Source organism: Pseudomonas sp. F007 (assembly GCF_057814275.1).
The window spans coordinates 1-56702 of record NZ_JBVATA010000014.1 but is presented as its reverse complement, the minus strand read 5'-3'; the positions used below and the strand labels follow the sequence as shown (position 1 = coordinate 56702).

The 56702-nt window shown below is 61.3% G+C and carries 48 protein-coding genes and 1 pseudogene (1 of these 49 running past the window's edge); 28 read left to right on the top strand and 21 right to left on the bottom strand.

Features of this window, described 5'->3' with window-relative positions; translation table 11 throughout:
• On the bottom strand, positions 1 to 80 hold the 5' portion of the coding sequence (locus tag ACZYR5_RS28735) for a hypothetical protein (protein ID WP_489092701.1). Its footprint begins 115 nt before the window's first position; 80 of the gene's 195 nt are visible here — the first part of the coding sequence; the start codon lies at positions 78 to 80; its stop codon lies off the left edge, out of view.
• A 658-nt stretch (positions 81 to 738) separates the two neighbouring features.
• The gene (locus tag ACZYR5_RS28730) at positions 739 to 1221 is read right to left on the bottom strand and encodes an Lrp/AsnC family transcriptional regulator (protein ID WP_489092702.1); all 483 of its coding nucleotides are present in this window, start codon (positions 1219 to 1221) and stop codon (positions 739 to 741) included.
• A 135-nt stretch (positions 1222 to 1356) separates the two neighbouring features.
• Between ACZYR5_RS28730 and ACZYR5_RS28725 the strand changes: the two genes are divergently transcribed.
• Positions 1357 to 1986: a LysE family translocator gene (locus tag ACZYR5_RS28725; protein WP_489092703.1), complete on the top strand. Its 630-nt coding sequence runs from the start codon at positions 1357 to 1359 to the stop codon at positions 1984 to 1986.
• 8 nt (positions 1987 to 1994) lie between these two features.
• Here the strand turns inward: ACZYR5_RS28725 and ACZYR5_RS28720 are convergent, their stop codons facing one another.
• Entirely contained in the window at positions 1995 to 2912 is a 918-nt protein-coding gene (locus ACZYR5_RS28720) for a LysR family transcriptional regulator (RefSeq protein ID WP_489092704.1), read from the bottom strand.
• 126 nt (positions 2913 to 3038) lie between these two features.
• Between ACZYR5_RS28720 and ACZYR5_RS28715 the strand changes: the two genes are divergently transcribed.
• The 9 genes from ACZYR5_RS28715 (at position 3039) to ACZYR5_RS28675 (ending at position 11160) form a co-directional block, all read left to right on the top strand.
• Positions 3039 to 3797: a 5-oxoprolinase subunit PxpA gene (locus tag ACZYR5_RS28715; protein WP_489092705.1), complete on the top strand. Its 759-nt coding sequence runs from the start codon at positions 3039 to 3041 to the stop codon at positions 3795 to 3797.
• Positions 3798 to 3890: 93 nt separating this feature from the next.
• Positions 3891 to 4136, top strand: coding sequence for an acetyl-CoA carboxylase (locus ACZYR5_RS28710; RefSeq protein WP_315291599.1), 246 nt, complete (start codon positions 3891 to 3893; stop codon positions 4134 to 4136).
• A gap of 10 nt (positions 4137 to 4146) precedes the next feature.
• A complete protein-coding gene (locus tag ACZYR5_RS28705; RefSeq protein ID WP_489092706.1) occupies positions 4147 to 5520 on the top strand; it encodes an acetyl-CoA carboxylase biotin carboxylase subunit in 1374 nt (457 codons plus the stop codon).
• Positions 5517 to 6389: a 5-oxoprolinase subunit B family protein gene (locus ACZYR5_RS28700; RefSeq protein WP_489092707.1), complete on the top strand. Its 873-nt coding sequence runs from the start codon at positions 5517 to 5519 to the stop codon at positions 6387 to 6389. Before ACZYR5_RS28705 ends, ACZYR5_RS28700 begins: the two co-directional genes overlap by 4 nt.
• A complete protein-coding gene (locus tag ACZYR5_RS28695) occupies positions 6386 to 7360 on the top strand; it encodes a 5-oxoprolinase subunit C family protein (protein ID WP_489092708.1) in 975 nt (324 codons plus the stop codon). The genes ACZYR5_RS28700 and ACZYR5_RS28695 overlap by 4 nt, the downstream gene beginning before the upstream one ends.
• A gap of 110 nt (positions 7361 to 7470) precedes the next feature.
• Positions 7471 to 8793, top strand: coding sequence for a purine-cytosine permease family protein (locus ACZYR5_RS28690; protein WP_489092709.1), 1323 nt, complete (start codon positions 7471 to 7473; stop codon positions 8791 to 8793).
• Positions 8794 to 8998: 205 nt separating this feature from the next.
• Positions 8999 to 9760 (top strand): SDR family NAD(P)-dependent oxidoreductase, encoded by a 762-nt coding sequence (locus ACZYR5_RS28685; protein ID WP_489092710.1) that lies wholly within the window; start codon positions 8999 to 9001, stop codon positions 9758 to 9760.
• Between the two features lie 206 nt (positions 9761 to 9966).
• Positions 9967 to 10362 carry a GFA family protein gene (locus ACZYR5_RS28680; RefSeq protein ID WP_489092711.1) on the top strand — a complete coding sequence of 132 codons (396 nt, stop codon included), beginning with the start codon at positions 9967 to 9969 and terminating at the stop codon, positions 10360 to 10362.
• Positions 10363 to 10695: 333 nt separating this feature from the next.
• Positions 10696 to 11160 carry an Imm30 family immunity protein gene (locus ACZYR5_RS28675; protein WP_489092712.1) on the top strand — a complete coding sequence of 155 codons (465 nt, stop codon included), beginning with the start codon at positions 10696 to 10698 and terminating at the stop codon, positions 11158 to 11160.
• 270 nt (positions 11161 to 11430) lie between these two features.
• Here ACZYR5_RS28675 and ACZYR5_RS28670 read toward each other — a convergent pair whose 3' ends face one another.
• Complete coding sequence (locus ACZYR5_RS28670) at positions 11431 to 13152, bottom strand: amidohydrolase (RefSeq protein ID WP_489092747.1); 1722 nt, start codon at positions 13150 to 13152, stop codon at positions 11431 to 11433.
• Positions 13153 to 13367: 215 nt separating this feature from the next.
• On the opposite strand from ACZYR5_RS28670, the gene ACZYR5_RS28665 reads away from it, so the two are divergent.
• The 3 genes from ACZYR5_RS28665 to ACZYR5_RS28655 all read left to right on the top strand — a co-directional run bounded on the left by ACZYR5_RS28665 (position 13368) and on the right by ACZYR5_RS28655 (position 16920).
• Positions 13368 to 14297 carry a LysR family transcriptional regulator gene (locus ACZYR5_RS28665; protein ID WP_489092713.1) on the top strand — a complete coding sequence of 310 codons (930 nt, stop codon included), beginning with the start codon at positions 13368 to 13370 and terminating at the stop codon, positions 14295 to 14297.
• 165 nt (positions 14298 to 14462) lie between these two features.
• Positions 14463 to 15533, top strand: a complete 1071-nt coding sequence (locus tag ACZYR5_RS28660) for a C45 family autoproteolytic acyltransferase/hydrolase (protein ID WP_489092714.1) — start codon at positions 14463 to 14465, stop codon at positions 15531 to 15533.
• Positions 15534 to 15585: 52 nt separating this feature from the next.
• Positions 15586 to 16920 carry an MFS transporter gene (locus tag ACZYR5_RS28655; protein WP_489092715.1) on the top strand — a complete coding sequence of 445 codons (1335 nt, stop codon included), beginning with the start codon at positions 15586 to 15588 and terminating at the stop codon, positions 16918 to 16920.
• 104 nt (positions 16921 to 17024) lie between these two features.
• Here ACZYR5_RS28655 and ACZYR5_RS28650 read toward each other — a convergent pair.
• The 3 genes and pseudogenes from ACZYR5_RS28650 to ACZYR5_RS28640 all read right to left on the bottom strand — a co-directional run.
• Positions 17025 to 17261: pseudogene (locus ACZYR5_RS28650) on the bottom strand (transposase); the annotation flags it as partial.
• Positions 17262 to 17270: 9 nt separating this feature from the next.
• Positions 17271 to 18167 carry an EamA family transporter gene (locus tag ACZYR5_RS28645; protein ID WP_489092716.1) on the bottom strand — a complete coding sequence of 299 codons (897 nt, stop codon included), beginning with the start codon at positions 18165 to 18167 and terminating at the stop codon, positions 17271 to 17273.
• A complete protein-coding gene (locus tag ACZYR5_RS28640; RefSeq protein ID WP_489092717.1) occupies positions 18164 to 19447 on the bottom strand; it encodes an MFS transporter in 1284 nt (427 codons plus the stop codon). The genes ACZYR5_RS28645 and ACZYR5_RS28640 overlap by 4 nt, the downstream gene beginning before the upstream one ends.
• Positions 19448 to 19584: 137 nt before the next feature.
• Here ACZYR5_RS28640 and ACZYR5_RS28635 point away from each other — a divergent pair, with 137 nt between their 5' ends.
• A complete protein-coding gene (locus ACZYR5_RS28635; protein WP_489092718.1) occupies positions 19585 to 20043 on the top strand; it encodes a winged helix-turn-helix transcriptional regulator in 459 nt (152 codons plus the stop codon).
• 52 nt (positions 20044 to 20095) lie between these two features.
• On the opposite strand, the gene ACZYR5_RS28630 is transcribed toward ACZYR5_RS28635, so the two are convergent.
• From ACZYR5_RS28630 to ACZYR5_RS28620, 3 genes are all read right to left on the bottom strand, one after another.
• On the bottom strand, positions 20096 to 20710 hold the full coding sequence (locus ACZYR5_RS28630; protein WP_489092719.1) for a LysE family translocator: 615 nt from the start codon (positions 20708 to 20710) through the stop codon (positions 20096 to 20098).
• A 151-nt stretch (positions 20711 to 20861) separates the two neighbouring features.
• Positions 20862 to 22175 carry an NAD(P)/FAD-dependent oxidoreductase gene (locus tag ACZYR5_RS28625; RefSeq protein WP_489092720.1) on the bottom strand — a complete coding sequence of 438 codons (1314 nt, stop codon included), beginning with the start codon at positions 22173 to 22175 and terminating at the stop codon, positions 20862 to 20864.
• A gap of 545 nt (positions 22176 to 22720) precedes the next feature.
• Positions 22721 to 23233 (bottom strand): hypothetical protein, encoded by a 513-nt coding sequence (locus ACZYR5_RS28620; RefSeq protein WP_489092721.1) that lies wholly within the window; start codon positions 23231 to 23233, stop codon positions 22721 to 22723.
• 550 nt (positions 23234 to 23783) lie between these two features.
• Between ACZYR5_RS28620 and ACZYR5_RS28615 the strand changes: the two genes are divergently transcribed.
• Together ACZYR5_RS28615 and ACZYR5_RS28610 are read left to right on the top strand one after the other, a co-directional pair.
• A complete protein-coding gene (locus ACZYR5_RS28615) occupies positions 23784 to 24188 on the top strand; it encodes a YMGG-like glycine zipper-containing protein (RefSeq protein ID WP_489092748.1) in 405 nt (134 codons plus the stop codon).
• Between the two features lie 265 nt (positions 24189 to 24453).
• Entirely contained in the window at positions 24454 to 24990 is a 537-nt protein-coding gene (locus ACZYR5_RS28610; protein WP_489092722.1) for a dihydrofolate reductase family protein, read from the top strand.
• Between the two features lie 23 nt (positions 24991 to 25013).
• Here the strand turns inward: ACZYR5_RS28610 and ACZYR5_RS28605 are convergent, their stop codons facing one another.
• Complete coding sequence (locus tag ACZYR5_RS28605; RefSeq protein ID WP_489092723.1) at positions 25014 to 26237, bottom strand: FAD-dependent oxidoreductase; 1224 nt, start codon at positions 26235 to 26237, stop codon at positions 25014 to 25016.
• Between the two features lie 180 nt (positions 26238 to 26417).
• Complete coding sequence (locus ACZYR5_RS28600) at positions 26418 to 26840, bottom strand: NUDIX hydrolase (protein WP_489092724.1); 423 nt, start codon at positions 26838 to 26840, stop codon at positions 26418 to 26420.
• 133 nt (positions 26841 to 26973) lie between these two features.
• Between ACZYR5_RS28600 and ACZYR5_RS28595 the strand changes: the two genes are divergently transcribed.
• The 3 genes from ACZYR5_RS28595 to ACZYR5_RS28585 all read left to right on the top strand — a co-directional run bounded on the left by ACZYR5_RS28595 (position 26974) and on the right by ACZYR5_RS28585 (position 31020).
• Positions 26974 to 27495 carry a sigma-70 family RNA polymerase sigma factor gene (locus ACZYR5_RS28595; protein ID WP_489092725.1) on the top strand — a complete coding sequence of 174 codons (522 nt, stop codon included), beginning with the start codon at positions 26974 to 26976 and terminating at the stop codon, positions 27493 to 27495.
• On the top strand, positions 27492 to 28457 hold the full coding sequence (locus ACZYR5_RS28590; protein ID WP_489092726.1) for a FecR domain-containing protein: 966 nt from the start codon (positions 27492 to 27494) through the stop codon (positions 28455 to 28457). Before ACZYR5_RS28595 ends, ACZYR5_RS28590 begins: the two co-directional genes overlap by 4 nt.
• A gap of 94 nt (positions 28458 to 28551) precedes the next feature.
• Positions 28552 to 31020 carry a TonB-dependent siderophore receptor gene (locus tag ACZYR5_RS28585; RefSeq protein ID WP_489092727.1) on the top strand — a complete coding sequence of 823 codons (2469 nt, stop codon included), beginning with the start codon at positions 28552 to 28554 and terminating at the stop codon, positions 31018 to 31020.
• A gap of 640 nt (positions 31021 to 31660) precedes the next feature.
• Here ACZYR5_RS28585 and ACZYR5_RS28580 read toward each other — a convergent pair.
• The 6 genes from ACZYR5_RS28580 to ACZYR5_RS28555 all read right to left on the bottom strand — a co-directional run bounded on the left by ACZYR5_RS28580 (position 31661) and on the right by ACZYR5_RS28555 (position 38437).
• On the bottom strand, positions 31661 to 32761 hold the full coding sequence (locus ACZYR5_RS28580) for a sigma-54 interaction domain-containing protein (protein WP_489092728.1): 1101 nt from the start codon (positions 32759 to 32761) through the stop codon (positions 31661 to 31663).
• Positions 32762 to 32770: 9 nt separating this feature from the next.
• Positions 32771 to 33958, bottom strand: a complete 1188-nt coding sequence (locus ACZYR5_RS28575) for an acyl-CoA dehydrogenase family protein (RefSeq protein ID WP_489092729.1) — start codon at positions 33956 to 33958, stop codon at positions 32771 to 32773.
• Between the two features lie 17 nt (positions 33959 to 33975).
• Positions 33976 to 34539, bottom strand: a complete 564-nt coding sequence (msuE, locus tag ACZYR5_RS28570) for an FMN reductase (protein WP_489092730.1) — start codon at positions 34537 to 34539, stop codon at positions 33976 to 33978.
• 323 nt (positions 34540 to 34862) lie between these two features.
• A complete protein-coding gene (locus ACZYR5_RS28565) occupies positions 34863 to 35087 on the bottom strand; it encodes a hypothetical protein (RefSeq protein ID WP_489092731.1) in 225 nt (74 codons plus the stop codon).
• Positions 35088 to 35423: 336 nt separating this feature from the next.
• Positions 35424 to 37208, bottom strand: coding sequence for an IlvD/Edd family dehydratase (locus ACZYR5_RS28560; RefSeq protein ID WP_489092732.1), 1785 nt, complete (start codon positions 37206 to 37208; stop codon positions 35424 to 35426).
• Between the two features lie 47 nt (positions 37209 to 37255).
• Positions 37256 to 38437, bottom strand: coding sequence for a fumarylacetoacetate hydrolase family protein (locus ACZYR5_RS28555; RefSeq protein ID WP_489092733.1), 1182 nt, complete (start codon positions 38435 to 38437; stop codon positions 37256 to 37258).
• 113 nt (positions 38438 to 38550) lie between these two features.
• Between ACZYR5_RS28555 and ACZYR5_RS28550 the strand changes: the two genes are divergently transcribed.
• The 5 genes from ACZYR5_RS28550 to ACZYR5_RS28530 all read left to right on the top strand — a co-directional run bounded on the left by ACZYR5_RS28550 (position 38551) and on the right by ACZYR5_RS28530 (position 44454).
• Entirely contained in the window at positions 38551 to 39546 is a 996-nt protein-coding gene (locus ACZYR5_RS28550) for a LysR family transcriptional regulator (protein WP_489092734.1), read from the top strand.
• Between the two features lie 247 nt (positions 39547 to 39793).
• On the top strand, positions 39794 to 41374 hold the full coding sequence (locus tag ACZYR5_RS28545; protein ID WP_489092735.1) for an aldehyde dehydrogenase (NADP(+)): 1581 nt from the start codon (positions 39794 to 39796) through the stop codon (positions 41372 to 41374).
• A gap of 94 nt (positions 41375 to 41468) precedes the next feature.
• Complete coding sequence (locus tag ACZYR5_RS28540) at positions 41469 to 42839, top strand: MFS transporter (RefSeq protein ID WP_489092736.1); 1371 nt, start codon at positions 41469 to 41471, stop codon at positions 42837 to 42839.
• On the top strand, positions 42836 to 43576 hold the full coding sequence (locus ACZYR5_RS28535; RefSeq protein WP_489092737.1) for an SDR family oxidoreductase: 741 nt from the start codon (positions 42836 to 42838) through the stop codon (positions 43574 to 43576). The genes ACZYR5_RS28540 and ACZYR5_RS28535 overlap by 4 nt, the downstream gene beginning before the upstream one ends.
• A 29-nt stretch (positions 43577 to 43605) precedes the next feature.
• Complete coding sequence (locus ACZYR5_RS28530; protein WP_489092738.1) at positions 43606 to 44454, top strand: ureidoglycolate lyase; 849 nt, start codon at positions 43606 to 43608, stop codon at positions 44452 to 44454.
• Positions 44455 to 44753: 299 nt separating this feature from the next.
• On the opposite strand, the gene ACZYR5_RS28525 is transcribed toward ACZYR5_RS28530, so the two are convergent.
• On the bottom strand, positions 44754 to 46904 hold the full coding sequence (locus ACZYR5_RS28525) for a TonB-dependent siderophore receptor (RefSeq protein ID WP_489092739.1): 2151 nt from the start codon (positions 46902 to 46904) through the stop codon (positions 44754 to 44756).
• A 1421-nt stretch (positions 46905 to 48325) separates the two neighbouring features.
• On the opposite strand from ACZYR5_RS28525, the gene ACZYR5_RS28520 reads away from it, so the two are divergent.
• Entirely contained in the window at positions 48326 to 48826 is a 501-nt protein-coding gene (locus ACZYR5_RS28520; RefSeq protein WP_489092740.1) for a hypothetical protein, read from the top strand.
• Between the two features lie 26 nt (positions 48827 to 48852).
• On the opposite strand, the gene ACZYR5_RS28515 is transcribed toward ACZYR5_RS28520, so the two are convergent.
• Complete coding sequence (locus tag ACZYR5_RS28515; RefSeq protein WP_489092741.1) at positions 48853 to 49500, bottom strand: helix-turn-helix domain-containing protein; 648 nt, start codon at positions 49498 to 49500, stop codon at positions 48853 to 48855.
• Between the two features lie 777 nt (positions 49501 to 50277).
• Between ACZYR5_RS28515 and nirB the strand changes: the two genes are divergently transcribed.
• Positions 50278 to 52839 carry a nitrite reductase large subunit NirB gene (gene nirB / locus ACZYR5_RS28510; RefSeq protein ID WP_489092742.1) on the top strand — a complete coding sequence of 854 codons (2562 nt, stop codon included), beginning with the start codon at positions 50278 to 50280 and terminating at the stop codon, positions 52837 to 52839.
• Entirely contained in the window at positions 52839 to 53231 is a 393-nt protein-coding gene (nirD, locus tag ACZYR5_RS28505) for a nitrite reductase small subunit NirD (protein ID WP_489092743.1), read from the top strand. The genes nirB and nirD overlap by 1 nt, the downstream gene beginning before the upstream one ends.
• 193 nt (positions 53232 to 53424) lie before the next feature.
• Here the strand turns inward: nirD and ACZYR5_RS28500 are convergent, their stop codons facing one another.
• Positions 53425 to 54771: an OprD family porin gene (locus ACZYR5_RS28500; protein WP_489092744.1), complete on the bottom strand. Its 1347-nt coding sequence runs from the start codon at positions 54769 to 54771 to the stop codon at positions 53425 to 53427.
• Between the two features lie 164 nt (positions 54772 to 54935).
• Here ACZYR5_RS28500 and ACZYR5_RS28495 point away from each other — a divergent pair, with 164 nt between their 5' ends.
• Positions 54936 to 56099 carry an acetyltransferase domain-containing protein gene (locus ACZYR5_RS28495; protein ID WP_489092745.1) on the top strand — a complete coding sequence of 388 codons (1164 nt, stop codon included), beginning with the start codon at positions 54936 to 54938 and terminating at the stop codon, positions 56097 to 56099.
• Positions 56100 to 56702 lie beyond the last annotated feature (603 nt).

The window sequence follows — 56702 nt, the reverse complement described above, 5'->3', positions numbered from 1 at the left end:
GGGCCGTGGCAGGACGATCCGCCCAGGCAGATGGCGACGGCCAGTAAAGCGAGCGGACTCAGATACGCGTACTTGAGCATGGGAATCTCCCGACCTTGGTGCTGGCAGTTCTTGGTGAATCGCGATGTTCGCACTGTAAGCCTAGGTGGTTGCGTTGGTTTATCTATCCGCGTCGATGCGCGGTAGTCGGCACATCCAGCATCGTGCTGACTGAGACACTGCTATCGCCAGCAGGCGGGCTCCTACAGGTTGTGTGTCCGATCACAAGGTTTGCATTCAACACAAAACCCTGTGGGAGCTAGCCTGCTAGCGATGGGGTCGGCACATTCAACATCTGCAGTGCCTGATACTCCGCCATCGCTGGCAAGCCAGCTCCCACAGGAATCGGGGGCGGTCACTGAATCCGGATGTTCCCGAAAAACTATAGGCGCAGCGCGGGCGGCGCTCCGCTGCTCGCGATGGCGGCGTGTCAGGCGATACACATGCCGAATGTACGGGCCCCATCCCGAGCAGGCTCGGTCCCACAGGGGATTTGCGCTGGATACATAATCTGCGTCCGCCAGCAATCCAAACTGTGGGAGCGAGCTTGCTCGCGAAGGCGGCGTGTCAGGCGATGCACATGCCGGATGTACCGGCCTCTTCCCGAGCAGGCTCGGTCCCACAGGGGGCGACGGTGGCTGCAGGACTTGTATACAACCGCTATCCAAGCCCCCATGGACAGAGCACCCACGCCACCACTCAATCCGGTAAATGACCCAGTGGCAACGGGCTCTGGGCCTTGACCGTCTGTATGGCGAAGTTGCTCCGGATATCACTCACCCCAGGCAACTTGAGCAAGGTCCCCGTGAGAAAACGCTCATAGCCGCGCAGATCAGGCACCACCACATGCAGCAAAAAGTCCGACTCGCCTGATACCAGAAAGGCCGAGATGACTTCCGGTAGCGCCGACACCGCCTCGCGGAAACGCTCGGCCTCTGTTTCGTGATGACGCTCGACCTTGATGCCGACGAATACCGTCAACCCAAGCCCGACCTCATCAGGATCGAGGCTGGCCCGATACCCCCTGATCACTCCGGCCTCTTCCAACTGACGCACCCGGCGCAGACAGGGTGAAGCGGACAGCCCGATTTCGTCCGCCAACTGCACATTGGTCAAACGGCCGTCGCGCTGCAGCGCGGCCAGAATACGGCGGTCAAAGGCGTCGAGTTTTGTTTTTGGCATGATCAAGCTGCTCGCTGGCAAATATTGGCAGGATATACCAAATTAAGTCTTTTCTGGGGTCGAATCAGCAGCCACCTGCCCTCGGTTTCAGGCTTAGACTTTTGTTCGCCACTCACCCCTATGGAGTACCGAACAATGGAAAACCCAGGCTTGTATTTGCTGGCGCTGGCGATGATTTACCTGCTGCCAGGCCCCGACATGATTCTGCTCCTGCAAACCGGCGCCTCACAGGGGCGGGCGGCCGCATTGGCAACGGCCCTGGGGCTGGCCATCGCCCGCAGCTGTCATGTGGCGCTGGCCGCGATGGGCCTGGCGACCTTGTTCAAAGTGGCGCCCTGGACCTTCGATGTGGTGCGTATCGCAGGGGCCGGCTATTTGTTGTGGATGGGCCTGCAGTTGTTCAAGAACAACACGTTCGTCCTGGCAGCGGACGGTGCCCAGACCCGGCACAAAGCGCCCTGGAAATCGGCGATTCAACGGGGCATGTTGACCAACCTGCTCAACCCCAAGGCGTTGCTGTTCTGCTCGGTGCTTCTGCCGCAGTTCATCACCCCTGACGCCGCGCCAGTGATGACCCAGTTTGTGCTGCTGGGCGTGATATTGGTGGCCGTCGGGTTGGTGTTCGACAGCAGTTACGCGCTGGCGGGAACCTGGGTCGGCCGCTGGGTGCAGCGCAATCCTACGGCGCAGCGGGTGCAGCAGTGGTTGTTTGGTGGGTTGTTGATCGGGTTTGCGCTGCGGCTGGCGTTCATGCAGCAGGCGTGAAGGGGGGTTCAGCGTCGCGCAGACAGCTGTTGCGGCGCCAGAAATGCATCGTGGAAATAATTACGGAACGCCTGCATCGCCGGGCTGAATTCGCGCTCGCGATGCCACGCCAATCCGACACTCATCGGTGTCACCTTGTCGGTGACGGTCAGGGTTTCGATGCGTTTTCCTTCCAGTGACCACGGGCGGTGCACCAGGTCCGAGAGGATTGCCACGCCGCTGCCATTGGCAACCATACTGCGCACCGCTTCAACGGAACTGGTCCGCACCCGCACGTTTGGCTGTTGCTCCGCATGCTCCCAGTAACGCATCGCGCTTTGTTCGGCTTCGTCGACGGTCAGGAGGATGAAGGGTTCCTTGGCGACGTCGGCGAGGCTGACCGCCGAGCGTTCGCACAGCGGATGGTGGCTGGGCAGCCACAACCGGCGCTCGGAGTTGAACAGGGTTTCGGAGACGATGTCCGGGTGCGTGAGGTTCGAGGTCAGCACCACCGCCATGTCGAACTGGCCGTCCAGCAAGCCTTGTTCGATGGCTTGCCGCTCTTGTTCGTGCACTTCGATGGCCACGTCCGGATGCCAGTGTTCGAGCCGTTGCAGGTGGTGCGGCAGGAAGTAACCGATCACCGTGTAGCTCGCCGCCAAGCGTAATACGCCACTGGCGCGGATGTCCGGCAAGGGGCTGTTCAACGCGTCATCGACGCTGCGCAAAATCACGTAGGCCCGATTCAAAAAGTGCCGCCCGGCGTCGGTCAGGCTCATGCCTTGGGCCGAGCGCTGGAACAACAGCGTGCCGAGGATGGCTTCCAGTTCCTTGATCGCCGTGGTCACCGCCGACTGGGAAATATTCAAATGAATCGCGGCTTGAGAGATTTGCCCGATCTCCGCCGTGGCGACGAAATAACGGACTTGGCGCAGGGTCAGGGACATGGGCACTCCGGGGTGATGGGGTATCTATTTTTCAGAAGATACTCCATCTGATAATAGATCTTCCCAAGGGGTCAGCGGGAATCTAACGTGGCCTGCATGAAGTCACAAGCGTCAGGAGCACGTGTCATGCAGGCAGTAGATTTCAATTCGGACATGGGCGAAGGTTTCGGCCCATGGACCATCGGTGACGGCGTCGACACCGAGCTGATGGGCTTCATCAGCTCCGCCAACATCGCCACCGGTTTCCATGCCGGTGACCCCGGCACCATGCGTCGCACGGTCGAGCAGGCCAAGCGCCTGGGCGTGGCCATCGGCGCGCATCCGGGCTTCCGCGACCTGGTCGGGTTCGGCCGCCGGCACATCAATGCACCGGCCCAGGAACTGGTGGACGACATGCTTTATCAACTGGGCGCCCTGCGCGAACTCGCCAAGGTTCAAGGCGTGGCCCTGCAACACATCAAACCCCACGGTGCGCTCTATATGCACCTGGCCCGGGACGAAGAAGCGGCGCGCTTGCTGGTGGAAAACCTGCAGCGCCTGGAGCCTGAGCTGCTGCTGTATTGCATGCCCGGCTCGGTGATCTGGCGGATCGCCACGGAACTCGGCCAACCGGTGATCCGCGAGTTCTACGCCGACCGTGAATACGACCTCAGCGGCTCTATCGTCTTTACCCGCAACGTGCGTGCCTACGATCCAGCTCAGGTCGCGGCGCGGGTCCTGCGTGCCTGTCAGGAAGGCGTGGTGCGCACCGTCGAGGGCGAAGACCTGGCGATCGCATTCGATTCCATCTGCCTGCACAGCGACACACCCGGTGCGCTGGCCCTGGTCGAAGCCACTCGCAGCGCCCTGGATGGCGCGGGGATCAAGGTCCGTTCGCCACGCTGAATCAGCCACAGACACCAGGCACACAGACGCCTGGGTTTGCTTATCAGAAGAATTTTTGCCTGCCTTTCTACAACTATTCCAAGAGGAACAGACATGGCGCAGCACTCAGTCATCACCCCGTTGCCAGGGACCTTCTACCGCAAAGCCACCCCGGACTCGCCGAACTACGTCGAGGCGGGCGCCGAGGTCAGCGCCGACACGGTCATCGGCCTGATCGAAGTCATGAAGCAGTTTTCCGAACTGACCGCCGGCACGGCGGGGCGCCTGGGCGCGTTTCTGGTTGAAGACGGTGACCCGGTGGAGCCTGGTCAGGTCATCGCCACACTCGACGAAGCGTGAGGGCGCGATCATGACTCAACACATTCGTAAACTGCTGATCGCCAACCGCGGCGAAATTGCCGTGCGGATCATCCGTGCCGCCAAGGCGCTGGGGATTCCCACCGTGGCGGCCTGCAGTGAGGCAGACGTCGATTCCCTGGCCGCGCGCATGGCCGACGAGGTGCACGTTCTCGGCCCGGCCCGCGCCGACAAGAGTTACCTCAATGTCGAAGCCTTGCTCGGTGCCCTGAAAGCCACCGGCGCCAACGCGGTTCACCCGGGCTACGGGTTTCTCTCGGAGAACGCCGAGTTCGCCGAAGCGGTACTCGCCGCCGGGGCGATTTTCGTCGGCCCAAGCCCGGAAACCATCCGGCGCATGGGCGACAAGGCCGAAGCCCGGCGTACCGCGCAGGCGGCCGGCGTGCCGGTAGTGCCCGGTTCCCCCGGCGAGCTGTTTGACCTCGAGTCGGCACTCAAGGCCGCCGAATCCGTCGGTTTCCCGCTGCTGATCAAGGCCTCGGCCGGCGGTGGCGGACGCGGTATTCGCCTGGCGGAAAACCCGCAACAGCTGAGCGAAGAGTTCCCCCGTTCCCAGCGCGAAGCCCAGGCTGCCTTCGGCAATGGCGCGGTGTATCTGGAGCGCTTCATCGGCAAGGCTCGGCACATCGAAGTGCAGGTACTGGGCGATGGCAAGCATGCGGTGCATCTGTTCGAACGCGAGTGTTCGCTGCAGCGCCGCCGGCAAAAGATCTTCGAAGAAGCGCCATCGCCCGTACTCGACGCGCAACAGCGCGAGACCCTTTGCGCAAGCGCCGTACGCCTGACCAAAGCACTGGGTTACCAGGGGGCCGGCACCCTGGAGTATCTGTACGACGATGCCACAGGCGAGTTTTTCTTCATCGAGATGAACACGCGGATTCAGGTGGAACATCCGGTCAGCGAGCTGATCACCGGCATCGATCTGGTCCAGGCCATGCTGCGCATCGCCGGTGGCGAGCCGCTGGGTTTGCAGCAAAGCGATATCCGACTCAACGGCGCTGCCCTGCAGATGCGCTTGAATGCCGAAGACCCGGCGCGGGATTTCTTCCCCAGCCCGGGCCTGGTGCAAGCGCTGAATTGGCCAGAGGGAGAGGGCGTGCGCGTCGACAGCCATCTGTATGAAGGCTACCGAGTGCCGCCATACTACGACTCGCTGCTGGCCAAGCTGATTGTCCACGGCAGTGATCGCGCCGAAGCCCTGGCTCGTGCGCGGCTGGCCGTGGAACAGACCACGCTGACCGGCATGGCCAGCACCTTGTCGCTGCACGGCGAGTTGCTGGAACAACCCTGGCTGCACACCGCCGACTTCCACACCGGCACTTTGGAAACCTGGCTGGCCGCGCGCCGCAGCGGAGGTGAAGCATGAGCAGTCCGATTCGCTACAGCTTTGGCGCCGACGAACATCTGTTTGCCGAAGTCAGCGACAGCATGTCCCTTGAAGCCTTCTTCAAGGGCATGGCGGTCACCCGTGCGGTGGAGCGATTGGCCCTCGATGGCGTGCTCGATGTGTGCCTGGCCAATGCGTCGTTCCAGATCCGCTTCGACCCGGACCGGATCGCTCCGGCCGACTTGCTGGAAGCGGTGAAAGGCGCCGAGGCTGAGGCCGTGGCCGAGCGCACCCTGCACACGCGGATCATCGAGATCCCGGTGCTTTATAACGATCCCTGGACCCACGAAACCCTGATGCGTTTTCGCGATCGCCATCAGGACCCGAGCGCCACGGACCTGGAATACGCCGCGCGCATTAACGGCCTGGCCGACGTCGAAGCATTCATCGCCGCCCACAGTGGTGCGCCGTGGTTTGTCTCGATGGTGGGCTTCGTCGCCGGCCTTCCGTTCATGTTCCAGATGGTCGAGCGCGAGCGCCAGTTGCAGGTGCCCAAATACCTGCGTCCGCGCACGGACACGCCAAAACTGACCCTCGGCCATGGCGGCTGCTTCGGTTGCATCTACTCGGTGCGTGGCGCCGGTGGCTACCAGATGTTCGGCGTCACCCCGGCACCGATCTACGATCCGCAGCAGAACCTGGCGTACCTCAAGGAACACATGGTGTTCTTCCGTCCCGGCGACATCGTGCAGTTCAAGCCGATGGACCGCGAGGCTTATGACCAGGCCGTTGCCGAGGTCGAAGCCGGGCGCTTCGATCTGCGCATCCGTGCGGTGGAGTTCTCGCTGGATGCGTTCCTCGCCGACCCGATCGGCTATCCCAAGTCGCTGCAGGAGGTGCTGGCATGATCAAGGTACTCAAACCCGGTCTGGCCACCTCGGTGCAGGACCTTGGCCGCGAAGGCTACTACCACTTGGGCATCCCGCCGTCCGGAGCGCTGGATCAATACGCCCTGAGCGCGGCTAACCAGTTGGTGGGCAACCCGGCCAATTCGGCGGCGCTGGAATGCACGTTGCTGGGACCGGAGCTGGAGTTTCAGCAGGACGCGCTGGTGGCAGTCTGCGGTGCACACATGACGCCGAAGGTCGATGGCGTGGACATGCATCTCGACACAGCCTTCGAAGTAAAGGCCGGACAGGTGCTGCGTTTTGATTTCCCCAAGGCCGGCGCGCGGACTTATCTGGCGGTGGCCGGCGGCATCGATGTGCCGCTGGTGCTCGGCAGTCGCTCCACCTATGCGCTGGGGGCGCTGGGCGGATTCAACGGACGCCGGTTGGCGGCCGGTGATGAACTGCCGGTGGGCGTTGCCAGCGGCAAGGGCCGTGCCGGGGCCAGTCTGCCCATGGCGCTGCGTCAGTCGTTGGGCGGGGAGATCAGCCTGCGGGTGGTGCCGGGGCTGTACTACGACCGTTTGACCCCAGCGGCGGCGGACAGCTTTTTCGCCGAAGCCTGGACGGTGGGCTCGGAAGCGGATCGCATCGGCTATCGCTTCAAGGGCGGCAGCCCGCTGAGCTTTCAGCCGCGCGAGCAACCGTTCGGTGCCGGTTCCGATCCGTCGAACATTGTCGACAGCTGCTACCCGATTGGCTCGATCCAGGTGCCCGCCGGCCTCGAGCCCATCGTGTTGCACCGTGATGCGGTGTCCGGCGGCGGCTATGCGATGATCGGCACGGTGATCAGCGCTGACCTCGACCTGATCGGTCAGATGCAACCCAACCAGAAGGCCCGTTTCGTCGCTGTGACCCTGGAAGAAGCGCTGCAAGCACGACGCTCCTACAAGAAAAAGCTCAGTTGCCTGAGCAAGCTGTTCCCTTCCTGATTCTGCCCGCCGCACGGCGCGGGTAAAGCCAAAAGGCAAGCCAACGCCGCACTTCGGTGCGGTGGCGGCTGCCCGCGCTTCAACCTTTGATGGCTTTGGAGTTCACGCATATGGCTGCTTTATCGCAATCGAGTCAAACCGGGCAGGACCCGGCCAATCACCCTGTTCCAAGCGAAGCGCGCATGGGCCGACTGTCGCTGACCATGGCCTGGTGGGCAGTGTGCAGCGCGATGTTCTACATCGTCGTCGGCGCCTCCCTGGCGCTGTCCTATGGCGCACGCAACGCGCTGATCGGCATGCTCTTGTCGGTGATCAGCTACGGGCTGGTCAACGGTGTGCTGAGCCGCTTCGCGGTGCGCAGTGGCTTGTCGGTGGCGCTGTTTTCCCGGCTGTTGTTCGGTAGCACCGGTGCCTGCCTTGCCACGCTGATCTTCTTTTCCACGGCGATCTACTACGCGGTGTTCGAGGGCTCGGTGATCGCCGTGGCGCTCAATCACCTCTATCCGCAACTCGTGTATCCGCTGGCCGCGTTGCTGGTGGTGCTGTACAGCGTGCCGCTGATCCTGGGCAGCGTGCAGCACTGGCTGGACAAGCTCAACGGCGTGCTGCTGCCGGTGTACCTCGGCGGTCTGCTGGTGGCGGTGGGGTTGTCCGTCAGCCGTTATGGCTACCAGCCGCAGTGGCTGGACTTCGGTCCGGCGGCCCCCTCTGCGTTTGGCTGGTGGGACTGCTTCGTCGCCTACATGGGCGTCTGGATATTGATGCTGTTCACCTTTGACTACGCCCGCTTCGGCAAACCGGAAGACGCCGAATACCACGGCCGCTGGAACTTCGGCATGCCGTTCTACATGGTGACCTTCCTGCTCAATGGCGCGGCGGGGATCTACCTGGTCAGCAGCATTCCCCACGAAGGCGCGCTGAACGAAGTGTCGGTGGTGATGGCGATCCTGCAGTTGATGGGGCTCTGGGGCCTGTTGTTTGTCTGGGCCACGCAAACCCGGATCAACACCGCCAACTACTACCTGGCGACCCTGAACATGCAGGCGTTCTTTGCCCGTTTTGGACTGCGTGGCTCGTACCTGATGTGGGCGCTGGCAGTCGGTCTGATCGTGTATGGCCTGATGCTCGCGGATGTCTTCGCTTATTTGCTCAAGGCGTTGGCTTACCAAGGCATCTTTGTGGTGGCCTGGGTGGGTGTTGCGTTGGCGCAGATTGTCTACGGACGCGATGAGGTGGCGGCGCTCGAACGGGTGGCCGCGTTCAACCCGGTGGGCTTGACGGCCTGGTTTGGCGCGACCGCATTGGGGCTGGTATTGATGTTTTCCGGCGGCGGCCTGAGCAGCTTTTCCGCGCCATCCACCGTGATAGTTGCCTTTGCCTTGCACGCAGGCTTATCCCTTCGAAGCCGGGTGCGGTTGCGGTTGGCAGAGTGAAGTTTTGCAGGGATTCATTCCGTGCTTGCCTGCAGTAAAGGTAGTGCAGGCAATGGGAAGCTCATGATGAGTTGGCCGAAGGGGTTGCGGTGACTGCTTTGGCCAAGTCATCCAGGCGGCATGCCTGAAGGTTCGAGCCTGACGGATCGGTGCAAGGTGTGTACGCTGGCCGCTTACGCTATAGCGACCCATTCGAGATATCCCTATGACGCCCAATCCGACAATCGATAACCTGTTACGCGTCGCGTTGGTGACAGGATCGACTTCCGGTATCGGCGCAGCCATTGCACGTGTGCTCAGCCGGGCAGGTTATGCAGTGGTACTCCATTCGCGAAATTCTGCGGAGACGGGACGCGCCATGGTTGCCGAAATGAAGCAGGCTGTTTACGTGCAAGCTGACCTTGCTGTCGAAGCTGACAGGGTCAGGCTGGTTAATGAGGCAATCGCCGCGTGGGGGCAGCTCGACGTACTGGTCAATAACGCCGGTATTAGCAGAGTCATTGCGCACGGCGACCTGGCCTCTGCCAGTTCGAAGGTGTGGCACGAACTGAACGAGATTAATGTCGTGGCGCCGTTCCATCTGATCGCGTTGGCCGAGTCAGCCTTGCGCGATGCCGCCCGTGACCGCCGAGCAGGTTGCGTCGTAAACATCAGTTCGCATGCCGGTATCCGTCCCAAGGGCGCATCGATTCCCTATGCGGTCAGCAAAGCTGCGCTTAATCACATGACCCGCTTGCTCGCCGTATCGCTGGGGCCACACATTCGCGTAAACGCCGTGGCGCCTGGCTTGGTCGACACGCCTCTGACCGCAGACTGGACAGAGGCCCAGGAGCTGTGGCGAACTCGCGCACCCATGCGCAGGGCCGCCAGCCCGGACGACATCGCCAAAGCGGTGGTCATGCTGGTCGAGTCGGACTACTTGACCGGCGAGATACTTCTGTCGGACGGTGGGTTGAATCTGACTTAGGTTTGGCGTGCTGGGGTGGAGTAGGGGAGAAGAGGGAGCATGCTGTTTCCCCGGCGGATACGGCAGTCTGGGAGGATCGACTTTTTCAACACAATCGACTGTAGCTGGCCCTTGATCCATCTTGGGCATCTGACGTTTTTGGTTAGGCACTCTTCCATTGGATACTGTATTTATGTACAGTAATAGCTTCTTTTGGAGAGAAAGCCATGCTTAAAGGTAGTTGCTGCTGCGGCGCAGTGAAGTTCTTGGTGTCGAGTCCTCCGACAATGATGGGAACATGTCATTGCTCACGTTGCAGAAAGGTCGGAGCAAGTACCTTCGTCTTCGTAAATCGCTCATCGTTCGAGCTGATTTCCGGTTCGGACTCCATCACCACCTTCAAGCCTGAAGCACCTTATAAGTACAGCCGGTGCTTCTGTTCGCACTGTGGAACAGCATTGGGCGAGGTGACGTCGACCGCCGAGTCGTTTCCCGTGGCTGCGAACTGCATCGATGAGCCATTGACCATCACCAATCTCTTCCATGAGTTCGTCAAGGAAAAGCCAAGCTGGTACGACATCTGCGACAACGCCAAGCAGTTTCCGGAACATCCCCATCAATAAGACGCTAGGCGTACTCGACCAAGGGTTGAACGTGGCAACTCGCAAGTGCCACGGGCAGCTTCTGGGTGGAAGTGGTTGTTTGTGAGTGGCTGCTTTCGGCCACAAGCGGTCGGTGGATGGAGCAATAACCAATGAGTAAGCGTCCGGCCAAGTCATCTTCCGAACGCCAGCATTAAGGGCGATGGTGTCCGCGTTTTTAAGCGGACGCGATCACCCTTAATCGCCAGGATTTCCATGCGCCAACGAAGCTCTTACTGAAATCCGAGCTGCCCTGCAAGACTTGATGCAGATGAATTAGACTAACTAACCCACCATTTTTGCGAAGTGAAGACGATGAACGCAAAATACGATAGCGAACTTCAAGCATTGCGTCGCGAGATTGAAACGGAGGGCGCCCGTCCCTCGGTAATCGACGCGCATGTCGACGCCATGCTGGCCGAAGGCGGTAAGAACTTAGCAGCAGATTTGCTCTCAATGCTTTCCGACAAGGCTGAATATGATGAAGGGATGTTTACTCTTGTTCACGCGGCTGAATCACTCGACGTAGTTCCGTATGCGTCATATGTGTCGGCACAGCTGTCGGTATTTCCAGCGTTATTTACTTCGTCGCCACGTTGGGCATCCATCATTCTCATGCGCTTGATGAATGGCGATGCGAGCCGACAGGAGCTAGTCCGCCAACTCCGTACCGCTCCAGCACCGGTAAAGGAATCAGTTCGCGTCATGTGCGTTCGAATTAACGAAGTAAGTCCGGAATTCTTGAGCAAGACGGTGCCGGTGATTCTGGCTGCAGCGTAATCTTAGAAATTCCGTAGCAAAAAGTGGACGGAACTATTTTTCGCTGTTTAAGTAAATAAATCCGCCCCTTTTACCCCTCCAACTACCGAACGACAGTTCCTGGCCGATTTCTGCCATTCACCACTGTCAGCTTTGGGCCGATTCATGCACTTCATGAAAGGCAGATATCGACCCAAAGCCGCCCTTGGCACGAGGCAGAAAACGGCCAAGAGCGGTCATTGAGTGTCTACGAAAGCCGGGCCGATCCATACAGTGGCTTGGCGCACTTGATCAGCGCGAGTAGATCTGTTTGCCGGCAAACCAGGTCTGCAGCACCTGGGTATCACGCAGTGCCTCGGGGTTGACACTGAATACATCACGGTCAAGAACGATCATATCGGCTTGCTTGCCAACCTTCAGAGAGCCCACTTCATTTTCCAGGCGCATGGCCCGAGCGGCATTGAGTGTGTAAGCCTGAAACATGGTCTCGCGGTCGATGGCCTCGTCAGCGTTCAGCACGCCTTTTGGCCCCTTGCGGGTTACTGCCTGGTAGATCGCCTTCCACGGTTGCGGCGTAGTGATCGGCCAGTCACTGGCCCCTGCAATCGTTGCCCCGGCCTTGTAGAGAGAATGCGCTGGGTAGCTATGTTCGAATGCGTGTTGGTCGACATAGGGTTTGACCAGGTCGATATTGGACTCGTCAGCACTGGCCCAGTACAACTGCATCGAGGCGATCACATCGAGTTTTTTGAAGCGCGGATAGTCATGTGGACTGACCATTTCCAGGTGAGTGATGGAGTGTGGAATACCACTGTCGCGGTCTTGGCGGGCTTGCTCGACGCCGTTCAATGCCTCGCGTACAGCGCGGTCGCCAATAGCATGAACATGCACCAGCCAGCCACGTGCATCGGCGGCGCTGACCAGTTCACCGAAGTGGGCCGGGTCCAACAACAGTTCACCGCGCTGGCCGGAGTTTTTGTAGGGTTCCAGCATCGCAGCGCTTTGCGCCGGAATTTCTGCGACACCGTCGGCGAAAACCTTGATACCTGGCAACGTCAGGTTATGTACCCCCAGGAACTGCTGGCGAACCTTGTCCAACTCGTCCAGATCAGCAGGGCGAGCCTTGGAGTCTGCCATCAGCAGACCGGCGACATGAGCTGTCAGTTCGCCTCGCTCTGAAAGCTCTTTGTAGATCGGCAGGACGCCCACCGAGTCATTATTGACGTCGGCACCTGGTAATTCATTGGCCAACGGATCCATCCAACCGGTAATTCCGAGCTGCCTGGAGTAGTCCAACGCCATCCGACCCGCCGTCATCAGGGTTTCGTGGGAAAGCGCCGGCAACATGTCGGTAACCGGGTAGTAACTGGCATCAGCCAGGAAACCGTTGGGACTGCCGTCCTTGTGCTGTCCGATAGTGCTTCGGGCCTCGACCGGCAATGCAGCGATCGATTTGGCATCGATCTTTGCGCGCTTGAGCAGAGCCCTGTTGGCCCAGCCGGTATGCATGTCATTGGCTGCAAAAAGGATGGGTAGGTCAGCCCACTCACCCTGGTTGAAGCGCGCTTCAAGAGCCGCGATATCGTCCCAATAGGTACCCGGCAGTCCACCGACGGACAAAAATTCACCCCGCACAGCCTTGCCGTCCTTGCGCCACTGGCGCAGCCGCTGTTCAAGTTCGTCCAGGGGAATTTGCTCGCCCATCAGGTTGGCCAGTTCCAACTGCAGGCCACCCTTGATGGAATGGGAATGGGAATCGAGCATGCCGGGCATGAGTACCTTTGCGCCCAGATCGATCACCCGGGTGCCGTCGACCTTCAATTGCAGAATCGCCTGATCGGAACCCACCGCGACGATTTTTTCGCCCTCTACGGCCACTGCCTGCTGCAGAGGTTGGCCCGGCTCGGCGGTGTAGACCCTGGCGTTGTGCAGGATCAGATCGACCGCCGCAAAGCTTTGTACGCTACTGCACGCAAGGCTCGCGCTGATCGCCATTTTCAAGAGCTGCTTCATTCGATGCCTCTTTCTTGTTGTGATTGTCCGCAGCCTAGCCAAGGCAAATGAGCAGTTAAATGCGCAAGCAAGCACAACTTATTTCGCTCTTTGGAAACAATCACTGATTCGCCAGATGCACGGCTGAACCCGCTGGAATATTTGCACTCGCCCAACAATCCTACGGATACTCGCCGCCCTCGCGGACTGCATCGCTTATGCGAAGAAGGAAAACAATGGACAAGATGACCGCTTTGACCATTTTTGTGGCCGCCGCCGAACACGGCAGCTTTAGCCGTGCTGCGGAACATTTGGGGAAAACCCCTTCCGCAATCACCAAGGCCATCGCGCATCTGGAAAACGAACTTGGCGTACGCCTGTTCGAGCGCACCACTCGGCGCATGGCGCTGACAGAAGCCGGCGCGGTATATCTGGAGGGCGCTCGCCAGGCGCTGATGCATCTGCAAATGGTGACCGAGGAAGTCGAGCAGTTGCAGTATGAATTGCGCGGCACATTGCGCATCACTGCGCCGCCCTCGTTTGGCCCGGCATTTCTCAATCAGGTCTGCATCCGTTTCATGCGAGAGCATCCGCAGGTTCGACTGGAAGTCAACCTCAACGACGCCAATGAGGATTTGATGGACGGGGGATACGACCTGTCGTTGCGCGACGGCCCCACGGACCAGCCGGAACTGATCGCCCAGCCAGTGATTGAGAACCGCGTCATTCTCTGCAGCAGTCCTGACTACCTGGCAAGGCGCGGTGCCTCGATCACCCTGGAAAATTACGCTCAACATGACTGGCTGCAGCTGCGGCATCCGCTGCTCAACCGCAGCTTCTGGTGGATCGAGCAGAATGGCCAGTCACTGCGCGTTCGGCAGCCGCCCCCCCGCCTGGTGAGCGACAACTTCGACTTTCTGCTGGCCTGTCTGCTTGGCGGCCAGGGTCTGCAATTCGTCCCCACCTGGTGCGCTGCACCCTACCTGGCTAATGGCCAACTGGTGGAGGTGATGCCGGGTTACTGGCGGTCATTAAGTGCATTCGGCCCGTGGATACATGTGCTGTATCTGCCCCACCGGCGCAACACGCGAAAGGTTCAGGCTTTTATCGCGTTGCTCCACGATCAGCTTCAGGAACAGGGGCTGGAAGCGGTTGCTCAGGGTTGATTGTTTCCGGATGGGCACAAAAGTTGTGCGTACTCTGACGATGATCGTCGGCAGGTGCCTCGATAGGCTAGCCACGTTGCCTGAAAATGCCGGTCGCGCAGAGCGCCCGGCATCTTCCCTAACAGCAGCGTTGCCCTGAGTCTGATGCACTAGGAGTTGCCCGCAGTGAAGATCCATACCTTAGTCACCGAGCACCGAGAGCCCGGCGCCCGTGGCTTTCAGATCGGTGAGCGGTTCGCCGAACAAATACGTGAAACAACCGATCTCTACCTGAATTTCTTCCCTCGAGTTGGCGTGTCCCTTCGTGAAGCCCAGCGCATCGGCGATAACAGCATGAGCGCCCTGCAAGCCTGGAGCCCTGACCTGGCGGCTGAGATCGGGGCCATGGCAGAAGGCGCCGACATACCGTTATGGCAATTGGCGGCTTTGAATGCGCGTACCGAAGTGCTGGCTGCGCGCACTCGGCACAACGAATGCTCGACCACCGTGCATGCGCCATCTGGCCCAAGGGCACCGCAAACGCTGCAAACCTGGGACTGGCACGACAGCCTTTGCCCGCAGGGCCTCATGCTCGCGTTCCACACCGAGCGCGGCATGAACGTCAAGCTATTCAGCGAGTTCGGCATGCTGGCCAAACTGGGGGTGAATAGCGCGGGCCTTGGTCTGCACTTCAACATCTTGCACCACCGCAGCGACAACGCCAGCGGCGGCGTGCCCGTACATGCTATTGCCCGCCGCTTGCTGGAGGAAGCCCGCAGCGTCGAGGAGGCCGTCGAAATCGCGCGTTCGGCCCGCGTCAGCGCCTCCACCGTACTGACCGTGTTTTCTCGCGAAGACAGCAGCCCACGCGCAGTCAGTATTGAACTGAGCCCTGAGCGCACGGCACTGGTGTTGCCGCGCGAGGACGGCTGGTTGCTGCATACCAATCACTTCCTTGACCCGCTATTGAGCCAGGGTGAACAAGTCGCTGACCGCGCCGACACTGAATGCCGCCTGGGTCATCTGGAGCAGGTCAGCGCCCAGATGCACAGTGCTGATCTGCGCACCCGGGCGCGGGCCATGTGTGGCGTCCAGGGCGACAATGCGCCGATCTGCTTCTACCCCGACATGGCCATGCCCGACACCGAGCGCTGGGAAACGCTGCTGAGCGTGGGGATAGACACCGAGCACTGCATGCTTGAATACGTCGCGGGTACACCGCTGCAACTGGCCAATGCAGGCTTCGAACGCTTCTGAGCCAACCCGGTACCGTACTTCTGTGCGGCACTCGATGACGAGAATAAAAACAATGCACTCGAATCATTCTCAAGCTGCGCCTTCGCGTTCCGCATTCCGGACCTTCTGTGTCTCCGGTCTCGGCACCGCGCTGGAGTTTTACGACTTCATTATCTACGGCACGGCGGCAGCGCTGGTTTTCCCGCAGGTGTTCTTTCCTGAAATGGATCACCTGACCGCAACCCTGGTGGCCTTTGCCGCCTTCGGTGCCGGCTTCTTCGCTCGTCCCCTGGGCGGCATGGTATTCGGACACTTCGGCGATCGCATCGGTCGTCAAAAAGTGCTCGTCACAACCTTGTTGCTGATGGGCCTGAGCACCTTTCTCATTGGTTGCTTGCCAAGCCATGCCAGTATCGGCGCTATGGGGCCGATATTGTTGTTGCTGCTGCGCCTGGTCCAGGGGTTCGCCGCCGGCGGCGAATGGGGCGGGGCCGCACTGTTCGGCATCGAGTCCGCACCGCCGGGCCGACGAGGATTGTGGGGCAGTTTCACCAGCATGGGCATCGGTGTCGGTGGCATCCTCGGCTCTGCGGTGTTCGCTATTGTCAGTGCCGCCTATGACGACAACCTGGTGGACTTCGCCTGGCGCATTCCGTTCTGGCTGGGTGGCGCTCTGGTGCTGTTCGGCCTCTACGCTCGCCTGAAGACTTCGGTACCTGTCGCCGCGCCTGTGGCGAAGCCGGTTCGGGCTCCGCTGGCCGAAGCCTTGCGCCAGCGGCCTCGACAGTTGCTGCTGTGTACCGGGATCGCCTTCGGTTACTGCACCATCGCCTATATTGGCAGCACGTTTTTCCTCACTTACGCCACTCAAGTCGGGTATAGCAGCACCCAGGCACTGATGTTCGACATCGCATTGTCGGTCGCCATCGTGTTCTCCGCTCCGCTTTTCGGCTATCTGTCGGATCTGTTGGGGCGGCGCAGGGTGATGGTGTTCGGGGCCGTGGTCATGGCAATGGGGATGTTCGGTTTTTTTGCGATGGTCGGCATGAAAAGCTACGCCATTGCCATGTTCGCCTACATTTTGGTCGGCTTGTTGATGGGGGCAACCCAAGGTCCGATTCCAGCCTTTCTGGGCGAGCAATTCCCACGCAGCATGCGTTACTCGGGAATCTCCGCCAGCTACCAAATCGGCGCAGCGTTGGGCGGCGGTACAGCCTCAAGCGTTGCCACCGCAATTCTCATCTTCACTGACCATAATCCAATGGGTGTGGCGTTGTACGGGGCCGCAGCGCTGGCTTTGGTTGCGATATGTTCGATGCTGCTCCGTGAGACTTCGCGCCTGAGCATGGCGCAAATTGATGAAGAGCCTTCAGAATCGATGAGGGGCGTGACACCGGCTTACCGCTGATTGCGACACGATTGAAGTAAAAGAACAGCAGTGCGAAGAAAGCAGCCTTGCAACAGGGTGTAATTTTCGCGCTGCTGATTACGTTCAGCTTGATCAGTCAGCGATAAGCGCTTTGGTAGCGTTTCGGCGTAGCAATAGCCCACGATCGACATGCGGATCCTCAATTCAGGATCAATCGACGGGCGCCCAATCGGGCTGTAGAAGTCGGCGAGGTGATGGGGCAAATCGCTCGGATCGAGACAGCGATCAATGCTGCGCAGAAGGTGGTTGGTGTGGATGTGATCTTCGAGGTTGAACGAGTAAAACAGCCGATTCTGCCCACTCGATAACTGTTCCATCATGCTGTCACATCACGATGGGCACCGGTCAGAACCCTTGAGCACCGCACTGAGGACGCGCTGTCCGTATAAGCCGACGCCAAGACCCGACACAATGAGAACCACTGCAGCGACTTTGTTAAGTGACAGGGTCTCATTGAAAATCATGACTGAACCAAGCAGTCCGAATACCGGCACCAATAACGACAATGGCGCGACGGTAGACACTGGATATCGTTTCAGAAGTGAATTCCAGACCCAGTAGCCTAACAGTGTATTCGGGTATACCTGGAACAGGATCGACAGGACGGCGCGGTAGTCGAGTTGACTTACCAATGCGCTGTAACCCGTCGAACCATTCACAGCGTAATCGAGCGCGAAAAGAGGGATGGGCGAAAACGCGCTCGACCACACCAGGAAAGCGAAAACCTGGGTGGTCCTGGCTTTTTTGTTGATCACGTTAGCCGCACTCCAGGCGACCGCTCCCAGCAGTACCAGGATCAGCCCGGCCGTCGTGACTGTTCCGTCAACGATGGAGATGATGCTTAACAAACCACACAGAGCGAGGCCCATGCCCGCGTATTGAAAGCGGGAAATCCCTTCCTTGAATATCCATGAACCCAGCAGAATGGTGAAAAACGCGCTGAACTGAAGCACCAGCGAAGCGATACCTGCCGAAAGACCAGATTTGATGCCAAGGTTAACGACGCCCCAAAGTCCGATACCGAAGACCAGGCCGTAACCAATGATGTAGCGCCACTGCACATCAGGTTTCGGAATGAAAAAGATCGCCGGGAGCGCGCATAGCGTGAACCGGATGCCGGCAAGAATGAATGGGTCAACAGTGGTGAGGCCCAGTTTGATGACCGAGAAATTCACGCCCCATATGGCAGTAATCGAGATGGCGAGTAGTAGGTGCCTGGCTTTCATACTGATCGTCCTTGATGGGTCGTTGAAAAATGAAACGTGAGAAACCAAAAAACCAAGGCGATCGCGCTAATCAAGGCGCCCAGTACGCTTACTGCAATCCAGCCCCATAACGCGTAAACCTGGGTCGCGGCGGCGGCGCCCAGCGCGCTACCGACCGAGTAGAAGCACATGTATGCGCCAACCATGCGACTTTGGGCATCGGGTCGTGCGGCGAAAATGATGCTCTGGTTGGTGACGTGTACGGCTTGCACCGCAAAGTCGAGCAGTACTACGCCGCAAACCAGAGCTATCAGTGACATTTCGGCAAAAGCGATGGGCAACCAGGAAAGCGTCAGGAGCCCCAGCGAAATGCCGGTAACGCGTTGCCCCAGACCTTGATCGGCCCAGCGACCGGCTTTTCTGGCAGCAAGGGCACCGGCGACGCCGGCCAGGCCAAACATGCCAATTACAGTGTGTGAAAGCGATAGCGGCGGGGCGCTCAACGGCAGCACTATCGATGTCCACAGCACGGAAAAAGCGGCAAAGATCAGTAAGGCCAGAAGGCCCCTGGTGCGTAAGGTGCGTTCGGTGATGAATAGTTTGAAGAGTGAACCGATGAGCGCCAGGTAGGAGTCTTTGTGCCTTGGCGCCACCGCGACAGGAACCACTTTCCACAGCACCGTCGCGATGGTCAGCATCAATCCCGAGGACACGAAGTATACGGCGCGCCAGCCCGCGATATCCGCGATCAGGCCAGAGGTAAACCGTGCCAGAAGAATCCCCAGGACAATTCCACTGGTTATTGTCCCGACTGCTTGCCCGCGTTGTGAGGGTGTTGCCAGCACGGCCGCGTACGCCACCAATACCTGAACGACCACTGCCAACAAGCCCATCATGATCATGGCACCCAACAGGGTCAGCCATTGCTGTGCTGCACCGACCGCCGCGAGCGCCGCCGCCGACAGCAGTACCTGCGTCAGAATCAAACGCTTGCGGTTTATCAAATCGCCCAGTGGGACGATGAACAGCAACCCCAACGCGTAACCAACCTGAGTGGCCGTCACCACAACGCCGATCATTGATGAGGCCACACCCAGGCTGAGTGCCATTGAGTCGAGTAACGGTTGCGCGAAGTAAATGTTGGCTACGGTCAGTGCGCAGGTGATAGATAACAATAACGTCAGCGCCGGGGAAAGCCCTGGAGAGCGGTCGGAGCTGCTGCTCTCTACGGTATCCGAATGCAGCAATTGCGAAGGCTGTCTGGAGAACCGCTTGATGGCTGAGTCCGCATCTGCTGTCATGTTCACCTCCATGGCGTTAATCAGGTTTCAATTTAAAACTAGATTCCATTGTTGTCGCATCAGGTTTTAAATTGCAACCACATTGTGTCAGGCTGGTGGACAGACTTGGCAACTCCACACTGCACAAGGTCAAAAAGATGGAAGAATATGCTTCACCAAACAGCAGCGAATGCCCCGTAGCAAGGACGCTGGAGGTCATCGGAGATCGTTGGTCGCTTATGATCATCCGCGACGCTTTTGACGACATTCGCCGGTTCAGCGAATTCCAGAAAAGCTTGGGCGTGGCCAAAAATATTCTGGCATCGCGACTGAAGACGCTGGTTGAGGTCGGCGTTTTCGACATTCGACCGGCGTCAGATGGCAGTGCCTACAAGGAGTACGTCCTTACGGAAAAAGGGAGGGAGATCTTTCCCATTGTGGTAAGTCTCAGGCAGTGGGGCGAACGCTTCCTGTTCCAGCCGCAGGAGACGCGTTCCGTGCTGATGGACAACGAGTCCGGCCAGCCTCTGATGCCGATTGATGTTCGCTCATCAAACGGTCAAAAACTGGGACCGTCTGACTGCCACAGAGTGAGACTAGTTGGCGGCGAGTCGTGAATCGACAGCAGACTTGCCTCACCCCCCCCACGTCCCGCAATCATTTCAACGCTCAACTCAACTGCCGCACTCCCAAGCCTAAAATCAACCCACCGCACAGGCGATCGATCCCTTTCCGAGCCTTCTGATACGCCGAGGAAATCCTCGGCTGCGACAACGCCAGCGCAACCAGTCCATACCAGGTCAGCGAAACCACCACCACAACCGCCAGCATCGAAACGAAGGTGCTGACGGACGGGTGGGCGGGGGCGGCTGCGGAAAAGACTGCGGCGTAGAAGGCCACGGATTTGGGATTGCCGATGTTGGTGACGATGCCCTGGAAGAACGATTTCCGGACGCTGTCCGCCGGACCTTCGCCGGGGCGCATGGCGGGATGCTTGCCGGCGTTAACGATCAGGCGTAGGCCAAACCACATCAGGTACGCCGCGCCCATGATCTTCACCACCAGCGCCGCCCACGGGAAGGCTGCAAACACCAGGCCCAGGCCCGTGATGGCGCAGGCAGACCAGAGCAGATTGACGGTCACGATACCGGCCACCAGGGCCAGCGCCTCGGTGCGTGTCGCGGCGACGGCCTTGTGGACCACGGCGACGAAGTTCGGTCCCGGAATCACTACGCCTGCCAGATAAACCCAGAAAACCGTGAGCATCGCCGCACTGTCGAACATGTCGAGTCCTTTTGGTGCTGATCGCTAATAGCGACCATGCTAGCGAGCGACGGGGCCGACAGTCAGACACAGATCCCGCAATAAACTCCGATACAGTGACGCTTTATGCGGAGTAGGCCTTGCCCGGCGATGAAGCGCTCAGGGATCGCTATCAGCGCAGCTTTTCCAGCATCTGGTAGTACCACATCCCCACCGCCAGCATCGGATTGCCGAACACATCGCCCAGCGGCACCTTGATGTGCTTGCAGCCGGCAAAGGTGTCGAATTTCGCCAGGGTGCCGGTCAACGCCTCAGCCATGATCTCGCCCATGATATGGCTGGTCGCGACGCCATGCCCGGAATAGCCCTGGCAATACCAGACGTTGTCCGACACCTTGCCCAGCTGCGGAATGCGATTCATCACAATGCCCATCGCGCAACTCCATTGGAACTCGATGTCCACGCCCTTCAGCGCCGGGAATGTGCGTTCTATGCATGGGCGCAGTTCAGCGGCGATATCGCGCGAGTCGCGTCCGGAGTAGTTGGCACCGCCGCCAAACAGCAAGCGACCATCACCGGTCAGGCGGTAGTAATCGAGGACAAACCGACAATCGTAAACGGCCAGGTCGTGCGGGTTGATCGTGCGGGCCAATTCGCCCAGAGGCGCGGTGGTGACAATCCCGCCCATAGCCGGGAAGATCTTGCCCTTGAGCTGTTTGCGCTCGAGCTTGTGGTAGACGTCGCCGGCCAGCAGAACCTGGCGCGCGTCGATCCGGCCCTGGGCCGTGACAACGGCAGGTCGGTCGCCATGGACGATCTCCAGGACCTCGGAGTTCTCATAGATCAATGCGCCCAGGCTGTGGGCGGCGCGAGCCTCACCCAGGCAGAGATTGAGCGGATGCAGGTGCAGGTTGCGCATGTTTTTCAGCGCGCCCTGATACAGCTCGCTGTCCAGATGCTGGCGCACGCCGGCCTGATCGAGGAGGGTGACCTGATCGCCCATTCCCCGTCGTTGTGCTTCATCGTGAAAAGCGCGCAGTTCGTTCATGTGCGAGGCTTTCATCGCGGTATGCAGATGACCGCGCTTGAGGTCGCAGTCAATCCCGTACTTTTTCACCCGCTGCTCGATGATTTCATGGCCGCGCCAGCGCAGGTGCCAGATGAAATCGTCGACCTCAGCGCCCAGACGGCTGCGCATCTGTTGGCGCATGGCCTCGTCGCCCGAAAGGCTGCCGGTGACCTGGCCACCATTGCGTCCGCTGGCACCCCAGCCAATACGGTTGGTTTCGACAATCGCCACCTTGAGCCCGCGTTCGGCCAGCTCGATGGCGCTGGCAACACCGGTGAAACCGCCACCGATAATCACCACGTCGACGCTGACCTGGCCTTGTAAGGTCGGGTACTGGATGGGGTCGTTGAGACTGGCGGTGTAATAGGAGGCGCTGCGTTGGGCGGTGCCGATGGCATTGTGCAGGGCGACAGTCATGTAATCGATTCCTTTGATGAATGCGGGTCAGGCATGCAGACAGACCTGCACGGCTGGGCCAGGGATCAGCCGCCTGCCGGTAGCGGCGGACAGTTCGTCAGCGGATTGAAGTAGGCCGAGAATCGGCCAACGGCTTCAGATCGAGGCGAGTGCCCCGTCCGGTGGACGCGCATGACTGCAATGCCATAGCGCCCAGAAGGCCAGAATGATGGGGAACAGGGGATTTACGCAGGGACGGGCGCGCACCTTCGGGAAGGAAGGCTGCAGCGGGCGACGGATCAAGCGCTGGTGCGGAATCATGGTTGCGGATACTCCCACTGCGCGAATGTGGGTTAAATCGGCATTTGTGAACCTTGGGGTATTGCTGGACTAAACAATCGTGCCGACTTCTCCAAGACGTCGCGCAGTCGTTCGATGAATGTGTTTAGCCGACTTCTGCCTTCCGCGACAGACTGAAATCGACTTGAGGCTGACGAGCAACACCAACAGCATCTCATCAGATCTGCCGGTGAGCCCCAAGTCGTTGAGCAGTAATGTTTGAAATTTCAACGTTGCATCGGTGGAAGCGGGCCCACGAACATCACCTTTAGGCGATCATGGCCAATCACACGTGCCAACTCTGCGATCACGCAATACATGAAGATCAGGGTAACGAGCAAAATCTGAATCGCCCAGAAGCGCGGCCAGTTCATTGAGGCCCACAGCAGTGAATTAGCATCAATGAGACTGGGGGCCTCCTTCCAGTACTCGTAAATACGCTCCAGGTAATGCACAACAAGTGCGACCAGCGCATACATCAGCGTCTTCCACGTGACATTCCAGATGATAGGTTTCTGCGGAAAGCGATTGATAAAGGGCAGCATATCCGCAACCAATACCGACTTGCCGAGGATCATGGATGCGATCAGCACCGAGGCCGAGACGGGAAGATCGACTCCGGACCCCTTGATCATGAGCCCGCGGATAAGGGCAACGATATGCAGAATGACGAAAAAGAATAGGGTCGGTGGCAAGACTTTCATGAATTCATGCTTGATCTTGTGTACCAGCGTGCTCATGTTTTTGTCCTTCTGATTAGCGTCCGCGCAGCTTACCGCCCTGATTGCCGTCGAACTAATTATTGCTATCGCGAGAAATTTATGTGGCCCGTATCACCAAGGGCATTGGCGTGTAGGGTAGATACCCAACGCGTCCGGCTATGGCTTACCACAGCGTAGTAGGCACTGTGGTGAGCGCTACTTTCGAGTGAAAAAAACCGGCAAGACCTCATCCCCCGCCGAGCTGTCATAGCCGACCCCGAAACTCCAGCTCAGTCGATCGTTGGCGTGATAGCGGGTTCCAGGCGAGGCGTGCCAGGTATGATGTTTATTAACGCCGTGTGGGCAAACTTAGCAGCCTCGCAAGAAACTTGGCTCTTAGAACTGTGACCGACTCGCCAATCCCTGATCAGTCCGTTTACGCGTCGTTCAACAAAGCAAATGAGCGATAAGTGGTCATCGTAATGCATCCTTAATTGACCCAGATTAATGCACGGCCCGATACGCATTGACCTGTCTGACTTTGAATCACAAACTTCGTGGCTCTTTTTAGATGGTCGAGGTTGTTCAGATGCGCAAATCATTATCTTTATTTGTATTAAGCGTAGTTATTTCTCATTACGCCGTTGCCGGCGAAACTGCGAACACCGCAATTGGTGGCGGTATGGGGGGAGCCCTTGGCAGCGTGGTCGGAAAGGCCGTAGGAGGCAGTAGCGGTGCCGTTATCGGTGCTGGCCTCGGCGGGGCAGCCGGGGGGGCTTTGACCGCCAAAGATGGCAAGAAAACGGAGTCCGCGATTGGCGGTGGCCTGGGCGCAGCCGGTGGTCAAGCGATTGGTAATAGCGTTGGCGGCTCCTCTGGAGGCTTGATCGGTGCAGGGCTAGGAGGGGCGGCAGGCAGTGCAGTTGGCAATAACCTGGCTAACGATGACCACCATCATTCCGACCACAAGCACAAGAACAAACATAACCATTGAGCATGATGGTTTTGTCCTGGTCTCTGAAGAAAATGAAGAAACCGGCGGGAAGCCCCTGACAGTGCAATGCGATCCTCGGGATTTGGTGTGCAAGGTGTCCGTCATTTCGAAGCTCAGTCGGCCGAACTTGGCAGGGGTGGTTCGAGTTGAATCCGCACCCGCACCACAACGGCCTACTTAGAATATGCAACTATCGCCAGTACCGATCTCCAGCCATCCGAACCTCATATACTCACCCCTTCGCCACCAGCAAAGGCTCCCCCAAATGCCCACCGCCCACGTCTTCATCGCCACCAGCCTTGACGGCTACATCGCCCGCCCGGACGGCGACATCGACTGGCTCCTGCAGCGCGACGACCCAAGCGAAGACCACGGCTACACAACCTTCATCGCCGACAAGGACGTGATCGTCATGGGCCGTGGGACCTACGAGAAAGTCGCCACCTTCGACACCTGGTTCTACGAGTTACCGGTGGTGGTTCTGTCCGAGCAATTGGCCGACTCGCCTGTGCCCGAGGCGCTGCAAGGCAAGGTGCGTTTTTCCAGGCTTGCTCCGAAGGCCTTGATGGCGGAGTTGGCGAGTCAGGGTATGGAGCGGGTTTATGTCGATGGTGGGCAGGTGGTGCAGTCTTTTCTGCGTGAGGGTTTGGTCGACGACCTGGTGATCAGCACCATGCCGGTGCTGATCGCTTCAGGCAGACCGTTGTTCGGCAGCCTGGCCCAGGACGTTGATTTGCAACTGGTCTCCAGCCGCAGTTTCCCGTCGGGCCTGGTGCAGTCGACTTACCGGATTGCACCCTGAGCCGCAGGCGTACGGGGCAGTGCTCAGTCCGCCGGATTCAGCACCGCGCGCAACAGCGCCTGCGCCTCTTTGGTCACGCCCTTGCTGATCATCTTTTCCGGCAGGCGGGAGTGATCGAGGAAGAAATCCCGCAGTCGATTCAAGGGCGCCGGCACGCCGTGGTACAGCCGTCCGAGAAAGCGTGCGAAGGCGGTGGTCTGGTTGGTGTAGTCGACCCGTTGCTGGTCGTAGCGGCGCAAGCCGGCTGCCAGTGCCTGGGGATCGCTGAGGTCGCGTCCGCGCAGGTATTTGGCCAGGAAGTAGCCGTCTTCGATGGCCATGCCCGCGCCGTAGGCGGCGTAGGGGGAGGTGGGGTGGGCGGCGTCGCCCATGATGGTCACCCGGCCTTTTGACCATTGCTTGAGTGGGTCGCGGTATTTCACGACCCAGCGGAACAGGTTGTGCGAGGTGTCGGTGGCGTCGAGGATCTGCGGTACCGGGTAGGAGAAGCCCTTGATCCGTTCGCGCACGTAGGCGGCCGGGTCTTGCGGTTCGGGCTGGTTCTCATCGCACTTTTCGACGAACCACCATTCGAAGCAATCCTTGTCCTGGTAGCGCAGCGGCGCATAGCCCATCTGGTAGGAGTGGTTGTGCTGGATGACGATTTTCTTGCGCTCGGGCCCTTCCAGTTCGCACCAGCCGAGCCACACGGCGATGCCCAGGTGCTTGAGTTCCGAGGCGCCCCACAGCTGTTCGCGCACGCTTGATTGCACGCCGTCAGCGCCGATCACCAGGTCGGCGTCATAGGCCTGGCCTTCGGTAAAGTGCACGGTCACGCCGCCAGCGTGTTCCTGGTAGTGACTGAAGCTGTGATTGGGCACCACCATATCGGCCGGGGCCGCCGCCAGAAGCCGCTCATACAGTTCGCTGCGCATCATGCCGGACTGCCAACCGGTGACGCCGGCCTGCTTCAGCAGCTCCATGTCGATGTCAAAGTTGACCCGGACCCGACCGTCGTGGCGGCGAAACTCCGGCAGGCCGGCGGCAAAAATATCGTCGACCTGCACCCCGAGGCTGCGCAGGATGACGATGCCGGTGGCGTTCAGAATGATCGCGCCACCCAGTGGGCGCAGTTGCGGGTGACGCTCGAACACCTTCACCGAGAAACCCGCCTGATGCAGCGCCACACCTGCCGCGATGCCGCCAGGGCCGGCGCCGATCACCGCCACGCGCTTGCCTTTGACGCCCAAATCTACCGACTCAATCATCTGTGCCTACCTCGCCGTTATTGTTATGAATGCGCTGCGGGTACGAGCATCAGCGCAGTGCCAATCACCATAACGACCCTGATGGCGGCGGGGCCAATCGCATCCTTCGCTATGAGGCATCGTAAAGCGCGATGCCAGGTATCTGGATTTATCGTGGCTGTTGTGAACACGAAAGGCGGGTCAGGCGTGTCCGCGTGCTTGCAGCACCTCGCGCAAAAACACCAAGGCTCTGCAAAACACCGGGTGGCAATCGTCATCCGGCAAAGGCTCGAGTGCCGCCCAGAAGAATTCGAACCGGTGGCCGTGGTCATCGAGGGTCTGGTGCGCCCAGCGCTCCGGCAACGGTCCGTCGACCTGACACAGGTGAAACGACCAGAGCTGCCCGTGGTGCCCGGATTGCCAACAGCCCAGGTCGTCCTTGATGGCGGCGGCGCGCAGGCCAGACTCTTCCCACAGTTCTCGCAGCGCGGCTTGCTGCGCGGTTTCCCCCGGTTCAATGCTGCCTTTGACCAGTTGCACCCCGGCCTGGGGATGGCGGAACAGGAGGATCCGCGGTGGTGATTCCTTGGTCAGCACAACGGCGCAGGCCTTGTCGGCACGCATGGCGATTTCCTTATCGGTAATGGGAGGCGGGGCATGATACGCGTAGCTGGGGTGCTGCGATCCGACGCTTGCAAATAGGCCGTGATGCGCATGACAATAAGAGTCATTATCAATCACGAATCCTTCCATTCCCATGTCCGCCAACCCTTCAGCGCTGCACAGCGCCGTCAATGATCTGTATTGCGACCATCACGGCTGGCTCAAGGGTTGGCTGCGCAAGCGTCTGGGCAATTCGTGCGATGCGGCGGATCTGGCGCAGGATACGTTTGTGCGAGTGATCAAGGCGCGTAACGCGCTGGAGATCCGCGAGCCACGGCCGTACCTGTCGAGGGTTGCCAAGGGCTTGCTGGTGGATCTGTTCCGCCGTCGTTCCCTGGAGCAGGCCTGGCTCGAGGCCTTGGCCGAGGTGCCGCAGCTCGAGCAGCCGTCCCTGGAAGAGCAGGCGATGCTGTTGCAGGCGCTGCTGCAGATCGACCGCATGCTGCAGGGCTTGGGGGCGAAGGTCAGGCAGACGTTTATCCTGTCGCAGTTCGATGGCCTGACCTACCCGCAGATTGCCGAGCGCCTGAATATCAGCGTGCGCAGCGTCAACAACTACATGGCCAAGGCCATGGAGCATTGCTGCCTGATGCAGATCCAGCTGGAACTGGCATGAGCCTGTCGTCGGCCGAACGTGCGGCGATCAGCGCCGCAGCCCAGTGGTATGCGCGGCTGCACTCCGGAATCGCCAGCGACGTTGACCGTGCCGGTTGGAATGACTGGCTGCAGGCAGACCCTGCGCATCGCCAGGCCTGGCAGCGGATGGCGGCGGTGGGTGAGCAACTGGCGAGTGTGCCGGGCAACCTGGCGGCGCCGGCGTTGCGCGGTGTCGAGCGCTCGCGGCGGCAGGTATTGCGCAGTGTGCTGTTGCTGGCGTCGGCCGGTTCGCTGGGCTGGTTGGGCTGGCGCAGCGACGCGTCGCAGCAGCTGTTGGCGGATTATCGGACCAGGGTCGGCGAGCGCCGGCAGTTTCGCCTGGCGGATGGCAGCTCGTTGCTGCTCAACACCGACACCTCGGTGAACCTGCGTTTTGATGGTCGGCAACGGTTGCTGCAGTTGTTGTCCGGAGAAATTCTGGTGAGTACGGCGGTCGATCCGTTGCAGCGGCCGTTCAAGGTCATGACTCGACACGCCGAAGTGCTGGCGCTGGGCACGCGTTTTATCGTCCGGGCCGAGGCGGCCGGGGGTGACGTGGCGGTGCTCGAGAAGGCGGTGCAGGTCACCGCTTTTGGCGGAGGCTCATCGGTGCGCCTGGAAGCCGGGCAGTCCCTTGGTTTCAGTCAAGGTGCTGTGGGTGCCGTACGCCGCAACGATGCCTCGGTCGGGGCCTGGCAGCAGGGCAGCATCATCGCGATCAATCGGCCGCTGGGGGAATTGCTCGCCGAGCTGTCGCGCTATCGCCCGGGTGTTGTGCGCTGTGATCCGGCGATTGCCCAGTTGAAAGTCTCTGGCGCCTTTCCCATCGATAACACCGATCTGGCGCTGTCGGCGCTCGAGAGCGGGTTCTCGCTGCAGGTCAGGCGCTTCAGCCGTTATTGGGTGAATGTCTCGGCGCCGGCCAGTAGCGCTGTGCTCTGATCAAAATCTTTTCAAGCGCTTTGCACTATTCGCGCACCTCGTTCGGCTCATCCCTCAATGAGTTTTTATTCAGCGTTTCTGGGGGAGGGTAAGCATGTCTGTGGTGTACAAATCGGCGCGTCTGGCATTGGCGGTGAATCTTGGGGTATTGGCGTTCACCGCCAGCGGTCTTTGCGCAACGGCAGCCGTGGCCGCGCCACAGCAAAGCGCGGTGCAGTCGTTCAATATCGGCGCCGGCAGTCTGGCGGAAGTCCTCAGCCAGTTCGCCAGTGCGGCGGGCGCAGCGATTTCCTTCGATGCGCGGCAAACCGACGGCATGAACTCGGCCGGACTCAAAGGCAGCTACGGCGTCAGTGAAGGCTTTGCGCGGATTCTCGCGGGCAGCGGCTTGCAGGCTGAGCCCCAGGCCAACGGCACCTACGTGCTGCGGGCGGTGCCGACTTTCGGTTCGGCGCTGGAGCTGGGCGCGACCAACATCAATGGTCAACTGCTCGGGGCGACCACCGAGGACAGCGGCTCCTACACCACCGGCGCAGTGACCATCGGCAAGGGCCAGCACTCGCTCAAGGAAACGCCGCAATCGGTCACGGTGATGACCCGCAAGATGCTTGATGACCAGAACCTCAACACCATCGATCAAGTCATGGAGAAGACCCCGGGCATCACCGTCTACGACTCGACCATGGGCGGCAAATACTTCTATTCCCGTGGCTTCCGCATGTCCGGCCAGTATCAGTACGACGGCGTGCCCCTGGACATGGGCAACCTCTACGTCCAGGCCGACAGCTTCAGCGGCGACATGGCCTACTACGACCGGGTGGAAATCCTCCGCGGTGCCGCCGGCATGATGAAAGGCGCCGGCGGAACGGCCGGTGGCGTCAACTTTGTGCGCAAACGCGGGCAGGCGACGCCGAGTACCGAGATCACCCTGTCCGGTGGCAGTTGGGACAACTACCGTGGCCAGGTCGACACCGGCGGCCCGTTGAATGATGCCGGGACCATTCGCGGCCGGGCGGTGATTGCCGAACAGAGCCGGCACTACTTTGTCGACGACGCCAGCCGCAAGGACCAGGTGTATTACGGCGCCCTCGACGTCGACCTGAATGCCGACACCACCCTTGGCCTGGGCGTGGCCTACGAAGACGTGGATGCCAATCCGTGCTGGGGCGGCCTGCCGCGCTACAAGGATGGCAGCGACCTGAAGCTGGGCCGTTCGACCTGTCTCGATCCGTCCTGGAACACCTGGCGCAGCCAACGCACCACGGTGTTCAGTGATCTTGCCCATCAGCTCAACGACAACTGGGCGCTGAAAGTCGCCAGCGTTTACACAAAGAACACCCAGGACATCAAGTACGCCTTCGCGTCCGGCGCAGTGACGCCGGGCGTCGGCACCACCGGCATGCTTGGCAGTATGTACGACTATGATCAGGTCGATTACGGCCTGGATGCCTACGTCGATGGCAAGTTCGAGGCCTTCGGCCGCCAGCATGAATTGGTGGTAGGCGCCAACGCCAGTCGCGGCAAGAAGGACGACTTCTATTCGGTAGCCTTCCTGCCGCAGCGGCAGAATGTGTTCAACCCGAACAAACACATTCCTGAGCCGGACGACAGTTACTTCATCGATAACTCGTCGCGCGGTGGACCGGTCAATTCGTTGACCAAGCAGAAGGGTGTGTACTCGATCCTGCGCCTGAAACTGGCGGATCCACTGACCCTGGTGGGCGGTACTCGCGTGAGCTGGTACAGCTCGGACACCGATTACGACTTCATCAACAGCGGCACCTCGGAACACGCCAGCACCAAGGAGACCGGGCAGGTCACGCCCTTTGCCGGGGTGCTGCTGGACCTGAACGAGAACCTCACGGCCTACGCCAGCTACTCGGACATCTTCACCCCGCAGGGCAACTACCGCTCCGAAGACGGCTCGGCGCTCAAGCCGTTGGTGGGGCAGAGTTACGAACTGGGGATCAAGGGCGCGTGGTATGAAGGACGGTTGAACAGCTCCTTCAACCTGTTCCGCACCATCCAGAAGGACCAGGCGCAGACCGACTACAACTCGTCCTGCCCGTCATCCGACGGCTATTGCTACGTCAACGCCGGCAAGGTCCGCGCCCAGGGCTTCGAAGCTGAAGTCAGCGGTGAAGTCATCGAGCGCCTGCAACTGCTCGCGGGCTACACCTACACCCAGACCAAGACCCTCGACGACATCGACGACAGCCTCAATGGCGCGGCCTTCAACACCTACGTGCCGCGACACATGCTGCGCCTGTGGGGCGATTACCAACTGGACGGCGCGCTGGATCGCTTCACCCTGGGCGCCGGGGTCAACGCGCAGAGCGACAACTTCCGGGTGTCGCCGTCGAGCGGCGAGGAAATCACCCAGTCGGGTTATGCGGTGTGGAACGGTCGCCTCGGCTACCGCATCGACGACACCTGGTCGTTGGCCTTGAACGGCAACAACCTGTTCGACAAACGCTACTACTCGACCATCGGCACCGAGACCTTCGGCAACTACTACGGCGATCCGCGTAATTTCATGGTGTCGGTGAAGGCGAGTTTCTGATTTTTTCGGGTGGGCGAGGTGATGTGCCGCAAGCTGGCGCGACCACGGATCCGCGGTCTACCCGAAACCTGTAGGAGCGAGCCTGCTCGCGAAAAACGCCCAGGCACTTCGTTCATTCTGGATGAGCGGGGTGGCGCTGAATTCTTCGCTGGCAAGCCAGCTCCTACAAAGGGGCTGGGTGATCACGGAGTCCGGGGTGTACCCGAATGAACTGTAGGAGCGAGCTTGCTCGCGAAAAACGCCCAGGCACTTCGTTCATTCTGGATGAGCGGGGTGGCGCTAAATTCTTCGCTGGCAAGCCAGCTCCTACAAAGGGGCTGGGTGATCACGGAGTCCGGGGTGTACCCGAATGAACTGTAGGGGCGAGCTTGCTCGCGAAAAACGCCCAGGCACTTCGTTCATTCTGGATGAGCGGAGTGGCGCTGAATTCTTCGCTGGCAAGCCAGCTCCTACAAAGGGGCTGGGTGATCACGGAGTCCGGGGTGTACCCGAATGAACTGTAGGAGCGAGCTTGCTCGCGAAAAACGCCCAGGCACCTCGTTCATTCTGGATGAGCGCGGTGGCACTGAGTTCTTCGCTGCGATGCGGCGACCCGACAAGCCAGCTCCTGCAAGGGTGGTCTGAACAACAATCGCACTTTTCAGATCGACAGGTTGATCACCCGGTTGCCCTGGGCGCTTTGCCCGGGGCGGCGTTTGTTGACCATCAGCTCGCCGATGCGGATCAGGTGCGCGCGGGTGATGTTGCGCGACAGCCCGAGCAGGCTGGCGGTGTGTACCTGGTTGTGGTGGCAGAAGCGGTAGGCGGTGCGCAGCAACGCATCCTCGATCTTCTCGTGGAGCGCGCCGCTCTGTTCCTCGAACAGCTTGTTGAAGGCCCGTTGCAGCAGCTCTTCGGCGCTTTCATCGCGCGGTCGATCGGTGTTGTCGCGGGCAATCCGCAGGTTGGACAGGTGCAGGTTTTCCGCACGGATCAGCCGGTCGCGGCAGATCAGCAAGGTGTGGTGAATGACGTTTTCCAGTTCGCGAATATTACCCGGCCAGTCGTAGCTCGCCAGCCGCTGCACGGCATCGTCGGCGAGGCTGACATCCTGATAACCGAGCCGGCGGCTGTATTCGGCGATGAAGTGACGGGCCAGCGGCAGGATGTCTCCCGGGCGGTCGCGCAACGGGTGCAGCTGCAGGCTGACCACGTTCAGGCGGTAGTACAGGTCTTCGCGAAAGTGCCCGGCGTTGATCGCCTTTTCCAGGTGGACGTTGGTCGCCGCCAGCACCCGCACATTGATCGGGATGCTCTTGCGCGAACCGAGGCGCACCACTTCACGCTCCTGCAGGACACGCAGCAGCTTGACCTGGATCGGCATCGGCAGATCGCCAATCTCATCGAGAAACAGCGTGCCGCCATTGGCCTCCTCGAACCAGCCGGCCTTGGCCGCCAGGGCGCCGGTGAAGGCGCCTTTTTCATGGCCGAAGAGTTCAGCTTCCACCAGGTTTTCCGAGAAGGCACCGCAGTTGACCGCCATGAACGGCCCGTTGCGCCGGCCACTGAGATTGTGGATGTGGCGCGCGACCAGTTCCTTGCCCGTGCCGGTCTCGCCGATGATCAGCACGCTGGCTTCACTCGGCGCGACCTGCTGCACATGGGCCAGCAGCGCTTGTGAACGCGGGTCTTCGAAGACCTGGGCGGTGGCCCTGATCGAAGTGGCCAGGGTCGGGGACGGGGGCAGGGTCAACAGTTGCATGGGCGTGCCTCAGGAATAGAAAGACGGAGTGGGGCGCTTGCCGCTGAGCGCCCATTCACCCAGTTCGTGCACGCGGTAATCCACCGGGTCGTGCAGGGTCTGGGTGCGCAGGTTGCGCCAGTGGCGGTCGAAGCGCAGGGACGCGTGGGTGGCGCGGGCGCCGGTGACTTCGAACAGGCGGTTGCAGATGTCCAGGCCGTGGCGGGTGGCGGCGACCTTGGCGGTGCCGATCGACAACGCCAGCTGCGCGCGCTCTTCGGCGCTAAGTTCCTCGCCCTTGGCCCAGGCTGCATCGAGCTGGCTGGCAGCCCGTTCGACCAGCAGCCGGACGCTTTCCAGACCGACCCAGAACTCGCCGTAATGGCGCAGTACGTAAGGGTCTTCACTGCTGTGACTGGCGCTGGAACGGAACCATGGGCGGCTTTCCTTGAGCGTGTAATTGCGCGCTTCCTCGAAGGCGCCTTCGGCGATGCCGAGGAACATGTTGGAGAAGTGCAGTTGGGCGATCAGCGGGCGCAAGCCGGCGAACGGCGTGCTCAGCGGGCCGGGATCGAGCAGCAATTCGCCGTGCTCGACGCGCACCCGTTCGAAGGTCGCGCTGCCGCTGTCGGTCTGGCGCTGGCCGATGTTGTCCCAGTCGCCGTGCAGGGTGATTCCGGAACGGCCGCTGGGAATCGCCGCGATCACCAGCTTGCCGCCGGCACGTTCGTCGATGGCCGAGGCGATCAGCATCTGTGAATCGCTGGCGCCGGAGCAGAAGCTTTTCTGCCCGGAGAACTCGTACCAGCCGTCGAAGGTACGCAGCACCGTGCGGGTGTCTAGCGGGTTCAGGGCGTTGCCCCAGAACCAGTGCTTGCGCGCGGTCTGTTCGAACCAGGGTTGCCATTGCTCGGGACGCGAGAACAGGCGCACGGTGGCCAGCATCAGGTGGTGGAACCCGAAGACGTGGGCCAGGGAGCTATCGACCCGGGCGAACTCGCGGGTCACCGCCAGGGTGTCGCTCCAGCTGGCGCCCAGGCCGCCGTATTGGCGGGGGATGCTCAGGGCCAGCAGGCCACTGGCGCGCAGCGCATCGCGTTCGACCTTGGGCGTGCCGCCGCGGGCGTCGCGCTCGACCGCGGTCTCGGCAAATTGCGCGGCCAGCAGGCGTGCGGTGTGCAGCGGGGTCGACTGCGCGGGGTGAAGATGAACACTCATGTCGGCTTCCTTGCTGATCAGGCAGTCTTGCGCAGGGCGCGGGCGGAGTCGGCGAACAGCGCGGCGGCACGCTCGGCGGCCAGGCGAATACGGCTGGCCAGGGCTTCGCTGTTGATTCGGTAGTCGAGGAAATCGCCCTGGCTGGCGTACACGCCAATCGGCAGGGTCAGCGCCTGGAGAAAGCTGAACAGCGGCCGCAACTGGTGATCGAGCACCAGCGCATGCCGATCGCTGCCACCGGTGGCGGCCAGCAGCACCGGAGTGTCGACCAGCGCGTCCTGTTCGATCAGGTCGAACAGGTGCTTGAAGTGCCCGGGAAAACTGCCGCGATAGACCGGCGAGGTCACCAGCAGCAGGTCAGCGTTTTCGATCAGCCGCAGTTGCTGCTCGACCTCGGCCGGCAGCTCCGAGCGCCACAAGGCAGCGCCCAGCGGACGGGCAATTTCGCCGAGCTCGATGAGGTGGATCTTCACCGGCAGGTGCTGGCTCAGTTCGGCCAGGATCGACTCGGTCAGTGCCAGGGTGCGGGAGGGGCGGCCGGTGCCGCCGGAGACGGCGACGACATTCAACGGTGTGCTCATTTCAGGTAGTCCTGTTGTCTGGTGCTGGGAATACAGCTCACAGAGCAAATGTTGTGCCTGCTGGATAATTGCTTGTTAATCAACAGGTTAACGTGATTATTCAACGGCCACGATTGTTGCTGTTGAAGCCGTTCTGCTGATCCGCTGTTGCCCTGCGGGCACTTCAACGAATGTTGGTACGCGGACAGTGATAAAGGATTTTTGATATTTCTAAAAATACTAACTAGTAATATTTAAATAGCATTTAGAGATATGTCAGTGAGCGCTGGGTCAAAGCGAGGCCCGAACGGTTCGCAGCGGGGGGGGGGTGATGGGGAGGGGCGTCAATCGTCGCTGTAATCGGCTTGCGCCTCGCTTGAGGGCGGTGTGCCGAGGTGCGGTGGGGCAGGCTCGTATTCACTGAGGACCGACAGTTCAATGCGCTTGCAGCGTGGGCACAAGGCACGGACCTTGGCCTTGGCGTGGCGCTCGGAGTCAGCGAGCACTTCACCGTAGATGGCATGGTCGGTTTGTTTCCTGGGATACGCGGTGTAATCGTAGAGGCGCATGCTTCAAGCCGTCCCTGAAAAGCGTGCACCTTGGCATGGCTCGCCGGCGCCGAATTCAAGGTATAGGTGGCTGTGCCGGGTTCGTCCACTGTCAAAGTTGACAGGTGCCCAACGGCAAGCTTTTTGCTCAGACGGGCGAGGCGCTGTGGCCGGCGTATGGATTGAAATTAAGTCAGGTCCTGCAAGTTCGTAGCAGGCGCAAATACCGACACATCCCCCCTGTAGGAGCGAGCCTGCTCGCGATGGCGGTGTATCAGTCAGCGGATTTGTCGTCTGGTCCACCGCCATCGCGAGCAAGCTCGCTCCTACAGGGTAAAGCGTCGTTCGGCGATCAGGTCAATGCGAATGCCGCGGCTCACCGCTGCGGGCGATGATGCGCAGGTGCAGGGTGGCCGGTTCCAGGCAGCCGCCGGTGGACAGTTGGCCGACCAGTTGCCGGTAGAGCTCCTGCCATGGGGTTTGCGAGGCCGGGATGTTTGGCTTCCACAGTGCCCGGCGGCGGGCCATTTCGGCTTCGTCCACCAGCAGGTTGACACTGCGGGCGTTGAGGTCGACCACCAGTCGGTCGTTGGTTTCCAGCAACGCCAGGCCGCCGCCCACCGCTGCTTCCGGCGACATGTTGAGGATCGACGGGCTGGCCGAAGTGCCGCTCTGGCGACCGTCGCCGAGGCAGGGCAGGGAGTCGATACCTTGCTTGATCAATGCCGCCGGTGGCGCCATGTTGACCACCTCGGCGCTGCCCGGGTAGCCGACGGTGCCGGCGCCACGGATCACCAGGATGCAACGCTCGTCGATGTCCAGCGCCGGGTCGTTGATGCGTGCGTGGTAGTCCTCCGGGCCCTCGAATACGATGGCCCGCGCCTCGAAGGTGTTCTCCGCGCCAGGTTCCGAGAGGTAGGTCTTGCGGAACGCTTCGCCGACTACCGACATCTTCATGATCGCGCTGTCGAAGAAGTTGCCGCTGAGCACGATAAAGCCGGCGCGGTGTTTCAGCGGGGCGTCGAAGGGGTGGATCACGTCGGCGTTGCTGGTCAGGGAGTCGCGGACGATCTGGCCGATGGTCTGGCCGCTGACCGACGCGCACTCCTCATGCAGGCGCCCGGCTTTTTGCAGTTCGTGCATCACTGCCGGGACGCCGCCGGCGCGGTGGAAACCTTCGCCGAGGTACTTGCCGGCCGGCATGCAGTTGACCAGCAGCGGCACGTCTTCGCCAATCCGCTGCCAGTCATCCAGGCTCAGCTCGACACCCATGTGCCGGGCGATGGCGATCAGGTGCGGCGGGCAGTTGCTCGAGGCGCCGAGGGCCGAGGCCACGGCAATCGCGTTTTCGAAGGCCTCGCGGGTCATGATCTGCGACGGCCGCACGTCCTGGCGCACCAGCTCGCAGATGCGCTTGCCGGTGGCATAGGCCATTTGTCCGCGCTCGCGATACGGCGCCGGAATGCTCGCGCAGCCGGGCAGCGACATGCCCAGGGCTTCGGCCAGGGCGTTCATCGACAGTGCGGTGCCCATGGTGTTGCAGTGACCCACCGACGGCGAGGCGGCGGTGGTCATTTCCATGAAGCCTTCGTAGTCGATTTCGCCAGCGGCCATCAAATTGCGCGCATGCCAGAGCACGGTGCCGGAACCGATCAGCTCACCCTTGTGGTGACCGTCGAGCATCGGCCCGCCGGAGAGCACGATGGCCGGCAGGTCGGTGGTGGCGGCGGCCATCAGGCAGGCCGGGGTGGTCTTGTCGCAGCCGGTGGTGAGCACCACGCCGTCCAGTGGATAGCCGTGGAGGATTTCCACCAGCCCCAGGTAGGCCAGGTTGCGGTCCAGGGCGGCGGTGGGGCGGCGGGTCTGCTCGGCGATCGGGTGCACCGGGAATTCCATGGGAATGCCGCCGGCATCGCGGATCCCGGCCTTGATCCGTTGCGCCAGTTCCAGGTGGTGGCGGTTGCACGGGGTCAGGTCGCTGCCGGTCTGGGCGATGCCGATGATCGGCCGGCCCGACTGCAGCTCTTCACGGGTCATGCCGTAGTTCATGTAGCGCTCGACGTAGAGCGCGGTCATGTCGGCATGGGCAGGGTCGTTGAACCATTGCTCGCTGCGCAGCGGGCGTTTTGGAGTGTCGGTCATGTTGTTCTTATCTCTTGTAATAGGTGAATCGCCAATCTGCCTGGGCCTCAGCGGGCCAGCAGGCCGCGGGCTGCCAGGTTGCGCATCAGCGCGCTGACGCCGAAGGTCCAGGGTGCGGCGCTGCTGCTGTGGGTCACGCGGTTGTGCAGGCTGCCGAGCAGCGGGCTGCTGATGCGCACCTGGTCGCCGAGCTTATGGGTAAAGCCGCTGCCGACATGATCGCGATCCTCGGTCGGGGCGAACAGGGTACCGAGAAACAGCAGGAAGCCGTCGGGATATTGATGGTTGGCGTTGAGGGTCTGCCCGGCCAGGTCCGCCGGATCGCGGCTGATCTGGTTCATCGAACTGGAGCCGTGCAGGCGATAGCCGTCCTCACCCTCGACCTGCAGATCGACCACGCAGGCCCGCACATCGTCGAGGCTGAACTGCTCGTCGAACAGGCGGATGAACGGGCCGATGGCGCAGGAGGCGTTGTTGTCCTTGGCCTTGCCCAGCAACAGCGCGCTGCGGCCTTCGACGTCACGCAGATTGACGTCGTTGCCCAGGGTCGCGCCGTGGATCTGCCCACGGCTGTTGACCGCCAGCACCACTTCCGGCTCGGGGTTGTTCCATTGCGAGCCGGGGTGGACGCCGATCTGGCTTCCCGTGCCAACGGCAGCCAGCAGCGGCGATTTGGTGAAAATCTCCGCATCCGGGCCGATGCCGACTTCCAGGTATTGCGACCACATGCCTTGTTCGATCAACAGGGCTTTGAGCTGCAAGGCTTGCTTCGAGCCCGGGACGATCGAGCGCAGGTTGTCGCCGATCACCCCATGGACGATCTCGCGGACTTCTTCAGCCTTGGCTGCGTCGCCACCGGCCTGTTCCTCGATGACCCGCTCGATCATGCTCGCAGCGAAGGTCACCCCGGCGGCCTTGATGACTTGCAGGTCCAGCGGCGGCAGCAGGTAAGCCTGGCTGGGGTCGGCGTGAGCGCCGGTGTTGGCCAGCAACGCTTCGACACTGCCGATGAACGTGCCCGGGCTTTGGCGCACGGCGGCCACGGGCTCTGCGGTTTCCAGCAAGTCGCTGAGGGTCGGGAAATGCGCCGAGAGGTCGAACACACCATCGCTGCGCAGCACGATCAGCGACGGCCCGGCAATCGCCCCTGGCACCCAGGCGCGACCAATCAGGGTGCCGGATACGCCGTCGATCGGCAGGGTGTTTTCGGGGGTGAGCAGTAGCGACATGGCGAAAGTTCCTGGTGGGTGAAGGCTTCACGCTATGACTGGCTGTCGATAAACTCCAATGAGATCTTTTCAGTAATCGATAACGTCTGGTTATTATTCGTCGAGGAACCCCCATGTCGGAACTGTCCTTCTCCAGCTTCTGCGGCTGGCTCAAATTCAGGCACCTGCTGCTGATCGACACCCTGGGGCGCACGCGCAACATGCACCTGGCGGCGCAGCAGATGAACCTCAGCCAGCCGGCGATCAGCAAGATGCTCAAGGAAATCGAAAGCCTGCTGGGCTTCGCCCTGTTCGAGCGCCAGCCGCGCAGCATGCCGCCGACGGCGCTGGGTGAGCACGTACTGCGTTACGCGCAGATTGCCCTGAACGATGCGCGCTCGTTCGTCGAGCAGATCGGCAGCCTGCGCGAAGGCGGGCATGGCCATCTCAAGGTCGGCGGGATCTTCGCCGCCACTGCCATTGCCTTGCCCGAGGCGATTTTGCAGATCAAGCAGCGCTGGCCACTGCTGTCGATCGAGGTGGTGGAGCAGACCAGCAACCACCTGATGGACATGCTCGAAGAGAAAAAACTCGACCTCGCCGTGGCGCGCTTTACCGAGCAGGGCCAGCAACAGCGCTACGACTTCCAGCCGCTGGCGCCGGAGCCGTTCTGCATCGTGGTCAACAGTCAGCACCCGCTGGCGGAGGCGGGGCCGACTTCGTTGCAGCAACTGGTGGACCTGCCGTGGATTCTCTACCCGGTGGGCACGCCGATTCGTGCGCGCATGGAGCGGGCGTTTGCCGAAGCCGGGGTGGCGATGCCGAAGAACACCGTTGACACCATCTCCATGCAGACCTTCCTCCAGGTGCTGCGCCGGGGCCCCATGATCGGCATGCTGCCCGATGCTATGGTCGACTCGCTGCTGGAAAGCGGCCAACTGAAAACCCTCGACACCCCTTTGCACCTGGCGCCTCAGGACTACGGCATCCTGACGCGCAAGGGCGAGCCGTTGGTGGGCGCGGCGCTGGAGTTTGCCGAGATTCTCAAGGAAAACGCGCGGCTGGCGGGGAATGCCTGTAGGAGCGAGCCTGTCGAATCGTCGCACCGTCGCGATGATCGTCAACGATAACGCGTCAATCCTGGGTGTACGCGGAAACTGTAGGAGCTGGCTTGCCAGCGAAGAAGGCGGCACATTCAACATTTGTAGTACCTGACACGCCGCATCGCTGGCAAGCCAGCTCCTACAGTTCCCTGATTTTCAGGGTCGGAAAATCGATAACCAACCGTTATCACTTAATCCAAAAATGCCATTGGGAATGAATCGATTCGCGGCAGTAGAGTACGGACCAGATTTCACTCTGGGTCAGGAGACTGTCATGCCCGAACTGTCTGGTCACAACTTCATCGGCGGCGCCCGCAGCGCGGCTGGCTCCGTGGTCCTGCACAGCGTTGATGCGACTACCGGGCAGCCACTGCCCAGCGGCTTTATCCAGGCCACCGCCGAAGAAGTGAATGGTGCTGCCCAGGCCGCCCATCAGGCCTATTCCGTCTACCGCAATCTGCCGGCCACGCGCCGCGCCGAATTCCTCGAAGCGATTGCCGATGAGCTGGACGCCCTGGACGACAGCTTCGTCGCCCTGGTCTGCCGCGAAACCGCCTTGCCAACCGCCCGCATCCAGGGTGAACGAGCGCGGACCAGCGGCCAGATGCGCCTGTTCGCCCAGACCCTGCGCCGTGGCGACTTCCTCGGCGCACGCATCGACCTGGCGTTACCGCAACGCCAGCCCATGCCACGGGTCGACTTGCGTCAGTGCCGTCTGGGCGTTGGCCCGGTGGCAGTGTTCGGTGCGAGCAATTTCCCCTTGGCCTTTTCCACCGCCGGCGGTGACACCGCCGCCGCGCTGGCCGCCGGTTGCCCGGTGGTGTTCAAGGCCCACAGCGGGCACATGGCGACCGCCGAGCAAGTGGCCGAGGCGATCATTCGCGCCGCCGAAAACACCGGCATGCCGGCCGGGGTGTTCAACATGATCTTCGGCGCCGGGGTCGGCGAAGCCCTGGTCAAGCACCCGCTGATCCAGGCCGTCGGTTTTACCGGTTCGTTGAAGGGCGGCCGGGCGCTGTGCGACATGGCCGCCGCCCGGGCACAACCGATCCCGGTGTTTGCCGAGATGAGCAGCATCAACCCGGTGCTGGTGTTGCCCCAGGCGCTGCGGGTGCGCGGCGAGCGTATCGCCAGTGAACTGGCGGCCTCGGTGGTGATGGGCGCGGGGCAGTTCTGCACCAATCCCGGGCTGGTGATCGGTATTCGTTCGCCTGAATTCAGCGCGTTCCTGCAGTCCCTCGGTGCGCTGATTGCCGAGCAACCGGCGCAGACCCTGCTCAATGCAGGTGGCTTGCGCAGCTATGTGCAAGGTTGCCAAAGCTTGCTCGAACACCCGCAGGTCACCCATCTGGCCGGTCAGCCGCAGCAGGGCAACCAGGCCCGTGCGCAACTGTTCCAGGCCGATGTCGAGTTGCTGCTCAGCGGCGATGAACTGCTGCAGGAAGAAGTCTTCGGCCCGGCCACAGTCGTGGTCGAAGTGGCTGACCGCGCCCAACTGCTGGCGGCCCTGCAAGGCCTGCGCGGCCAGTTGACCGCGACCCTGTTGGGGGAGCCGGAGGAACTGGCCCAAGCCGCTGACCTGGTGGCGCTGCTCGAGCAAAAGGTCGGCCGCGTGCTGATCAACGGCTACCCGACCGGCGTCGAAGTCTGTGACGCCATGGTCCACGGCGGCCCCTGGCCGGCCACCTCGGATGCCCGTGGCACCTCGGTCGGCACCCTGGCCATCGACCGCTTCCTGCGCCCGGTGTGCTACCAGAACTTCCCCGATGCCTTGCTCCCCGAGGCCCTGCAGAACCGCAATCCACTGGGGCTGATGCGCCTGGTCAACGGAGAAAAAACCACCCAGGCACTCTAGTCCGACGGCACTTCAACGCCGGGTGCGATACCCGCCCGGCGTGACCCATTCGATAAAAACAATCAGGCATGTCCACATGCCCAGGGGTTACCACATGCAAACCGTTTCCGAGCATCTGCCCGCTCAGGCGCACGCCAGCGAACTCGATTTCGAGGACCGCACTTACCGCAAGGTCATCTGGCGCATCCTGCCGGTCCTGCTGCTGTGCTACATGGCGGCCTACCTGGACCGCGTCAACATCGGCTTCGCCAAGCTCGACATGCTGGCCGAACTGCAATTCAGCAACACCGTCTACGCCCTCGGCGCCAGCATGTTCTTCTGGGGCTATTTCCTGTTCGAAGTGCCGAGCAACCTGTTGCTGCATCGCTTCGGCGCGCGCTTCTGGATCGCCCGGATCATGCTCAGCTGGGCAGTGATTTCCATGGCAGTGGCCTACACCGTGCCGCTGGCGGCGTTCTTCGGCATCGAATCGAGCAGCATGTTTTACGTGCTGCGCTTCCTGCTGGGGATCTGTGAAGCCGGGTTTTTCCCGGGCGTGATCCTCTACCTCAACTACTGGTTCCCGACCCACCGCCAAAGCCGGGTGATGTCCGGGTTCCTGATGGCCATGCCGATCAGCCTGACCCTCGGCGGCATCCTCTCCGGCTGGCTGATGAACAGCATGCAGGGCGTGCACGGGCTGTCCGGCTGGCAGTGGATGCTGATCATCGAGGGCATTCCGTCGATCATCATGGCTTTCGTGATCATCGTCTGCCTGTGCGACAACATCGATAAGGCCAAGTGGCTCAACGCGGCGGAAAAAGCCTTGCTCAAGGCCAATCTGCAGACCGACAACCAGGGCAAGGTGTCGCGCCTGAGCGAAGTGTTCTTCAACCCGCGTGTCTGGTTGCTGGTGCTGATCCTGCTGACCTTCAACACCGGTTTCTACGGCCTGGCGTTCTGGATGCCGTCGATCATCAAGAGCACCGGCATCACCAACAGCCTGCACATCGGCCTGCTGACCGCGATCCCCTACGGCGTGGCGACCGTGGTGATGCTGCTGAATGCGCGGCATTCCAACCGCACCGGCGAGCGTCGCCTGCACGCGGCAATCCCGGCCTTCATCGGTGGCCTGGGGTTGATCCTCAGCGCGTTCTTCGCTGACAACCTGGTGCTCTCGGTGCTGTTCTTGAGCGTGGCGGCCTCGGGGATCCTCAGCCTCATGCCGATTTTCTGGACCCTGCCGGGCACCTTGCTCTCGGGTGTGGCCGCAGCTGCCGGGATCGGCATGATCAACGCCATTGGCAACCTGTCGGGCTTCACCGGCTCGATGATCACCGCCGTCGCCGAGAACCTCACCGGCAACATCAACAACGGCACCTACGTGCTCGCCCTGTGCCTGTTCGTCAGCGGCGGGCTGATCCTGGCGATCCCCGCCGGCATGCTCGGCAAGGCGGCGAAAAACGCAAAAATGGAGAAGCCATGAACATGCACAACAAGCGGGTGCTGGTGACGGCAGCCGGGCAGGGCATCGGCCGGGCGAGCGCCATCGCCTTTGCCGAGGCAGGCGCGCAAGTGTTCGCCAGCGACATTGATGTGTCGGGTCTGCAGGGCATCGCGGGCGTCGAGGCGATCACCCTCGACGTGACGTCGCCCGAGGCGATCAGCGCAACCTGTGAGCGCATCGGCGGCCTCGATGTGCTGTTCAACTGTGCCGGCTACGTGCACAGTGGCAACATCCTCGACTGCGACGAAGCGGCCTGGACACGCTCGATGGAGATCAACGTCACCGCCATGTACCGGCTGATTCGCGCAGTGCTGCCGGGCATGCTCGCGCGTGGCGGCGGTTCGATCATCAACATGTCGTCGGTGGTCTCCAGCGTCAAGGGTGTGCCCAACCGCTTCGCCTACGCCGCGAGCAAGGCGGCGGTGGTCGGCCTGACCAAGGCGGTGGCCGCCGACTTCATCGGCCAGGGCATTCGCTGCAACGCGATTTGCCCGGGCACGGTGGAGTCGCCGTCACTGCGCCAGCGCATCGCCGAACAGGCGGCGCAGCAGGGCGTCGGCGAGGAGCAGGTGTACCAACAGTTTCTCGCACGCCAGCCCATGGGGCGCATTGGCAGCGCCGAAGAAATCGCCCAACTGGCCTTGTACCTGGGCAGCGACGCCTCGGCCTACACCACCGGTGGCGTGCACGTCATCGATGGTGGCATGAGTATCTGAAGCCTCTTTATCAAGTAGCAGGAGACCCCATGAAATTATTGCGTTATGGCGAAAAGGGTGCGGAAAAACCCGGCCTGCTGGATGCCAACGGGCAGATTCGCGACCTCTCGGCCCACGTCCCGGATATCGCCGGCCTGGCGCTGGGTGCCGACAGCCTGGCCACGCTGGCGGCCATCGATCCACAGAGCCTGCCTCTGGTGCCGGGTCAACCGCGGATCGGCGCCTGCGTCGGCCAGGTCGGCAAGTTCATCTGCATCGGCCTGAACTACGCCGACCATGCCGCCGAGTCGAACATGGAAGTGCCGAAGGAGCCGATTATCTTCAACAAGTGGACCAGCGCCATTTGCGGCCCCAACGATGATATCGAGATCCCGCGTGGCTCGGTCAAGACCGACTGGGAAGTCGAACTGGGTGTGGTGATCGGCAAGGGCGGACGCAACATCGATGAGGCCAACGCCATGGAGCACGTGGCCGGCTACTGCGTGATCAACGACGTCTCCGAGCGCGAGTGGCAACTGGAACGCGGCGGCACCTGGGACAAGGGCAAGGGCTTCGACACCTTCGGCCCGCTCGGCCCGTGGCTGGTGACCCGCGACGAAATCGCCGACCCGCATGCACTCGACCTGTGGCTGGAAGTCGACGGCCATCGCTACCAGCAAGGCAACACCCGCACCCTGATTTTCAACGTGCCGCAACTGATCGCCTACCTCAGCCGCTGCATGAGCCTGCAACCCGGCGACGTCATCTCCACCGGCACCCCACCGGGCGTCGGCCTCGGCATCAAGCCCAACCCGGTCTACCTGCGCCCCGGCCAGACCATGCGCCTGGGCATCGCCGGGCTGGGTGAGCAAAAGCAGGTGACGGTGCAGGCGGATTGATTGCTGCTTGTCAGGTATTGGATGTGCCGGCCTCATTGCTGCCATGCGGCGACCCGACAAGCCAGCTCCTACAGGGACCCTGTAGGAGCTGGCTTGCCAGCGAAGAAGCTGATGCGGTGTAGCTGATGGCCTCATCGCGAGCAGGCTCGCTCCTACAGTGAACTTGGGGCGGTCACAAATGCTGTGAAGCATGCAAAATCCTGTAGGAGCCGGCTTGCCGGCGATGGACGTCAACGATGACGCTTATCGTCTGAATGTCCGCGGCTGCCTCGAACTCGGCGCAACGTCGCGCCGCTCCCTCAGAAGTTCACCGACGCGCTCAGGCGGGCGGTCAACGGTGCGCCCTGGAACAGGTAGTTGTCGCCCATGTATTCCCCGACATCGCGCCAGTAACGCTTGTCGAACAGGTTGTCGACGCTCAGGCGAAACACCGTTTCATACCCGTCGATGCGCGTGCTGTAGCGGCTGCCAAGGTTGAACACGGCATAGGCCCCGGCTTGTGCCTCGCCTTGCTGGCTGGCGTATTTGCTGCCGCTGTACTGCACGCCACCCAGCAAGGCGAGGCCATCGATCCAGGGCAGGGCGTAGTCGCCGTAAAGGCTGGCGCGCAGGGTCGGTACGTTGATCGTCTGGTGCCCTTCGTAGTCGGGCGTGCCGCTGCCGCTGACCCGTGAACGAATCGCCGCGACACTCGCGGCAATCTGCAGGCGCTGGCTTGCCCAGCCATTGGCCGACAGCTCCAGGCCGGTGCTCTTCTGGTCACCCTGCTCGACGAAGGTGAAGCTGCCGTCGGCATTCGGTCGTGAATACTGGTAGGCCTGGCGGATCTCGAACAGCGCCGCGCCGAGGCTGATGCGCTGCCAGTCGTACTTGATCCCGGCCTCGATCTGCCGTGACACGCTGGGCGCGAGAATCTCGAAGGCGTTGCTGGCAAACCACGGCGCCTGGCTGCCCAGGGACAGGCCCTTGCTATAGCGGGTGTACAACGCCAGCTCCGGCAGCGGTTTGTAGATCAATGCAGCCTGGGGCAGGAACTCGTAGCGTTGGGTGTGGCGCGTGGTGGCGCCCTGGCTGTCGAAGGTTTCTTCGTCGAGGCGCACTTCGCGGGCGCCGAGCACGGTCTGCCACTGCTCGTTGAAACTGATTCGGTCGTTGAAAAACAACCCGTACTGGCGGCTGTCCAGGTGGCGGTAGGCGTCGTTGAGCGGTCCCTGATAGCGCGGGAAATCCTCGGGTTCGCTGTCGATGTTGGCGCTGCCGATCATCTGGTTGATCGGCTCGCGCTTGTCGACGATGCGCCGAAAGGCACTGCTGCCGACGGTGAGCTGATGGTCGAGGCCGGCGGTGTCGAAGCGGCCGCTGAGGGTGGCCTGCACTTCGTCGTTGCGCCGGGTGTCGTCGGGGCTGCGGAAGTCGTAGATGTCGTAATCGCCTTCGGCGCTGAAGTGGTTGGGCACGGCCACTTCACTGCAACTGGCGGCCCCATAGCAACCCCAGGCGAACGAGCTGTAGTCATCGATTACCACGCGGCTGCGCGAGGCGCTGAGGTTGGCTTTCCAGGTGTCGCTGAAGCGGTATTCGAAATTGCCGTTGAGGTTCAGCGCGTCAGTGGTCACCTGATTGGCGCCGCTCTGGTGGGCGAGTAGCTGCTTGGGCGAGGCGTGGTGCGGCAACTCGGTGCCGCCGAGCAATTGGTAGCCCGGCGCCGAGCGCTGCTGACGGTTCTGGTACTCGACGTCGAGTTGCAGCATGGCGGCGTCGCTGATACTCCAGTCGAAGGCCAGAGAGGCAAAGTCGCGTTGACCGTTGGTGTGTTCGACGTAGGAGTGGATATCCTCGTGTGCGAGGTTGGCGCGCAGGCCGAACTGTTGTTCGCTGCCGAAGAAGCCGCCGACGTCGGTGGCCAGGTAACCGCTGCCGCGATCATCGGTGGAGACCGTGACCGAGCGCACATCGGTCGGCCGCTTGGTCACGTAATTGACCAGCCCACCGGGCTCGCTGACCCCGCTCTCAAGCCCCGCCAGACCCTTGAGCAGTTCCACCTGCTGTTTGTTTTCCAGGCCGACATTCTGCTCGCCGGCGATGGTCCGGCCATTGATCTTGTAGCTGCTGGCCGCATTCAGCGAGAAACCACGGACCACGAAATTTTCGTAGTAGCCGATCGGCGCATAGCTCTGGCCCACCGAGGCATCGTTTTTCAACACGTCGCTGAGCAGGCGGGCTTGCTGGTCCTTGATCAGTGCGTCGTTGATCACCGTGATCGACGCCGGCGTGTCGAGCAAAGGCGCCGTTTCGAACCCGCTGACAGAGGCCTCGCTGGCCTGGTATCCGGACGGCTCCTCGGCGTTCACGGTGACCGCCGGCAGCAGGGTTTCAGCGGCCTGTGAGGGCAGGGCGCTGGACAGCAGCAGGCCGAAAGTCAGCGGGGAAGTCCGGTAAAGCCAATCCATGTAAAGCTCCTTGATGACTGAAATCCCTGGCCATGGGCTCACCGGGCACAGGTCAGCCGCTGCGCGGTGCGGCTGATTTTTTACGCGGCGCATCATACAAGGCGATCTGTTTGTTTACATATTCATTGGTGCGGTAATGCTCGCTGTGTGAACTGTGTGAACTGTGTGAACTGTGTGAACTGTGTGAACTGTGTGAACTAGCCTGCTAGCGATGGCGTACTTACGGTGTACATATCCATTCCTGCGGTAACGGCGGCTTATGGTTGCGCCCTTACGGCGCCTCACTTTTTTTCAAACGCCAAAAAAAGTAAGCAAAAAAGGCTTACCCCAGCGTCCGGCCCCTCGCTTAGGCTCGGGGTACCTTCGCTCCGGCATCCATCCGTGGGTCATCGCCTCCGGTTGGCTTCGCTGCACCTCCTCTCGATGACTGCGGCTGCGCCGCAGCGCGCTACGCGCACCCCCCGGATGAATACCTCCGCTCAGCCTCCCGATGGGGCCGGTGAATCAAGATCAAGATCAAGATCAAAAGCGGCAGGCGAGCTAACGCTCGGCCTGTTGAGTGGTAGCGGCGGGCGAGGCGGCCTACCGGCCGGTCTGTTATTTGACTGTCGTATCCACGGACCCTGTAGGAGCTGGCTTGTCGGGGCGCCGCATCGCAGCGAAAAACCTGAGGCCGCCGCGTACATCCAGGACATCTGCGTCATCGTTAACGACCATCGCCAGCAGGCTGGCTCCCACAAAGTCCATGGTCGATCGCAAGATTTGCATCCACCGCATAGCCCTCCAGTCAGGCCGGCCGGTAGGCCGCCTCGGTTGCTTGTGATCTTGATCCACCGGCCCCGTTACAGAAGGCTGAGTGGAGGCATGCATCCGAGGGGAGCGCGTAGCGCGCTGCGGCGTAGCCGCAGTCATCGAGAGGAGGTGCCAGCGAAGCCAACCGGAGGCGATGACCCGCGGATGGATGCCGGAGCGAAGGTACGCCGAGCCTAGGCGAGAGGGCCGGATGTTGGGGCAAGCGTTTTTTGCTTACTTTTTTTGGCGTTTGAAAAAAAGTGAGGCGCCGTAAGGGCGCAACCATAAGCCGCCGTTACCGCAGCAATGGATATGTACACAGTTAAGTCGCTATCAAGCAAGCTCCCACAGAAACCCACTCCAGCATTAGACCGTTTATTTCTCTGGGTTATTTGGATAGACACAAGACGCATATCCATGACACCACAAACGCTGCCGCAGTCACCGATCTGTCCGCTATCACATCCACTTCGCAGTGAAAGCATCCACACCTGCGCAAGCCATCGCATTAACGCGGTTGGCGCAGTGTTTTCCGCTGCTGGACAGGCATCTTGTCGTGCGTTCGCCAGTCCCTAGAATCGGCACCATCTACTTCACCTCGCCTTTCCAATCCTTCAGGGAGCTCCACTATGATGAACGCCATGCAGATGCCAATGTCGATGCCGATGAACAGCAACATGCCGATGATGGGCATGCCCATGATGATGGCGACCATGAGCTGCGAAATGATGGACGACGGCATGCTGTGCACCATGATGCCGGCCGCTGGCATGGACATGGGCATGTTCCGCAACAGCGCGCAAATGATGCAGATGATGATGAACTGCGGCATGCCGATGATGATGCACTGCGCCAACATGAGCATGATGTGCATGTCGGCATCGAGCATGAGCATGCCGATGATGGGCGCCATGATGCCGGTGATGGGCATGCCCATGCCTTCGATGAAATGCGTGATGGAGTGCAGCGTTCAGGACGACCGCATGCTGTGCAAGATCATGCCGATGGCGGGCATGAACATGGACATGATGAAGAACTGCTGCGCGCTGATGATGAAAATGATGAACGACTGCGGCATGCCCATGATGATGAGCTGCAACGGCATGCCGATGATGTGCTGCACCTGCTGATCAACATGTTCGGCAGCGGCCGGGTTTCAATCCAGCCGCTCCGGATAGGTCACCACCAGGTAGGCCACGGCCTCGCTGTCGGCGGGGTTGCGGTAGCGGTGGGGCTGGTCGGCGTAGAACAGAATCGAGTCCCCTGTCGATAGCAGGTAGCGTTCATCATTGACGCTGATTTCCAGCACACCCTGCGCCACCACCAGGTTTTCCTGGACCCCCGGACCATGGCCTTCGCTGTGGTCCTCTCCCAGGGCGCTCAGGCGCAACTCATAGAATTCCGATTGGCGTGCCACGTCATACGGGAACAGTGCGCGGCTGACGAAGCTGCCACTGGCACTCACCAGTCGTTTGCTCTGGCTCGCGGACAGCACCGCGACACCTTCGAATGCGCGGTGCTCGAGAAAGGCCGCGACCGAGACTTTCAGGCCCTTGGCAATTTTGCACAGCACCTTGATCGACGGCACGCTGCGCCCGGATTCGATTTGCGCCAGCATCGCCCGGCTGACGCCACACTGGCGGGCGAGGGCATCCAGTGACAGGTGCCGCTTGGCCCGCAAACGCTGCAGGTTTTGTGCGACCCGGTCGCAGATCGGCTCCTCTTCCGTAGTTTGCAGATTGTTCAAATCTTCCAGGGGTTCATCGGCGCTGGCGAGAAAGCGCAGGGGCCCGGCGGCATTCATGCGTGGTGGGTCCGAATCAGGGGCGTGGGTGCCCAGCTGAAGGCGGGGCCTGGGGCCTGAAGTGCGTACATATCCCACATGGCCCGTGCCCGCTGCTGGGCCAGTTTGCGTGTGCGGTAGCGGGCGAAATCGATGAGTTGGGCTGTCGGCTTCATGGGGCACTTCACTGTGATGATGAATGACGGGATGGGCTGAGCCTACTCGTGATCTGTTATATCGATAAATACTGATTATCTATTTATTAATTCCTTCTGGTTCTTTACCGCAGCGAAGAGGGTGTGCCTGTCGCCGATGATGTCGGCTGTTCCACCGCCTTCGCCGGCGCCTCCTACAAGGATTGTGCAAGCAACACCACATCTATTAGATCGCCAGCCCGCTCCCACATAGCCCCACGGATGCACTGTTATAAAGCCGCACCCCTCATCCGTGCACTAAGCCAAGCCACGCCGCAGAGTCATCGCCGGGATTGGCAATTCGCATCGGGCACCCGCCTGTCCCCAAGAAACGCCGCCCTACGGGCTTCGCAGCCAGTTCGAAAGCACCCACCCACAAAACTGGCACAAACGCTGCAACACCCTCATCAGGCCCGCCGCGAACACAGTTGAGTGGGCAGCCCCCTCGGTCAACGACGATCGATTGGCCGCAGAGGTCGTGGGCAACAGCGACAAGCCGGGCACAGCAGCCCGACGCGATCGCAGACGAACAGGCAAAGACGCCTGGAACCGCAAGGTTTCAGGCGTTTTTTTTTGGCTTTTGAACAGTGACCTGGTGCTACCTATGAACCCCAATGTTGCCCCGTTGAATACCTCGCAAACGCTGATCGTGATTGGCAATGGCATGGTCGGTCACCACTGTGTCGAACAGTTGATCGAGCGCGGCGCCCTTGAGCGCTATCAGGTGCACGTCTTCAGTGAAGAGCCGCTGCGCGCCTACGACCGCGTGCACCTTTCCGAGTACTTCACCGGGCGCGATGCTGAGTCGCTGGCCCTGTCCGCAGCGGCGCTGTACCAAACGCCGGGGGTGACCCTGCACCTGGGCGTGCCGGTGCTCGAGATCGACCGCGGCGCCCGCCAGGTAATCACCGCGCAAGGGGCCACCACCTACGACAAGCTGGTGATCGCCACCGGCTCCTTTCCTTTCGTGCCACCGGTGGAAGGCGCCGCCGGTGACTCGCGCCTGGTCTACCGCACCCTGGCCGACCTCGACGCCATTCGCGCTGCCGCCAGCAACGCTCGGCGTGGCGTGGTGGTGGGTGGTGGGCTGCTCGGCCTGGAGGCGGCCAACGCCCTGAAAAGCCTGGGCCTGGAAGCCTATGTGGTGGAGTTCGCGCCGCGCCTGATGCCGGTGCAACTGGATGAACTCGGTGGCCAGGCGCTCAAAGCGCAGATCGAACGCCTCGGCGTTGGCGTGCATCTGTCTTGCGCCACCCAGTCAATCACTGCCGGCGAGCAGTACCGCTACCGGATGAATTTTGCCAACGAGCAGCACCTGGAAACCGACCTGATCGTGTTCTCCGCCGGGATTCGTCCGCAGGACACTCTGGCCCGTCAGTGCGCGCTGGAGATCGGCCCGCGCGGCGGGGTGGTGATCGACGACCAGTGCCTGAGCAGCGACCCGGACATTTACGCGATCGGCGAATGCGCCGCCTGGAACGGCAGCCTGTTTGGCCTGGTCGCCCCCGGTTACCAGATGGCCCGCAACGTTGCCGCGCAGTTGTGCGAGCAGCCGGCTGAGCCATTCCTCGGCGCCGACATGTCGACCAAGCTGAAGTTGCTCGGCGTCGACGTCGGTTCCATCGGCGACGCCCATGCCCACACCCCGGGCGCGCGCAGCTACCAGTTCATCGACGAAGCCAGCGCCAGCTACCGGCGGCTGGTGGTCGACGCCAGCGGCAAGCACGTGCTCGGCGCGGTGCTGGTGGGCGATAACAGCTACTACGACACTCTGCTGCAGTATGCGCAGAACGGCATCGCCTTGCCCGCCGAACCGGCCAGCCTGATCCTGCCGTCCTCGGCCGGCGCACCGACTCTCGGCCCTGGCGCCTTGCCCGATGTGGCGATGGTCTGTTCCTGCCACAACGTCAGCAAGGGTGCGATCTGCTCGGCGATTGACGGCGGCTGCAGCGACCTCGGCCAACTCAAGGCGCAGACCAAGGCCTGCACCGGCTGTGGCGGTTGCGCCGGGCTGCTCAAGCAGGTGTTCGAACATGAGCTGATTGCCCGTGGCGTCAGCGTCGACAAGAGCCTGTGCGAGCATTTCGGCTATACCCGCCAGGAGCTTTATGGGCTGGTGCGGGTCGAGGGCCTGCTGAGTTTCGAAGAAGTGCTGGCCCGTCACGGCCGTGGTCACACCGGCTGCACAGTGTGCAAGCCGGCGGTGGGCTCGATCCTCGCGTCGTGCTGGAACCAGCCGATCATGGACGCCTCGCTGGTGCCGCTGCAGGACACCAACGACACCTTCATGGCCAACATGCAGAAGAACGGTACCTATTCGGTGGTGCCACGGATTGCCGGCGGCGAAATCACCGCCGACAAGCTGATCGTGATCGGCCAGGTGGCGAAAAAGTACGAGCTCTACACCAAGATCACCGGCGGCCAGCGCATCGACCTGTTCGGCGCCCAATTGCATCAGTTGCCGCAGATCTGGAGCGAGCTGATCGAGGCCGGTTTCGAGACCGGTCACGCCTACGGTAAATCGACCCGCACGGTGAAATCCTGCGTCGGCAGCACCTGGTGCCGCTACGGCGTGCAGGACAGCGTGGCCATGGCGCTGCTGATCGAGGATCGCTACAAGGGCCTGCGCTCGCCGCACAAACTCAAGTTCGCGGTCTCCGGCTGCACCCGTGAGTGCGCCGAAGCGCAGAGCAAGGACGTCGGGGTGATCGCCACCGAGAAGGGCTGGAACCTGTACATCTGCGGCAACGGCGGCATGCGCCCACGCCACGCCGAGCTGTTCGCCACCGATCTGGATGCCGCCAGCCTGATCCGCTACATCGACCGCTTCCTGATGTTCTACATCCGCACCGCCGACAAACTGCAGCGCACCTCGGTCTGGCGCGAGAGCCTGGAGGGCGGTCTCGACTACCTCAAGCAGGTGATCCTCGACGACAGCCTGGGCCTGGGCGACGAGCTCGAGTCGCAGATGCAATGGGTGGTCGACCGCTACGAATGCGAGTGGGCCAACGCCCTCAAGGATCCGGAAAAACTCAAGCGTTTCCGCACCTTCGTCAACGACGACCGCGCCGACCCGGCCATCCATTTTGTCGAGGAACGTGGCCAGCGCCGGCCGATCATGGCCGCCGAACTCAACCTTATCCCTGTCACCGAGGAGTCTGTCTGATGAGCCTGTCCACTTCCCAGCGTGTCGAAAACAGTGCCGTGATCGAGCAAGCCACAGCCTGGCAGGCGGTGTGTCACGAGCAGGACCTGGTGAGCAATTCCGGGGTCGTGGTGTGGCTCGACGGCGACCAGGTGGCGCTGTTCTACCTGCCCGATGCCGAGGGCCGCACCCTGTACGCCATCGACAACCACGACCCGCAGTCGGGGGCCAACGTCATCGGCCGCGGCCTGATCGCCAGCCTCAAGGGCGAGCTGGTCGTCGCCTCACCGCTGTACAAACAGCACTTTCGCCTGGAAGACGGCCATTGCCTGGAATACCCGCAGCAACGCCTGCGGGTGTGGCCGGTGCGGTTGCTGGATGGGGTGGTGCAGGTCGGGGCCTTGCGAGGCTGATCCTGCTCACTGCTCACTGCTCACTGCTTCTGTGGGAGCTAGCCCTGCTAGCGATGAAGTTCATTCGGTGTAGCTGATGACCTTATCGCCAGCAGGCTGGCCACAGGTTTTCGGCACACCCGAATTATTCAGGCGCTCCAAACCCCTGTAGGAGCGAGCCTGCTCGCGATGAGCCAGAGAACGCCGCATCCACTCAAAACACCCCGCCCAGCGGATACTCGACCGCCAAACGAATCTGATCGGTGTCGAGTTCCGCCTGGGCCGTATTGCCGCGGTGCAGGTTGTGTTGCAGCGACAAGGTCAGGTCCTTGGCCGGGCCGCACTGCACCACATAGCGCGCGGCGAGATCACGCTCCCAATGCTTGCCGCCCTGGCCGTAGCCGAGGTAGGCGTAACCCCCGGCCGGGTCGACATGCCGACCATCGATCCCGCTGCCGCGCACATACGTGGCACTGAGCACCAGCCCCGGCCAACCGAAAGCCTGCATGGCGAGGTCGTAGCGGGCCTGCCAGGACTGTTCGTTCGGCGCGTTGAAGTCCGACAGTTGCACGGCGTTGCTGATGAAAATCGCCCCGCGGGTGACGTAGTCGAAAGGGCTGTCGCCGTCGACCTTCTGGTAGCCAAGGCTGAAGGTATGGGCGCCGTTGCGGTAACTGGAAAGCAAGCTCCAGGTGGTGTTGTCGATGGTGCCCGACCAGGCGCGGCCGGTGTCCTGGGTGCGGTACAGATGCAAATCCACCGACAGCGACTGGTCGCGTCCGAGCTCGTAGCTGTAGCGGCTGCCCAGGTAGTGCTGACGCCAGTTGTCGGCATAGCGCGAGGTATAGAGGCTGGTGGACAGACCGTCGATACCGTCATAAACCACCCCGGCGAGGTCGAAGTCGCGGCCCTGTCGACCATTGGAATAATTGACCACGAACCCCTGGTCATGACTCGCGGCATTGCGGTCGGTGCTTTCGGTGAAGTGTCCGCCGACCATTTTCAGCCCGCTGATTTCCTGACTGTTGATGAAGACCCCGGTGGCGGTCTCCGGCAGCAGGCGGCTGTCGGACGAACTGAACACCGGGGTTTTCACCCGCTGCTCGCCGTAGCTCAGCGTGGTCTTCGATGCACGCAACTTCAATGCTGCGCCGCCACGGGCGAACTGGTCCTTGGGATAACCCTCGTTGTCGATCCCCAGCAAGCGCGCCTTGCCGGCCCGACCGCCGCCACTGTCCAGTTGGCGGGCGTAGTAGGTATGGGCGTCGAGGCCGACGCCGACCAGGCCCTGGGTGAAGCCCGACTGCAGACTGCCCATCAGTCCATAGCCCCATTCCTCGGCATAGCCATTGCGTTCGCTGCGCGGTTTGTAGGCGTTGCGTGCGGCGTTGTTGCGCGCGCCGTTGCGGTAGTCGCGATGGTCGTAGACCGAACGGTTGAGCAGGCTCCAGGTGCTGTCCTCGATGAAGCCCTGGCTCTGTTCCTGGGAAGGTGCAGCCGACAGCGAGGTGGTTTGGGCAGCCAGGGCCAAGGGTAGGGCGAAGCGACGAATGAGGGGCACAACGAGATTCCTTGCAGACCCCGCCGGCAGTCAATGAATCGCCATGGAGCTTGGGCTAGAGCCTCTGCCTGGCGGCCGACGGGGTTTCGAATGGGTTGCGTAATGTAATACTATTACGTAAATTTGCAAGCCACTTCCTCCATCCCTTGCGTTGTGAAATGCCCATGACCTCTGCTGTTGTCCGTCCCGCCGCCGCCTCCCGGCTGCTGTCCATCGATGCCCTGAGGGGCCTGGTGATTCTGTTCATGCTCCTCGATCACGTGCGCGAAACCTTTTTCCTGCATCGCCAGGTCAGTGACCCGATGGACATCACCAGCACCGAACCCGAACTGTTCCTCAGTCGCACCCTGGCGCATTTGTGCGCGCCAGTGTTCGTCCTGCTCACCGGTCTTTCGGCTTACCTCTATGGCGAAAAATACGCCGGCAAGGCCGACGTCAGTGCCTTCCTGTTCAAGCGCGGATTGTTCCTGGTGCTGCTGGAAATCACCCTGGTCAACTTCGCCTGGACCTTCCAGTTCCCGCCGAGCGTGATCTACCTGCAAGTGATCTGGGCCATCGGCCTGAGCATGCTCGCCTTGTCGGCGATGGTCTGGCTGCCGCGCGCGGTGTTACTGGTGCTCAGCCTGCTGATCATCGCCGGGCACAACCTGTTGGATGGGCTGCACTTTGGCCTCGAGTCGGCGATGCACGTGCCCTGGGCGGTGCTGCATGATCGCGGCTGGATCGAGTTGGGTGAGGGTTTGCGCCTGCGCACGTCCTACCCGCTGCTGCCGTGGATTGGGGTGATTGGTTTGGGCTATGCGCTGGGTCCATGGTTTGCCCGAGGTGTCGATGCTTCGCGGCGTCAGCGCGCCTTGCTGGTGGCAGGGCTCGGTGGGTTGGCGGGCTTTGTTGGCTTGCGTCTGCTCAATGGGTATGGCGAGAAGCCCTGGGTTTCGGCTGATGCTCTGGTGCCGACCCTGATGAGTTTTTTCAACATCACCAAGTATCCGCCGTCGCTGCTGTTTCTCACCTTGACCTTGAGTCTTGGCCTGCTGTTGTTGCTGTGGTTCGAGCGACGCCAGGACAGCCGCTGGATCCCCGCCCTGACGGTGTTCGGCTCGGCGCCGATGTTTTTATACCTGCTGCATTTATATGTGCTGAAGTTTGCCTATCTGGCGGCGGTGGCGGGGTTTGGGCTGAATCAGGGGAGTTATTTTGGCTTTGATTCGATGGGCTGGGTTTGGCTGGTGGCTATGCTGTTAGCGGTGGGGTTGTACCTGCCGGTGCGCTGGTTTTCGCGGTTGAAGGGGCGGCGCAGGGATTTGCGGTGGTTGAAGTATTTTTGAGGGGTAGGGGTTGGTCTGTCGGGTCGCTTGTTACCGCGATGGCTGCCTGACGGTGTACACATCCACTCCTGCGGAATCGCACTACTGTAGGAGCTGGCTTGCCAGCGAAGGCTGCCTGCCGGTGTACACCTCCCTTCCCGCCGAAACGCTCGCTCTACTGTAGGAGCGGTTTCCCGCTTGCGGCTGCTCCGAAGGCTATTTGTCGGTGTACATATTCCTTCCTGCAGAAACGCTAGCTACTGAGGGAGCTGGCTTGCGAGCGATGGCGAACGACGGTGTACATATCCATTCCTGCGGTAAGCGGGTAGCGGCTGCAGAAACACTGGTCCACTGTGGGAGCGAAGGCATTTCCCGTCGTGACCCTGTGACAATACGTTAAAGACCCATCCTACACGCCACACAGAATCGTCTGATACCCACGGTTATCCCCTTCATGAAAGCCTTCCTGCGCTTCATCGAGGGTAGGAATAGTCCTCCCCCCGACACTGAAAAGGTCCAGGGAGGTCTGAGTTTTGTCCGATAAATACCGCGTTTTTCACAACCACACCCTCGAAATCCACCGGCTCCAGGCCAAGATCGACCTCCTGGCCTTCGACGGCGAAG

What these genes read in the sequence shown, in the direction of transcription:
- ACZYR5_RS28730 (WP_489092702.1), bottom strand. Translation starts at nt 1,221, where the DNA reads ATGCCAAAAACAAAACTCGACGCCTTTGACCGCCGTATTCTGGCCGCG.
- ACZYR5_RS28725 (WP_489092703.1), top strand. Translation starts at nt 1,357, where the DNA reads ATGGAAAACCCAGGCTTGTATTTGCTGGCGCTGGCGATGATTTACCTG.
- ACZYR5_RS28720 (WP_489092704.1), bottom strand. Translation starts at nt 2,912, where the DNA reads ATGTCCCTGACCCTGCGCCAAGTCCGTTATTTCGTCGCCACGGCGGAG.
- ACZYR5_RS28715 (WP_489092705.1), top strand. Translation starts at nt 3,039, where the DNA reads ATGCAGGCAGTAGATTTCAATTCGGACATGGGCGAAGGTTTCGGCCCA.
- ACZYR5_RS28710 (WP_315291599.1), top strand. Translation starts at nt 3,891, where the DNA reads ATGGCGCAGCACTCAGTCATCACCCCGTTGCCAGGGACCTTCTACCGC.
- ACZYR5_RS28705 (WP_489092706.1), top strand. Translation starts at nt 4,147, where the DNA reads ATGACTCAACACATTCGTAAACTGCTGATCGCCAACCGCGGCGAAATT.
- ACZYR5_RS28700 (WP_489092707.1), top strand. Translation starts at nt 5,517, where the DNA reads ATGAGCAGTCCGATTCGCTACAGCTTTGGCGCCGACGAACATCTGTTT.
- ACZYR5_RS28695 (WP_489092708.1), top strand. Translation starts at nt 6,386, where the DNA reads ATGATCAAGGTACTCAAACCCGGTCTGGCCACCTCGGTGCAGGACCTT.
- ACZYR5_RS28690 (WP_489092709.1), top strand. Translation starts at nt 7,471, where the DNA reads ATGGCTGCTTTATCGCAATCGAGTCAAACCGGGCAGGACCCGGCCAAT.
- ACZYR5_RS28685 (WP_489092710.1), top strand. Translation starts at nt 8,999, where the DNA reads ATGACGCCCAATCCGACAATCGATAACCTGTTACGCGTCGCGTTGGTG.
- ACZYR5_RS28680 (WP_489092711.1), top strand. Translation starts at nt 9,967, where the DNA reads ATGCTTAAAGGTAGTTGCTGCTGCGGCGCAGTGAAGTTCTTGGTGTCG.
- ACZYR5_RS28675 (WP_489092712.1), top strand. Translation starts at nt 10,696, where the DNA reads ATGAACGCAAAATACGATAGCGAACTTCAAGCATTGCGTCGCGAGATT.
- ACZYR5_RS28670 (WP_489092747.1), bottom strand. Translation starts at nt 13,152, where the DNA reads ATGAAGCAGCTCTTGAAAATGGCGATCAGCGCGAGCCTTGCGTGCAGT.
- ACZYR5_RS28665 (WP_489092713.1), top strand. Translation starts at nt 13,368, where the DNA reads ATGGACAAGATGACCGCTTTGACCATTTTTGTGGCCGCCGCCGAACAC.
- ACZYR5_RS28655 (WP_489092715.1), top strand. Translation starts at nt 15,586, where the DNA reads ATGCACTCGAATCATTCTCAAGCTGCGCCTTCGCGTTCCGCATTCCGG.
- ACZYR5_RS28645 (WP_489092716.1), bottom strand. Translation starts at nt 18,167, where the DNA reads ATGAAAGCCAGGCACCTACTACTCGCCATCTCGATTACTGCCATATGG.
- ACZYR5_RS28640 (WP_489092717.1), bottom strand. Translation starts at nt 19,447, where the DNA reads ATGACAGCAGATGCGGACTCAGCCATCAAGCGGTTCTCCAGACAGCCT.
- ACZYR5_RS28635 (WP_489092718.1), top strand. Translation starts at nt 19,585, where the DNA reads ATGGAAGAATATGCTTCACCAAACAGCAGCGAATGCCCCGTAGCAAGG.
- ACZYR5_RS28630 (WP_489092719.1), bottom strand. Translation starts at nt 20,710, where the DNA reads ATGTTCGACAGTGCGGCGATGCTCACGGTTTTCTGGGTTTATCTGGCA.
- ACZYR5_RS28625 (WP_489092720.1), bottom strand. Translation starts at nt 22,175, where the DNA reads ATGACTGTCGCCCTGCACAATGCCATCGGCACCGCCCAACGCAGCGCC.
- ACZYR5_RS28620 (WP_489092721.1), bottom strand. Translation starts at nt 23,233, where the DNA reads ATGAGCACGCTGGTACACAAGATCAAGCATGAATTCATGAAAGTCTTG.
- ACZYR5_RS28615 (WP_489092748.1), top strand. Translation starts at nt 23,784, where the DNA reads ATGCGCAAATCATTATCTTTATTTGTATTAAGCGTAGTTATTTCTCAT.
- ACZYR5_RS28610 (WP_489092722.1), top strand. Translation starts at nt 24,454, where the DNA reads ATGCCCACCGCCCACGTCTTCATCGCCACCAGCCTTGACGGCTACATC.
- ACZYR5_RS28605 (WP_489092723.1), bottom strand. Translation starts at nt 26,237, where the DNA reads ATGATTGAGTCGGTAGATTTGGGCGTCAAAGGCAAGCGCGTGGCGGTG.
- ACZYR5_RS28600 (WP_489092724.1), bottom strand. Translation starts at nt 26,840, where the DNA reads ATGCGTGCCGACAAGGCCTGCGCCGTTGTGCTGACCAAGGAATCACCA.
- ACZYR5_RS28595 (WP_489092725.1), top strand. Translation starts at nt 26,974, where the DNA reads ATGTCCGCCAACCCTTCAGCGCTGCACAGCGCCGTCAATGATCTGTAT.
- ACZYR5_RS28590 (WP_489092726.1), top strand. Translation starts at nt 27,492, where the DNA reads ATGAGCCTGTCGTCGGCCGAACGTGCGGCGATCAGCGCCGCAGCCCAG.
- ACZYR5_RS28585 (WP_489092727.1), top strand. Translation starts at nt 28,552, where the DNA reads ATGTCTGTGGTGTACAAATCGGCGCGTCTGGCATTGGCGGTGAATCTT.
- ACZYR5_RS28580 (WP_489092728.1), bottom strand. Translation starts at nt 32,761, where the DNA reads ATGCAACTGTTGACCCTGCCCCCGTCCCCGACCCTGGCCACTTCGATC.
- ACZYR5_RS28575 (WP_489092729.1), bottom strand. Translation starts at nt 33,958, where the DNA reads ATGAGTGTTCATCTTCACCCCGCGCAGTCGACCCCGCTGCACACCGCA.
- msuE (WP_489092730.1), bottom strand. Translation starts at nt 34,539, where the DNA reads ATGAGCACACCGTTGAATGTCGTCGCCGTCTCCGGCGGCACCGGCCGC.
- ACZYR5_RS28565 (WP_489092731.1), bottom strand. Translation starts at nt 35,087, where the DNA reads ATGCGCCTCTACGATTACACCGCGTATCCCAGGAAACAAACCGACCAT.
- ACZYR5_RS28560 (WP_489092732.1), bottom strand. Translation starts at nt 37,208, where the DNA reads ATGACCGACACTCCAAAACGCCCGCTGCGCAGCGAGCAATGGTTCAAC.
- ACZYR5_RS28555 (WP_489092733.1), bottom strand. Translation starts at nt 38,437, where the DNA reads ATGTCGCTACTGCTCACCCCCGAAAACACCCTGCCGATCGACGGCGTA.
- ACZYR5_RS28550 (WP_489092734.1), top strand. Translation starts at nt 38,551, where the DNA reads ATGTCGGAACTGTCCTTCTCCAGCTTCTGCGGCTGGCTCAAATTCAGG.
- ACZYR5_RS28545 (WP_489092735.1), top strand. Translation starts at nt 39,794, where the DNA reads ATGCCCGAACTGTCTGGTCACAACTTCATCGGCGGCGCCCGCAGCGCG.
- ACZYR5_RS28540 (WP_489092736.1), top strand. Translation starts at nt 41,469, where the DNA reads ATGCAAACCGTTTCCGAGCATCTGCCCGCTCAGGCGCACGCCAGCGAA.
- ACZYR5_RS28535 (WP_489092737.1), top strand. Translation starts at nt 42,836, where the DNA reads ATGAACATGCACAACAAGCGGGTGCTGGTGACGGCAGCCGGGCAGGGC.
- ACZYR5_RS28530 (WP_489092738.1), top strand. Translation starts at nt 43,606, where the DNA reads ATGAAATTATTGCGTTATGGCGAAAAGGGTGCGGAAAAACCCGGCCTG.
- ACZYR5_RS28525 (WP_489092739.1), bottom strand. Translation starts at nt 46,904, where the DNA reads ATGGATTGGCTTTACCGGACTTCCCCGCTGACTTTCGGCCTGCTGCTG.
- ACZYR5_RS28520 (WP_489092740.1), top strand. Translation starts at nt 48,326, where the DNA reads ATGATGAACGCCATGCAGATGCCAATGTCGATGCCGATGAACAGCAAC.
- ACZYR5_RS28515 (WP_489092741.1), bottom strand. Translation starts at nt 49,500, where the DNA reads ATGAATGCCGCCGGGCCCCTGCGCTTTCTCGCCAGCGCCGATGAACCC.
- nirB (WP_489092742.1), top strand. Translation starts at nt 50,278, where the DNA reads ATGAACCCCAATGTTGCCCCGTTGAATACCTCGCAAACGCTGATCGTG.
- nirD (WP_489092743.1), top strand. Translation starts at nt 52,839, where the DNA reads ATGAGCCTGTCCACTTCCCAGCGTGTCGAAAACAGTGCCGTGATCGAG.
- ACZYR5_RS28495 (WP_489092745.1), top strand. Translation starts at nt 54,936, where the DNA reads ATGACCTCTGCTGTTGTCCGTCCCGCCGCCGCCTCCCGGCTGCTGTCC.